The organism is Xanthomonas hortorum (genome assembly GCF_011305375.1).
Classification (GTDB): Bacteria; Pseudomonadota; Gammaproteobacteria; order Xanthomonadales; family Xanthomonadaceae; genus Xanthomonas; species Xanthomonas hortorum_E.
This window is the reverse complement of record NZ_VCME01000009.1, coordinates 56038-113708: the sequence shown is the minus strand read 5'-3', so window position 1 is coordinate 113708 and position 57671 is coordinate 56038. Positions and strand designations below refer to the sequence as shown.

At 66.6% G+C, this 57671-nt stretch carries 41 protein-coding genes and 1 pseudogene (2 of these 42 only partly in view); 28 read left to right on the top strand and 14 right to left on the bottom strand.

From position 1 onward, the window contains the following. The 19 genes from FFY45_RS10465 to FFY45_RS10375 form a co-directional block, all read left to right on the top strand. Positions 1 to 133 carry the 3' end of a DUF3088 family protein gene (locus FFY45_RS10465; RefSeq protein ID WP_176340387.1) on the top strand. Its footprint begins 245 nt before the window's first position, so 133 of the gene's 378 nt are visible here — the last part of the coding sequence; the start codon falls outside the window, past its left edge; the stop codon is at positions 131 to 133. A gap of 101 nt (positions 134 to 234) precedes the next feature. After that, positions 235 to 1293: an MsnO8 family LLM class oxidoreductase gene (locus tag FFY45_RS10460; protein ID WP_176340386.1), complete on the top strand. Its 1059-nt coding sequence runs from the start codon at positions 235 to 237 to the stop codon at positions 1291 to 1293. Between the two features lie 76 nt (positions 1294 to 1369). Continuing rightward, a complete protein-coding gene (locus tag FFY45_RS10455) occupies positions 1370 to 2713 on the top strand; it encodes an LLM class flavin-dependent oxidoreductase (protein ID WP_176340385.1) in 1344 nt (447 codons plus the stop codon). Between the two features lie 11 nt (positions 2714 to 2724). Next, the gene (locus FFY45_RS10450) at positions 2725 to 3942 is read left to right on the top strand and encodes a M20 aminoacylase family protein (RefSeq protein WP_176340384.1); all 1218 of its coding nucleotides are present in this window, start codon (positions 2725 to 2727) and stop codon (positions 3940 to 3942) included. Then, entirely contained in the window at positions 3933 to 4484 is a 552-nt protein-coding gene (locus FFY45_RS10445; RefSeq protein ID WP_176340421.1) for a GNAT family N-acetyltransferase, read from the top strand. The genes FFY45_RS10450 and FFY45_RS10445 overlap by 10 nt, the downstream gene beginning before the upstream one ends. Continuing rightward, the gene (locus FFY45_RS10440) at positions 4481 to 6238 is read left to right on the top strand and encodes an amino acid ABC transporter permease/ATP-binding protein (RefSeq protein ID WP_176340383.1); all 1758 of its coding nucleotides are present in this window, start codon (positions 4481 to 4483) and stop codon (positions 6236 to 6238) included. The genes FFY45_RS10445 and FFY45_RS10440 overlap by 4 nt, the downstream gene beginning before the upstream one ends. 130 nt (positions 6239 to 6368) lie before the next feature. Continuing rightward, positions 6369 to 7340, top strand: coding sequence for an ABC transporter substrate-binding protein (locus tag FFY45_RS10435; RefSeq protein ID WP_176340382.1), 972 nt, complete (start codon positions 6369 to 6371; stop codon positions 7338 to 7340). A gap of 367 nt (positions 7341 to 7707) precedes the next feature. Beyond that, positions 7708 to 8295 (top strand): RNA polymerase sigma factor, encoded by a 588-nt coding sequence (locus FFY45_RS10430; protein WP_176340381.1) that lies wholly within the window; start codon positions 7708 to 7710, stop codon positions 8293 to 8295. Between the two features lie 2 nt (positions 8296 to 8297). Further along, positions 8298 to 9299 carry a FecR family protein gene (locus tag FFY45_RS10425; RefSeq protein WP_176340380.1) on the top strand — a complete coding sequence of 334 codons (1002 nt, stop codon included), beginning with the start codon at positions 8298 to 8300 and terminating at the stop codon, positions 9297 to 9299. A gap of 157 nt (positions 9300 to 9456) precedes the next feature. Further along, positions 9457 to 12204: a TonB-dependent receptor gene (locus FFY45_RS10420; RefSeq protein WP_217902529.1), complete on the top strand. Its 2748-nt coding sequence runs from the start codon at positions 9457 to 9459 to the stop codon at positions 12202 to 12204. Positions 12205 to 12215: 11 nt separating this feature from the next. Next, on the top strand, positions 12216 to 14348 hold the full coding sequence (locus tag FFY45_RS10415; RefSeq protein ID WP_343204096.1) for an acylase: 2133 nt from the start codon (positions 12216 to 12218) through the stop codon (positions 14346 to 14348). A gap of 78 nt (positions 14349 to 14426) precedes the next feature. Continuing rightward, the gene (locus FFY45_RS10410; RefSeq protein WP_176340378.1) at positions 14427 to 14903 is read left to right on the top strand and encodes a hypothetical protein; all 477 of its coding nucleotides are present in this window, start codon (positions 14427 to 14429) and stop codon (positions 14901 to 14903) included. Between the two features lie 134 nt (positions 14904 to 15037). Continuing rightward, entirely contained in the window at positions 15038 to 16294 is a 1257-nt protein-coding gene (locus FFY45_RS10405) for a dipeptidase (protein WP_176340377.1), read from the top strand. A gap of 470 nt (positions 16295 to 16764) precedes the next feature. Next, complete coding sequence (locus FFY45_RS10400; protein ID WP_176340376.1) at positions 16765 to 18075, top strand: MFS transporter; 1311 nt, start codon at positions 16765 to 16767, stop codon at positions 18073 to 18075. Between the two features lie 25 nt (positions 18076 to 18100). Next, on the top strand, positions 18101 to 19270 hold the full coding sequence (locus FFY45_RS10395) for a glycerate kinase (protein WP_176340375.1): 1170 nt from the start codon (positions 18101 to 18103) through the stop codon (positions 19268 to 19270). A gap of 368 nt (positions 19271 to 19638) precedes the next feature. Continuing rightward, positions 19639 to 20829 (top strand): sugar diacid recognition domain-containing protein, encoded by a 1191-nt coding sequence (locus FFY45_RS10390; protein ID WP_176340374.1) that lies wholly within the window; start codon positions 19639 to 19641, stop codon positions 20827 to 20829. Positions 20830 to 20981: 152 nt separating this feature from the next. After that, positions 20982 to 22730, top strand: a complete 1749-nt coding sequence (locus FFY45_RS10385; RefSeq protein ID WP_176340373.1) for a sensor domain-containing diguanylate cyclase — start codon at positions 20982 to 20984, stop codon at positions 22728 to 22730. A 137-nt stretch (positions 22731 to 22867) separates the two neighbouring features. After that, a complete protein-coding gene (locus FFY45_RS10380) occupies positions 22868 to 23260 on the top strand; it encodes a DUF2628 domain-containing protein (RefSeq protein WP_074056186.1) in 393 nt (130 codons plus the stop codon). 679 nt (positions 23261 to 23939) lie between these two features. Next, positions 23940 to 26417, top strand: a complete 2478-nt coding sequence (locus FFY45_RS10375; protein WP_176340372.1) for a GH92 family glycosyl hydrolase — start codon at positions 23940 to 23942, stop codon at positions 26415 to 26417. Positions 26418 to 26574: 157 nt separating this feature from the next. Here the strand turns inward: FFY45_RS10375 and FFY45_RS10370 are convergent, their stop codons facing one another. Next, on the bottom strand, positions 26575 to 27990 hold the full coding sequence (locus FFY45_RS10370) for an amino acid permease (RefSeq protein WP_176340371.1): 1416 nt from the start codon (positions 27988 to 27990) through the stop codon (positions 26575 to 26577). Positions 27991 to 28324: 334 nt separating this feature from the next. Next, positions 28325 to 28948 (bottom strand): glutathione S-transferase family protein, encoded by a 624-nt coding sequence (locus FFY45_RS10365; protein WP_176340370.1) that lies wholly within the window; start codon positions 28946 to 28948, stop codon positions 28325 to 28327. 359 nt (positions 28949 to 29307) lie between these two features. Here FFY45_RS10365 and FFY45_RS10360 point away from each other — a divergent pair, with 359 nt between their 5' ends. The 4 genes from FFY45_RS10360 (at position 29308) to FFY45_RS10345 (ending at position 32750) form a co-directional block, all read left to right on the top strand. Beyond that, positions 29308 to 30894 (top strand): DNA recombination protein RmuC, encoded by a 1587-nt coding sequence (locus tag FFY45_RS10360; RefSeq protein WP_176340369.1) that lies wholly within the window; start codon positions 29308 to 29310, stop codon positions 30892 to 30894. A 239-nt stretch (positions 30895 to 31133) separates the two neighbouring features. Beyond that, the gene (locus tag FFY45_RS10355; protein WP_176340368.1) at positions 31134 to 31514 is read left to right on the top strand and encodes a hypothetical protein; all 381 of its coding nucleotides are present in this window, start codon (positions 31134 to 31136) and stop codon (positions 31512 to 31514) included. Positions 31515 to 31668: 154 nt separating this feature from the next. After that, positions 31669 to 32217 (top strand): glutathione peroxidase, encoded by a 549-nt coding sequence (locus FFY45_RS10350; RefSeq protein WP_176340367.1) that lies wholly within the window; start codon positions 31669 to 31671, stop codon positions 32215 to 32217. Between the two features lie 113 nt (positions 32218 to 32330). Continuing rightward, complete coding sequence (locus tag FFY45_RS10345; protein ID WP_159087149.1) at positions 32331 to 32750, top strand: lysozyme inhibitor LprI family protein; 420 nt, start codon at positions 32331 to 32333, stop codon at positions 32748 to 32750. A 186-nt stretch (positions 32751 to 32936) separates the two neighbouring features. Here FFY45_RS10345 and FFY45_RS10340 read toward each other — a convergent pair whose 3' ends face one another. The 8 genes from FFY45_RS10340 to FFY45_RS10305 form a co-directional block, all read right to left on the bottom strand. After that, complete coding sequence (locus FFY45_RS10340; RefSeq protein WP_176340366.1) at positions 32937 to 34550, bottom strand: GMC family oxidoreductase; 1614 nt, start codon at positions 34548 to 34550, stop codon at positions 32937 to 32939. Between the two features lie 254 nt (positions 34551 to 34804). Continuing rightward, on the bottom strand, positions 34805 to 35758 hold the full coding sequence (locus tag FFY45_RS10335) for an AraC family transcriptional regulator (protein ID WP_176340365.1): 954 nt from the start codon (positions 35756 to 35758) through the stop codon (positions 34805 to 34807). A 302-nt stretch (positions 35759 to 36060) separates the two neighbouring features. Then, entirely contained in the window at positions 36061 to 37122 is a 1062-nt protein-coding gene (locus FFY45_RS10330) for an MlaA family lipoprotein (RefSeq protein ID WP_176340364.1), read from the bottom strand. A gap of 10 nt (positions 37123 to 37132) precedes the next feature. Further along, the gene (locus tag FFY45_RS10325) at positions 37133 to 37426 is read right to left on the bottom strand and encodes an STAS domain-containing protein (RefSeq protein ID WP_170118607.1); all 294 of its coding nucleotides are present in this window, start codon (positions 37424 to 37426) and stop codon (positions 37133 to 37135) included. Further along, entirely contained in the window at positions 37416 to 38078 is a 663-nt protein-coding gene (locus tag FFY45_RS10320) for an MlaC/ttg2D family ABC transporter substrate-binding protein (RefSeq protein WP_006451567.1), read from the bottom strand. Before FFY45_RS10320 ends, FFY45_RS10325 begins: the two co-directional genes overlap by 11 nt. Beyond that, the gene (gene mlaD / locus FFY45_RS10315; protein ID WP_023905821.1) at positions 38075 to 38626 is read right to left on the bottom strand and encodes an outer membrane lipid asymmetry maintenance protein MlaD; all 552 of its coding nucleotides are present in this window, start codon (positions 38624 to 38626) and stop codon (positions 38075 to 38077) included. Before mlaD ends, FFY45_RS10320 begins: the two co-directional genes overlap by 4 nt. An 11-nt stretch (positions 38627 to 38637) precedes the next feature. Continuing rightward, positions 38638 to 39387: an MlaE family lipid ABC transporter permease subunit gene (locus tag FFY45_RS10310; protein WP_006451569.1), complete on the bottom strand. Its 750-nt coding sequence runs from the start codon at positions 39385 to 39387 to the stop codon at positions 38638 to 38640. After that, a complete protein-coding gene (locus FFY45_RS10305) occupies positions 39387 to 40181 on the bottom strand; it encodes an ABC transporter ATP-binding protein (RefSeq protein WP_176340363.1) in 795 nt (264 codons plus the stop codon). The genes FFY45_RS10310 and FFY45_RS10305 overlap by 1 nt, the downstream gene beginning before the upstream one ends. Positions 40182 to 40416: 235 nt before the next feature. On the opposite strand from FFY45_RS10305, the gene FFY45_RS10300 reads away from it, so the two are divergent. Next, a complete protein-coding gene (locus FFY45_RS10300) occupies positions 40417 to 40704 on the top strand; it encodes a DUF6916 family protein (protein ID WP_115041099.1) in 288 nt (95 codons plus the stop codon). Here FFY45_RS10300 and FFY45_RS10295 read toward each other — a convergent pair. The 4 genes from FFY45_RS10295 to FFY45_RS10280 form a co-directional block, all read right to left on the bottom strand. Further along, complete coding sequence (locus FFY45_RS10295) at positions 40697 to 41263, bottom strand: GNAT family N-acetyltransferase (protein WP_176340362.1); 567 nt, start codon at positions 41261 to 41263, stop codon at positions 40697 to 40699. The genes FFY45_RS10300 and FFY45_RS10295 overlap by 8 nt on opposite strands. 4 nt (positions 41264 to 41267) lie before the next feature. Continuing rightward, entirely contained in the window at positions 41268 to 41807 is a 540-nt protein-coding gene (locus FFY45_RS10290; RefSeq protein WP_176340361.1) for a phage tail protein, read from the bottom strand. A 60-nt stretch (positions 41808 to 41867) separates the two neighbouring features. Next, positions 41868 to 42395, bottom strand: coding sequence for a phage tail protein (locus tag FFY45_RS10285; RefSeq protein WP_023905816.1), 528 nt, complete (start codon positions 42393 to 42395; stop codon positions 41868 to 41870). Between the two features lie 73 nt (positions 42396 to 42468). Further along, complete coding sequence (locus FFY45_RS10280) at positions 42469 to 43014, bottom strand: phage tail protein (RefSeq protein WP_176340360.1); 546 nt, start codon at positions 43012 to 43014, stop codon at positions 42469 to 42471. A gap of 675 nt (positions 43015 to 43689) precedes the next feature. Between FFY45_RS10280 and FFY45_RS10275 the strand changes: the two are divergent. From FFY45_RS10275 to recD, 4 genes and pseudogenes are all read left to right on the top strand, one after another. Next, positions 43690 to 49158, top strand: a pseudogene (locus tag FFY45_RS10275) (putative Ig domain-containing protein); the annotation flags it as partial. A gap of 154 nt (positions 49159 to 49312) precedes the next feature. Beyond that, positions 49313 to 52717 carry an exodeoxyribonuclease V subunit gamma gene (recC, locus tag FFY45_RS10270; protein ID WP_176340358.1) on the top strand — a complete coding sequence of 1135 codons (3405 nt, stop codon included), beginning with the start codon at positions 49313 to 49315 and terminating at the stop codon, positions 52715 to 52717. Further along, positions 52714 to 56835, top strand: a complete 4122-nt coding sequence (gene recB, locus FFY45_RS10265; protein WP_176340357.1) for an exodeoxyribonuclease V subunit beta — start codon at positions 52714 to 52716, stop codon at positions 56833 to 56835. The genes recC and recB overlap by 4 nt, the downstream gene beginning before the upstream one ends. Continuing rightward, positions 56832 to 57671 carry the 5' end (the start) of an exodeoxyribonuclease V subunit alpha gene (gene recD, locus FFY45_RS10260; RefSeq protein WP_176340356.1) on the top strand. The gene runs 1374 nt beyond the window's last position, so 840 of the gene's 2214 nt are visible here — the first part of the coding sequence; the start codon lies at positions 56832 to 56834; the stop codon falls past the right edge of the window. The genes recB and recD overlap by 4 nt, the downstream gene beginning before the upstream one ends.

Sequence of the window (57671 nt, the reverse complement as noted above, 5' to 3'; positions counted from 1 at the left end):
GCTGGTGCTGCCTTCAGGTGTGCACAGCAGCCACGCAAGTGGCGAACACGCTACACGCCAATACGTCTCCGGCAGCGAACCGATCCTTGCCACCTTGGCGGAGTTGTACGCGATTCCGCAGCTGCATCCCTAAGCCCGGCGCCGGCACCTGGGCCGTCGCTCGCAACGCGCTCACCACGCAATCACCGACACGTCGCGCTGGCGGCCGTCCTCTTCTTCCAACGCGGCAGGGCCATGAGCTATCTCCTCAGCATTCTCGACAAGAGTTACATCCCCGACGGCGGCACTGCCGCGCAGGCGCTGCGCGATAGCGTGGCATTGGCGCAGCTGGCCGAAGCGCTGGGCTATCACCGTTACTGGTTTGCCGAGCATCACGCCACCACCCAACTGGCCAGCCCCGCGCCGGAAGTGCTGGCCGCCTATGTGCTGGCGCAGACCGCGCGTATCCGTGTCGGCACCGGCGGGGTGATGCTGCGCCACTACGCGCCGTACAAGGTGGCCGAGCTGTTCAACCTGCTGGCCACGCTGGCGCCGGACCGCGTTGACCTGGGCGTGGGCAAGGCACCGGGCGGCTTGCCGGCCTCCACCCGCGCGCTGGCCGATGGCCGCCTGGGCACGGCAGATTTCGCGCGGCAATTGACCGATCTGGAAGGGTTTCTGTCGAACACGCTGCCGGCCGAGCATCCGCATGCGGCTGCCATTGCAACGCCGCATCCTGTGCAGGGACCGCAGCGGTTTCTGCTCGGTGCGAGCCCGGAAAGCGCCAGCCTGGCTGCGCAATTGGGTTGGCAGTTCGTCTATGCCGGTCACTTCGATGGCGACCATGCGCATATCGAACGCGCGTTCGATGCGTATCGGCGCGGCAGCAGCTTGCAGCCGTTGCTGGCGGTGGTGGCGTTCGCCGCGCAAACGGCCGAAGCGGCAGCGCAGCATCTGGGTGCGCTGCGGCTGTATCGCGTGCAGCTCGGTGCCGGGCAGAGCGTCAATCTGCCCAATCCGGAAGCTGCTGCCGAATACGCACGCCAGGTTGGGGTGAGCGATTACCGGCTGGAAGAACTGCGCCCCAGCGTGCTGTCCGGTACTGCGGAGTACGTGCATGCGCAGTTGGAATTGTTGCATCGCCGCTTCGGCGTGGGCGAGTTCGTCATCGATGCACCGGTGGCCGATGCGCAGGCACGTCGCACCTCGCTGGAGCTGCTCGCTCGTAGCGCACCACACACGGCTGCACGTAGCGGCCGCGATGCAGCTACTCGCAGCGTGGCGCAACCCATTGCCGAACACGCGTTGTCGTGATGCCGAAGCATGCGGTCAGTGCCGCACCGCGATCGACCGCACTACCGACGCTCCTCTTTCTACAAGGATTACCGCGATGAGCACCACGCCACGTCCCATCCCGTTCGGCATCATGTTGCACGGCGCCGGTGGCCATATGAATGCCTGGAAGCATCCGTCGGTGCCGGCCGATGCCAGCGTCAATCTGGCGTATTACATCGCCACCGCACGCAAGGCCGAAGCCAGCGGCATCGCGTTCGCCTTCGTCGCCGATGGCCTGTACATCAACGAGAAATCGATCCCGCATTTTCTCAATCGTTTTGAGCCGATCACCATCCTGTCGGCGCTGGCCACCGCTACGACGACGATTGGTTTGGCCGGCACCTTGTCCACCTCCTACAGCGACCCGTTCACGGTGGCGCGGCAGTTCGCCTCGCTGGATTTGATCAGTGGCGGACGTGCCGGCTGGAACGTGGTGACCTCGCCGCTGGAAGGCTCGGCGCGCAACTACAGCCGCGCCCATCCCGAGCATGCGCTGCGCTATCAGATCGCCGACGAATACCTGGAGGTGGTGCAGGGTTTGTGGGATTCGTGGGACGACGATGCGTTCGTGCGCGACCGCGTGGGCGGTGCCTTTTTCGATGCAGACAAATTCCGTCGCCTCGACCACAAGGGGCGCTTCTTCCAGGTCGAAGGGCCGTTGAACATTCAGCGCTCGCCGCAGGGGCAGCCGGTGATCTTTCAGGCCGGCGCTTCCGATGACGGGATTGGCTTGGCCGGCAAATATGCCGATGCGGTGTTCACCCATGCGCCGTCGCTGGAAGACACGCGTGCGTTCACGCAGCGGGTCAAGAATGCGGCGATCGCGCATGGCCGTAGCGCGGCTGACGTGAAGATCTTCCCCGGCATCGGGCCCATCGTCGGCAATACGGCCGAGGAGGCCGAAGCCAAGTACCAGCAGATCGCCGCACTGGCCGATATCGACGAGGCGTTGGCGTACCTGGGGCGCTTTTTCGACCACCACGATTTCAGCCAGTACGCGCTGGATGCGCCGTTTCCGGAGCTGGGCGATATCGGTGCCAACAGCTTCCGTTCCACCACCGACAAGATCAAACACGATGCGCGCACGCACGCATTGAGCTTGCGTCAGGTGGCGCTGGAGGCGGTGAGCCCGCGTCCGCAGTTCATCGGTACCGGCGAGCAGGTGGCCGAAGAGTTGATCCGCTGGTTCGATGCCGGCGCCAGCGACGGCTTCATCCTTGGTTTCCCGGTGCAGACGCAGGGTCTGGACGATTTCGTGACGCAGGTGTTGCCGGTGCTGGAAGCGCGCGGCTATTTCCAACGCACACCGCCAGGCGTGACCCTGCGCGATCACCTCGGCCTGCCGTACAAGGCCAGCCGTTACGCGCCGGTGGCCGATACCGCGCGCAAAGCCGGTTGAGGGAGCAGACCATGTCCGTATTGTCGGCACGCACCCATCCGCATCCGTCCATTCGCATCGCTGCGTTCGCCGAAGAAGCGATCGCGCTGCGCCATGACTTCCATCGTCATCCGGAGCTGGCATTCGAAGAACACCGCACCAGTGCGCGCATCGCCGGGCTGTTGTCGGAGTGGGGCTACACCGTCACAACCGGCCTCGGTGGCACCGGCGTGGTCGGCACGCTGGTGCGTGGCAGCGGTACGCGCCGGCTCGGTCTGCGCGCCGATATCGATGCCTTGCCGATCACCGAAGACTCCGGCCTGGACTACGCCAGCGGCACGCGCGGGTTGATGCATGCCTGCGGGCATGACGGCCACACCGCGATCCTGCTGGCGGCTGCCCATTACCTGGCCAGGCACGGCCGCTTCGATGGCACCTTGCAATTGATCTTTCAGCCGGCCGAAGAAACCGGCTCGGGTGCCAAGCGGATGTTGGCCGATGGCTTGTTCGAGCGTTTTCCGGTCGATGCGATCTTCGGCTTGCACAACTGGCCTGGCGTGCCGGCCGGGCGGCTGGGCTTTGTCGATGGCCCGGCGATGGCGTCGGTGGACTGGGCCTCAATCCGCGTGATCGGCAAGGGCGGCCATGGCGCCGAGCCGCATACCGGGGTGGATTCGGTGCTGGTCGCCGCGCATTTGATCACGGCGTTGCAGAGCATCGTCTCGCGCAATGTGGACCCGCGCGAGATGGCGGTGATCACGGTCGGCTCGATCCACGGCGGCCAGGCGGCCAACGTGATCCCCGACAGCGTGGACTTGAAGCTCACCGTGCGCGCGTTCCTGCCGCAGGTACGCGAGACCTTGCGCCAACGTATTCCGGCGTTGGCCGAAGCGATCGCGGCCAGCTTCGGGGCGCAGGTGCAGATCGACTTCCCGTTGGGATTTCCCAGCGTGATCAACCACGCGGCCGAAACCGCATTCGCACGGGACACCGCCGTGGAATTGTTCGGCGCCGATGGCGTGGTGGCCGGGCTGGCGCCGCGGACCGCGAGCGAGGATTTCGCGTTCCTGCTGCAGCAGCGCCCGGGCAGTTTCTTGTTCGTGGGCAATGGCGACAGCGCCTCGCTGCACAGCCCGCGCTATGTGTTCAACGATGCGGTGATCGCACCGGCCGCCAGCTACTGGGCGCGGCTGACCGAGCGCTTTCTCAGCGCAGACGCAGATCTCGACGCAGAGCGGCTATCGGCATGAGCGAACAGTTCCTCTACACCTCCGTGCACGACCCGCGCGCGCAGCCGCTGTTCGAGGGACTGGAGCGCGAGTACAGCAGCCGCTATCACGATGTGATCCGCCGCATCGGCGGCAGTGCGCGCGATGAGTTGCTGCGTTATCCGGCCGAAGCCTTCGCCTCGCCGCACGGTGCCTTTGTGCTGTTGCTGCGCGATGGGCAGACCATCGGCGGCGGTGCCTTCATGCGCCACCACGATGCCGACACCGCCGAGTTCAAACGCATCTGGACGCGCGACGATCTGCGCCGCCAGGGCATCGCACGGCGCGTGCTGGAAGAGCTGGAGGCCCAAGCGATACGACAGGGTTACCGGCGCGTCTATCTCACCACCGGCTTTCGCCAACCCGAAGCAGTGCATCTGTATCTGACCCACGGCTATGCCGCGCTGTACGACCAGCAGGCCGATCCGGAAACCGTGTTGCACCTGCCGTTCGAAAAGCACTTGCCGGTGCCGCTGCCGGTCCGCGCGCTGCGGCCTTCTTCCCTTTCGACGCGGACGCCATGAGCAGCCAGACCCTTCCCGAACTCGAACGCCGCGCCGCCGCGTCCACGCGCGAGCAACGCAGCGCACCGCGCATCGTGCCGGCCCGGCATCCGCTGCAGACCGGCGGCACGCTGGTGGCGATCCTGCTGATCCTGGCGGTGCTGCAATCGGTGCTCGGCAACCCGCGCTGGGGCTGGGACGTGTTTGCCGAATGGTTCTTCGCCGAGCCGGTGCTGGCCGGGCTTGGCCGCACGCTGTTGCTGACTGCACTGGGCACGCTGTTCGGCTTTGCGCTGGGCACCTTGCTTGCCCTGGCGCGCGTGTCCGGGTCGCCGTTGTTGGCCGGCGTGTCGTGGGGCTATGTGTGGTTGTTCCGCTCGATCCCGCTGCTGGTGCTGTTGTTGCTGCTCAACAACCTGGGCTATCTCTACGCCACCATCAGCCTGGATGTGCCGTTCACCGGCATCACGCTGTTTTCGTATCCCACCACCGCGTTGATCAGCCAGTTCGCTGCGGCGGTGCTGGGCTTGTCGTTGAACCAGGCCGCGTTCTCGGCAGAGATCATTCGCGGCGGCATTCTGTCGGTGGATCAGGGCCAGTTCGAAGCCTCTGCCGCCTTGGGCTTGCCGCGCGTGCGGCAGATCCGCCGCATCGTGTTGCCGCAGGCGATGCGCACCATCTTGCCGGGCGCCTTCAACGATGTGATCAACCTCGCCAAGGGCACCTCGGTGGTGTACATCCTGGCGCTGCCGGAGCTGTTCTACACCATCCAGGTGATCTACCGGCGCAACCTGGATGTGGTGCCGCTGCTGATGGTGGCCACGGTCTGGTACCTGGTGATCCTGACCTTGCTGTCGTTGCTGCAGGCGCAGGTGGAACGTCGTTTTGCACGCGGTGCATTGCGCGAACTGCCAGCGCGCCGCCGCGGCTGGTGGCAGCGTTCGGCCGTTGCAGCCACCCAGCCGGTGGTAGCTGTCGATGCCGTTGCCGTTGCCGATGCGGTGGCGGTGGGCCGCGGTGCGGTGGTCAGGATCCAGGGCGTGACCAAGCACTACGGCGAGCAGCGCGTGCTCGATGCGGTGGATCTGGAGCTCCCCGCCGGCAGCGTCACCGCCATCATCGGCCCGTCCGGCGCGGGCAAGTCCACGTTGCTGCGCACCATCAATCATCTGGAACGCGTGGATGCCGGGCATGTCACCGTGGATAGCGAATTGATCGGCTATCGCCGCGTCGGCGACAGCCTGCACGAACTGCGCGAAGCGGAGATCCGCCGCCGCCGCGCCGACATCGGCATGGTGTTCCAGAACTTCAACCTGTTCCCGCATCTGACCGCGCTGGAGAACGTGATGGAAGCGCCGATCGCGGTGCGCGGCATCGCGCCAGAACAGGCACAATTGCAGGCGCAGGCATTGCTGGCCCGTGTTGGTCTGGCCGACAAGCTGGATGCGTATCCGCGTCAGCTTTCCGGTGGGCAGCAGCAACGCGTGGCGATCGCGCGTGCGTTGGCGCTACGGCCGAAGGTGCTGTTGTTCGACGAACCCACCTCCGCCCTGGATCCGGAGCTGGTCAACGAAGTGCTGGAGGTGATCGAAGAACTGGCGCGCTCGGGCACCACGCTGGTGATCGTCACCCACGAGATCGGCTTTGCGCGCCGCGTGGCCGACAGCGTGGTGTTCATGGAACACGGCCGGGTGGTCGAAGCCGCGCCGCCGGAGCGTTTGTTCCGCGCGCCGGCGCATCCGCGTACCGCCGAGTTCCTGGCCAAGGTGCTGTGAGCGCGCGCAGCGCCTTGGCGGCCGTGCCAGAACACCGCGCAGCGATAACGTGTTGTCCAGGCAACGCTATTTCAAGCACTGCTGTTTCAGGCACGAGTTTTCCAGGCACCACTTCTTCAAGGATGTCCGCATGACCCAGTCCCCCGCGTCCCGCCGCCGCCTGTTCAACATCGCCGCCATCGTGGTGGTGCTGGCGATCGGCATCGTTGCGATCCTGTTGACGCGCAAGCCGGCCAATGATGCGCAGGCCACCACGCGCAAACCCGCCGCCACCGAACTGCCGCCGCTGCAGGCACCGCCGGACCAGGCCGCGATCGCCTTGCTGCCGGCCGGCCATCGTTTCGTCAAACCCGGCGCGCTGACCGTGGCCACCGTGGCGGCAGCCTTGCCGCTGGGCGATTACGCCGCCGATGGCAAGCAGGTGATCGGCGTGGAGCCGGACATCGCGCGTCTGGTCGCGACCGCGCTGGGGCTGCAATTGAATCTGGTGCCGGTGGCGTGGGCGGACTGGCCGCTGGGGCTGGAATCGGGCAAGTACGACGCGGTGATCGCCAATGTCACCGTCACCGAATTGCGCAAGCAGAAGTTCGATTTTTCCAGCTACCGCTACGACCTGCTTGGCATCTACACGCGCAGCGATGGGCCGATCAAACAGATCACCCAACCCAGCGACGTGGCCGGTTTGAAGGTCGTAGTCGGCGCCAGCACCAACCAGGACCAGATCCTGCGCCACTGGGATGCGCGCAATGTCGCGGCGGGGCTGAAACCGGTGGAGTTTCAGTATTTCGACGATGCGGTGGTGGGGCGGCTGGCGGTGATCACTGGCCGCGCCGATGTCTCGTTCGAGCCCAATGCCACCGGCGCCTATGCCGCGCGTGACGGCAAGGTGCGCCGGGTAGGGTTGTTCCCCGGTGGGTGGCCGCAGGCGGCGGCCATTTCGGTGACCACGCGCAAGGGCAGCGGCCTGGCCGAGGCGATCACCCAGGCGATCAACGCGCAGATCGACAGCGGCCTGTATGCCAAGGCGCTGGCGCGCTGGAACCTGGCCGAGGAAGCGGTGCCGCGTTCGCAGACCAATCCGCCGGGGCTGGGCGAGTTGTAGCGCGCGCCGCATGCCTGGCGGCAGGCGCATGGTGCCTGCAAGAGGCTGCGGTTTCAGGTTCTAGGTTCGGCGTGGCTGCGCACTTCGTACGTGGCGCACGCCGGCACGCGCGCGATCGCGTGGCCGCTGCCTCGTATCGCGCTCCAACGCACGCAGCGTAGCCGGTCTGGCAGACAGCGCGTACAGCCGCACACGCCGCAATCGCGGCAGTGGGTAGCGCCACAACGCCAGCCCACCCGTCAAACGCAATGGCGGATCCGCGCTTCTGATCCATCGTTGAGATGGGAGCAGGGGATCGGCTCGACACTCGGAGAATGCAATGACGTCCTCACCCCAGCGTGCTGGCACCGCACAGGCCGCGTCCTAGATGCCGGCCATCGATTCCCAGCGCGCCGCCTGGCTGGCGACGCAGATCCTGCCGCACGAGCCGGCGCTGCGGCGTTGGCTGCGCAAGCACGCCCCCGGCACCGTCGATTGCGACGACGTGATCCAGGAGACCTACGCGATCCTGGCCGGGCTGGGCGAGGTCGGTCATATCGTTAACCCGCGCGCCTATCTGTTCACCGCCGCGCAGTCGGTGCTGCTGCAGCAGGTGCGGCGCGCCAGGATCGTGTCGATCGAGAGCGTGGCGGAAATCGAGCGCCTGGACATCACACAGGACGAGCGCTCACCCGAGCGCCACGCCATTGCCGGTCAGGAGCTGCGCCGCATCGGCGAAGCGCTGTCGGCACTGCCGGACAAATGCCGCCAGGTATTTCTGCTGCGCAAGGTCGATGGACTGTCGCAGCGCGAGATCGCCGCGCGGCTCGGAATCAGCGAGAACACCGTGGAAAAACACATCGTGAAGGGATTGCGTTTGCTGATGGCCCGCATGGGCCGCACCCGCGTCTCCGCACCGGCCGCCGTTCACGACGCGCAGGCCACACGCCTGGCCGACCCGCAGCGTGGCACCTGAGCATGCGCAGCATCGACGACATTGCCGCCGCCTGGGTGGGACGCGAGGACGGCGACCGGCTCATGCCGGCCGAGTGCGCGCAGCGCGACCGTTGGCTGGCCGCAGACGTGCGCCATCGCGGGGCGTATGCGCGTGCGCACGCGGTGCATCTGCATTTCGATCGCGCGCGTGCGTTGGGGCAGGGCTTCGCAGTACAGAGCCAGGCCAGACGCGTGCGTGCGCGCCGACGCGGTGCCTGGTTGGCCGCGCTTGCGGCCAGCGTGGTCGCCGCAGCCAGCGGCATGCTGGCGCTGCAGCAACCCATGCGCATGAATCGCACGCCCAGTGAGGCTGTGGCGGGCAGTGGCACACCCGGTAGCGGCCATCACCTCACCCGCATTGGCGAGGTGCTGCGCCTGCCACTGGCAGACGGCTCGGCAGTGACGCTCAACTCCGGCTCGGAAGTGGTGGTGGAGTACCGCGCCGACCGGCGTCAGATCCAGCTGCTGCGCGGCGAGGCCTTGTTCGATGTGGCCAAGGATCGCCATCGCCCGTTCGTGGTGATGGCGGCTGGCTCGGAAGTGCGCGCGGTCGGCACCAGCTTCAGCGTGCGCCGCCGGCAGGACGATGCAGTCAAGGTCCTCGTGCGCGAAGGCACCGTCGACGTGGATGCCGACCAGCGCGCACCGCAACGCGTGACAGCGAACATGTTGGCCATGGTCAGCCCAACGCGGGCAGTGCAGCTGCAGCCGCTGGATGCGCAACGCGTGCAGCAGTTGCTGGTCTGGCGCGACGGCATGATCGCCTTCGATGGCGACACGCTGGCGCAGGCCGCTGCCGAATTCGCCCGCTACAACGACATGCGCATCCTGATCGACGACCCCGCGGTGGCGCGACGCACCGTGGTCGGCCTGTACTCGGCCAACGATCCGGAAGGCTTCGCGCGCTCTGTCGCACTGAGCATGGGCCTGCAGATCGAACACACCCGTGGCGGCATCCATCTGCGCGGGGCATTCGCGCAGTGATGTGCATGGCCGTGCGTCACCTGATGCGATGTCCATGGCGGAAAAGCGGCGGCGACGCATCGAACACACAGGGGAGCCAGACAGCAACCGTGACAGCGATCAAACAGCGGCGCACGCGCGCCCGCGGAGAACAGTGATGCAGGCAGCAACAAGGCGTTTGAGCAAGGCCATCGGCACGGCCGTGGCGATGATGGCAGCGGGCCATGCGTTGGCCGCCTCACCGCAGGGGCGCACGTTCTCGCTGCCGGAGAGCAATGCCGTGGTGGCGTTGCCGGAGTTCGCACGGCAGGCCGGCGTGCAGATCGTGGCGCCGGGCGAGTATCTGCAGCAGGTGCGCACGCCGGCCGTGCAGGGCACGCTGGAATCGCGCGCGGCACTACGGCAATTGCTGACCGGTACCGGATTGAGCGTGGTCGAAGACGACGGCGAGCGCATCACGCTGGCCTCGGCGCAGCCGATGACCGCCGCCTTGCACGGCCATCCCGGCGTGGGCTATGCGCAAGTGGACGCACCCGCCGCCGCGCCGCCCGCAGACGCCGCAGTCGGCAATCTGGACGCGGTGGTGGTCACCGGCGCGCGCGGCGTGCAGCGCACCGTCACCGAAAGCCCCACCCCGATCGATGTAATCGGCGCGGCGGAACTGGAAAAGACCGGTCGCCCGGGCCTGCTCTCGGCGCTCAACGATCTGGTGCCCTCGTTCAATGCGCCGGCCAAATCCGGCAACGGCACCTCGTATGTGATCGCCACTGGCGGGCTGCGCGGGCTCAACCCGGATCACACCCTGGTGCTGGTCAACGGCAAGCGCCGCCATCGCACCGCCAGCATCAACATCGCCGGCAGCGTCGGGCGCGGTTCGGTGCCGGTAGACATGAGCCTGATCCCGGTCTCGGCGGTGGACCACATCGAAGTGCTGCGCGACGGCGCCGCCGCGCAATACGGCTCGGACGCGATCGCCGGCGTCATCAACATCCTTCTCAAGTCCGATGCCGACGGCGGCAAGGCCGACATCCTGTGGGGCCAGAACATCGACCGCGCCGATGGCGACAGCAGCAGCGCCAGCATCGGCAAGGGCCTGGCACTGGGCAGCGACGGCTTCGTCTATCTGGCCGCCGACGCCCGCTATCAACAGACCTCCAACCGTGCAGTGCCGGTGGCTGACAATTACCGGCTGTACTACCCGGTCAACGGCCAGCCGGACCCGCGCGAGGCCACCACCGACCGGTTGATCACGCGCAACTTCGGCCAGCCCTGGCAGAAGGGCGCCAACCTGTCCTACAACGCCGAACTCGGTCTAGGCGGCGACCTGCGCGGCTATTCCTACGCCACCTACAGCCGCCGCCTGAGCGATCTGGAATGGTCGTTCCGCAATCCCAACGCCAACAACACCCTGCAGGAAATTTACCCGGACGGGTACAGCCCGCGCCTGCGCATCGACGAGACCGATTACGAGTTCACTGCCGGCATCAAGGGCCTGTGGGGCGAGTGGGATTGGGACCTGGCCACCAGCTACGGCAGCAACGCCTCCGAACGCGACGGGCTGCACACGCTCAATGCCAGCCTGGGCCCTGCCAGCCCCACCGAGTTCTATCTCGGCCAGCTGACCTCCACCGACTGGACCACCAGCCTGGACATCACCCGCGGCCTGCAGCTGGCCGAGCGCCCGTTGCAGGTGTCGCTGGGCGTGCAGCACCGCTACGAAAAATACCAGATCCAGGCCGGCGAGCAGGCGGCGTATGCGGCTGGCAGCTACGTGTTTCCGGCTGGCCATCCGCGCGCCGGCCAAGCCCCGCCGCCGGGCGCACAGGGCGCGATCACCTTCCAGCCCGACGAAGCCGGCAGCCTGGATCGCAACAGCGGCGCGGCTTATGTCGATCTGACCTGGGACGTGGCCGACAGCGTGTCGCTGGGCCTGGCCGGCCGCTATGAGCGCTTCGACGATTCGGCCGGCGACACCGCAGTGGGCAAGTTCACCGCGCGCTGGGCCATCACGCCTACTTTCGCGCTGCGTGGCGCGGCCAGCACCGGCTTCCGCGCGCCGGCGTTGGCACAGGCCTTGTACGCGGCCACCAACAGCAGCTGGCGCACGCTGGACAACGGCGATCGCGAGTTGTTCCTGGCCAAGACGCTGCCGGTGGATTCCCCCGCCGCGCTCGCACTCGGCGCCGAACCGCTGAAGCCGGAAGAATCCACCAACGCCAGTATCGGCTTTACCTACAATCCCTCGCGTGCGCTCAGCCTCACCGTGGACGCCTACCGCATCGATCTGGACGATCGCATCGGCATGACCGGCTACATCACCGGTGCGGCCATTACCGACCTGCTCACCCGCGCCGGCGTGTCCGGGGTCGACAGCGCGCAGTACTTCACCAACGCCATCGACACCCGCACCGAAGGCGTGGACGTGGTGGCGACCTGGCGCATGGAGGCCGGCGACTGGGGTCGGGTCAACTGGAACCTGGGCTACAACTACAACAAAACCGAGATCACCCGCATCGCCGACAACCCGGCCGCACTGGACTCGCTGGGCGCCGGCTACGAACTGTTCGACCGCGCCTCGCGCGGCTATCTGTCGCGTACCCCGCGCAGCAAGCTGCTGCTGGGCGGCAATTGGGTGATCGGCGACTTCGCGCTCAACGTGCGCGTGAACCGCTTCGGCAGTTTCGACGTGCTGGAAAACAACCCGGCCAACGACGAGCACGTGCCGGCCAAATGGATCACCGATCTGGAGGCGTCCTACGCACTGTCCGATCGCATCACCTGGACGCTCGGCGCCAACAACCTGTTCAACCAATACCCGAAAAACATCGGCGCGGTCGCCAGCACCGGCAGCGGTTTCTATGTGACCAGCGTGCCGTACGGCTTCACCGGTGGGTCCTACTACACCAAGTTGACGTACACCTTTTGAGGAGTGATCCAGTGCCGCGATTTTCTTTGATACGGGCGCATGCGCGTCGCGTTTTTACTCACGCAGCGCTGCTGATCGCGCTGGCATGCGCGCCGATGGCGGTGCTCGCCAGCAGTGATAAAGACACCGGCGAGATCCTGTGGGACCGCTACGGCGTGCCGCATGTCTACGCCAAGACCGAGGCCGGCACCTTCTACGGCTTCGGTTGGGCGCAAACGCACAGCCACGGCAATTTGCTGCTGCATCTCTACGGCGAAGCGCGCGGCCGCGCCGCCGAATACTGGGGCGACACATACATCGAACAGGATCGCTGGCTGGCCACCAACGATGTCTACACGCGCGCGCAGGAGTGGTACCGGCGGCAGGATCCGGGCTTTCGCGCCGATCTGGATGCATTCGCGCAGGGCATCAACGACTACGCCGCCGCACACCCGGAGGCCTTGGACGCAGAGGTCAAAGTGGTGCTGCCGATCACCGGCGTGGACGTGGTGGCGCATGCGCACCGGCTGATGAATTACGTCTACATCGCCTCGCCTGCAAAAGTGCTGGGCGAGCCGCCCAAGGACGGCCAGGCGCGCGACGGCTCCAACGCCTGGGCGCTGATGCCCAAGAAGACCCGCGACGGCCACGCCATGCTGCTGGCCAACCCGCATCTGCCCTGGGGCAGCGGTTTTTTCACCTATTACGAGGCGCATCTCAACGGGCCGGGCGTCGATCTGTATGGCGCCACGCAGGTGGGCTTGCCGATCCTGCGTTTTGGTTTTAACAAGCAGCTGGGTTTCACCAACACGGTGAATACCTTGCTCGGCCAGACCACCTACAAACTCACGTTATCGGGCGATGGCTATCTGCTGGACGGCAAGGTGCTGCCGTTCAAGCGTGAGACCAAAACGCTGAAGATCCGCCAGGCCGATGGCGCGCTGAAGGAAGAGGCGCTGCAAATTCGCCAGAGCGTGCACGGCCCGGTGTTCGAGCGCTACGACGGAGCCACCGTGGCATTGCGTGTGGCTGGCCTGGATCGTCCCGACATGCTCAAGCAGTACTGGGACATGGGCAAGGCGCAGGATTTTGCGCAGTTCCAGCGCGCGCTGAAACAGCTGCAGGTGCCGATGTTCAATATCGTCTACGCCGACAAGGCCGGCAACGTGCTGTTTCTGGATAACGGCATCCTGCCCAAGCATGCGCAGGGCGATTTGAAGTACTGGAGCGGGCTGGTGCCGGGCGATACCGCGTCCACGCTATGGAACGAGGTGCACGGCTACGACGAGTTGCCCAAGGTGATCAATCCGGCTGGCGGTTTCGTGCAGAACACCAACGACCCGCCGTGGCTGGCGAGCTGGCCGCGCGTGCTGGAACCGAGCGCATTTCCCGCGTATTTCGCACCGCTGGGGCCGATGTCGTTGCGCGCACAGAACTCGGTGAAGATGCTGGCCGAACACGACAAGATCGACTTCGACCAGTTTGTCGCGCTCAAGCGCACTGCGCAGGCGTTGGCGGCCGATCGCACGTTGCCGCAGCTGTATGCCGCCGCCGCAGACAGTACCGACCCGGACATTGCCGCCGCGATCAACGTGCTCAAAGCCTGGGACCGCCACTTCGAAACCGATAGCCGTGGCGCGCTGTTGTTCGAGGAATGGGCGCGCTTGTTCACCGGCGATGCGCGTTACCTCTCGCAGGCCGGCTATGCCACGCCGTGGTCGTTGGCCGCGCCGCTCACCACGCCCAGCGGCTTGAAGGACCCGGCGCTGGCGCTGCGTCAGCTCAAGCAGGCCGTTGCCAGCACCAAACAAACCTATGGCACCCTCGACCGGCCCTACGGCGAGGTCTCGCGCTTCCATCTGGGCGAGGTCGATGTGCCCGGCCGCGGCGGTTTCGGCAACCTCGGCGCGTTCGATGTGATCACCTGGAACCCACCCAATGCGGATGGCCAACGCCTGCCGCAACACGGCGAAACCTGGGTGTCGCTGGTGGAGTTTTCTACCCCGCTCAAGGCCAAAGGCCTGATGAGTTACGGCAATGCCAGCCAGCCCGGCTCGGGGCACATCAGCGACCAGCTACAGCTGCTATCTAAGGGGGAGTTCCGCACCTTGTGGACCACCCGCGAACAGGTCGAACAGCACCTGGAATCGCGCACCGCATTCTGATCATCGCTCTCTGACGATCGCCCTGAAATTACTCCCCGACATCATCGCCTGACTTACTCGCATCCAAGGACACTGCCCATGCGCACCTTTCTGACCACCGCTTTGTTCGCCGTCGCGGCGCTGACCGCCACCTCCAGCGCATTCGCTGCCGACCCGCACGACGGAGCCTGGACCTTGGTGGAATCCAAATCCAACTGGAGCGACGGCAAGTTTCCCAAAGGCATGCGGCTGACCATCAACGTGCAGTTCTCCGACAACCGCATCGAATACCACTCCATCAACACCACCCGTCCGGCCACCCCGTACAAGGTCGATTACGTCACCACGCTCGATGGCAAACCCAGCCCACTCAACGAGCAGGCGCGCTTCAACCAGATCGCGGTGAGCAAGACCGGTGCCGATACCTACCAGATCCTCAAGATGAAGGACGACGACGTGATCGTCGGCGAGTTCTGGACGTTTTCTGCCGACGGCAAGACGCTGATCCGCAATGGCGTGGGCAAGTCGCCGGAAGGCAAATCCAAGGCCTATCACGAGTTCTTCGAGCGCAAGTGACGCGTTGGTGCGTGGTTGCAGGCGCTGATGTCTGCGACTGCGCATCGCGGCGGCCCGCGCCCGCGTTCTGCGCAGAGATCGGCCGATCCCTGCGCGGCTATGATCGATCCATCCCCCACCTTCTGCGAGCTACCATGACCTTGCACCGCCTGTGCACCGCCATCTTCCTGAGTCTGGCCGTGGCTGCACCCAGCCACGCGTTGGAGTTTTCCAAGGCTGAGCTGGCGCGTGCCACCGCCTTGCAACAGCGCCTGGTCACGCTGGATTCGCATCTGGATACGCCGGCCAATCTGGAGCGCCCGGACTTCGACGTGTTGCAGGCGCATGCCGGCAACCGGCTGTCGCAGGTGGACTACCCGCGCATGCTCGCAGGCGCGCTGGATGGCGGCTTCTGGGCGGTCTACACCGGGCAAGGCGATCGTAGTGCGGCGGCGCATTTGCGCGATCGCGATGCCGGCCTGCAGCGGCTGTTGAAGATCCACACGCTGCTGGCCGCGCAACCGCAGCGCTTTGCCTTCGCCACCACGCCAGCCGATGCCGCGCGCATCAAGGCCGATGGCAAGCGCGTGGTGTACATCAGCATGGAAAACGCCAGCCCGCTGGTGGCCGACCCCACGCTGCTGAGCTTCTATTACGCGCAAGGCCTGCGCCTGATGAGCACCGTGCATTTTCTCAACAACGAGTTCGCCGATTCGGCCACTGACCCCAAGGGGCCGGAGTGGAAGGGCTTGAGCCCGGCCGGCAAGCAACTGGTGCAGCAGGCGCAGGCGCTGGGCATCGTGATCGATCAATCGCACGCCTCCGATGCGGTGTTCGATCAGTTGATTGCGCTGTCGCCGGTGCCGATCGTGCTCTCGCACAGCGGTGCGCGTGCGGTCTTCAACCATCCGCGCAATATCGACGACGCGCGCTTGAAGGTGCTGGCCCAGCACGGCGGCGTGATCCAGGTGAATTCCTATGGCGGCTATCTGGTCGACAGCGGCGCCAGCCCCGAGCGCAAGGCCGCCGAAAAGGCGCTGACCGACCAGTACGGCGGTTGGGAACACGTCAAGATCGCCGACGGCACCGCCCTGAGCGCCGCACTCAAGGAGCTGGATGCGCGCTACCCGATCAAGCGGGCGACCGAAGAGGATTTCTTCGCCCATCTGGAGCATGTGCTCAAGCTGGTCGGGCCTGAGCACGTGGGCATCGGCATGGACTGGGACGGCGGCGGTGGCGTGGTCGGCCTGGAAGACGTCTCCAAGCTCCCGCGCATCACCGCCTGGCTGCTGCGCAAGGGCTACACCGAACAGCAGATCGCCGGCATCTGGGGCGGCAACCTGTTGCGGCTGATGGGCCAGGCGCAGGCGTATGCGGCGGGGAATCGGGAATCGGGAGTGGGGAATCGGTAGGGCACCTGGTGCCGGGATTCGGCAGGCGGGATTCGGGATTCGCAGAGCCAAGGCGGTCCATCGTGCGGAGGGCTGGGTGCTGCGTCGGGCCTGGCGATGGGGCGCCGGGCTGGGGTAGAGGCGCGCTGCCGCTGCGGGCTTCTTCGCCGGATTGGTTGATCGGGGCGCGCGGCGTGCGTCAGCGCTAGTTGTCGGCCAGGCGGTTACGTGGCCGGGTGGCCGCGCTGCATCGGGGCGGCCAGCCTTGCACCAGCAGCATGGTCGCCGTGGCGCTCCGAGCCCGGCACATGCCGAGATGCTTGATGCGGATTTGGGCATTTGCACAAAAATCAGCGCCCACCTGCCCATGGACAGGCAGCATCCTGACGATGCTTCCGGGAAAAAGCTCCAACTAGAATGCGCCGACCCCTGTGTGGTGCCGGTGCCAACGCACCGCGCACCGGTTGGCCCACCGACTGCTGGAGCGTGCGATGACCCAAGCCACCCGGCCCCTGCCGCCCCCCGACGGTATGGGCCCGACCTACCGCAAGATCCTGTGGCGGCTGATCCCGTTCCTGTTCGTCTGCTACCTGTTCAATTACCTGGACCGGGTCAACGTCGGCTTCGCCAAGTTGCAGATGCTCGGCGACCTAGGCATGAGCGAGACCGTGTACGGGCTGGGCGCGGGCATCTTCTTCATCGGCTACCTGGCCTGCGGGGTGCCGAGCAATCTGATCCTGCAGCGCATCGGCGCGCGCCGCTGGGTGGCGATCATGATGGTCAGCTGGGGCCTGCTCTCCACCTGCCTGATGTTCGTGCGCACCCCGGCCGGTTTTTACACGCTGCGTCTGCTCACCGGCGCGGCCGAAGCCGGTTTCTTCCCCGGCATCGTGCTGTATCTGACGCGCTGGTTTCCGCGCGCCCAGCATGGCCGGGTCATGACCGTCTTCATGTCGGCCATCCCCATCTCCGGCGTGCTGGGCGGGCCGTTGTCGGGCTGGATCCTCAGCCACTTTTCGGCCGGGCAGGGCGGTTTGGCCGGCTGGCAATGGATGTTTCTGCTGCAAGGCCTGCCCACGGTGCTGCTGGGCATCGGGGTGTGGTTCCTGCTCAGCGATGGCGTGCAGCAGGCGACCTGGCTGGATGCGCAGGAGAAACAGGCACTGACCCGCGCGCTGGCCGAGGACGAAGCAGGCAAGCCGGCCGGCGCCTCCACCTCGCTGGGGGCGGTGCTGCGCAACCCGGCGGTGTGGATGCTGGGCACGGTGTACTTCTGCATCCAGAGCGGGGTGTATGCGATCAACTTCTGGCTGCCCTCCATCATCCAGGGCAGCGGCGTCACCGACCCGACCCGGATCGGCCTGATGAGCGCCATCCCGTATCTGGCCGCAGCGGTGTTCATGGTGCTGATGGGCCGCTCGGCCGACCGCCGCGGCGAGCGTCGCTGGCATCTGGTGATCCCGCTGCTGATGGGCGCAGCCGGGCTGTGCATCGCCGCCAGCGTCACCGACAACCTGGCGCTGGCGCTGTTCGGCATGACCCTGGCCACGATGGGCGCGGTCAGCGGGCTGCCGCTGTTCTGGCCGCTGACCAATGGCTTTCTCACTGCCGCCGCCGTGGCCGGTGGGCTGGCGCTGATCAATTCCACCGGCCAGGTCGCCGGCTTCGTCAGCCCGTATCTGGTGGGCTGGATCAAGGACACCACCCACAGCACCGAGCTGGCGCTGTACGTGCTGGCCGGGGCCATGCTGCTGGGCGCCGCGCTGGTGCTGCGGGTGCCGGCGCGCGCGGTGAACCAGTGATGCGTCCATTCAAGCGAGTGTCCCCATGAAGATCGTCATCGCCCCCGATTCCTACAAGGAAAGCCTGTCTGCGCTGGAGGTTGCCACCCAGATCGAGGCCGGCTTCCGCGAGGTGTTCCCCGATTGGCATTACACCAAGGTGCCGGTCGCCGATGGCGGCGAAGGCACGGTCGACGCCCTGGTGGCCGCCACCGGTGGGCGGGTGATCGCCTGCACAGTCAGCGGCCCGCTCGGCAGCCCGGTGCCGGCGTTCTTCGGCCTGACCGGCGACGGCCGCACCGCAGTGATCGAAATGGCCGCCGCCAGCGGCCTGGCGCTGCTGCCGCCGGCCGAGCGCGCGCCGCTGCGCACCAGCACGGCCGGGGTGGGCGAGTTGATCCTGGCCGCGCTGGATGCCGGCGCGCGGCGCTTCATCATCGGCATCGGCGGCAGTGCCACCAACGACGGCGGCGCCGGCCTGGCGCAGGCCTTGGGCGTGCGGTTGCTGGATGCGCAAGGCGCGCCGATCGGCCCAGGCGGCGGCGCGCTGGCCGCGTTGGCGCGCATCGAGACCGACGGCCTGGACGTGCGCCTGCAGGACTGCCAGTTCGAAGTGGCCTGCGATGTGGACAACCCGCTGATCGGCCCGACCGGCGCTTCGGCGGTGTTCGGCCCGCAGAAGGGTGCCACGCCCAGCATGGTGCGCCAGCTCGATACCAACCTGCAGCACTACGCCAACCTCCTGCAGCGCGACCTGGGCGTGCAGCTGCACGACCTGCCCGGCGGCGGTGCGGCCGGCGGCCTGGGCGCGGCGTTGGTGGCGTATCTGGGCGCACAGTTGCGGCCCGGCGTGGAGATCGTGGCGCAGGCGCTCGGGCTGGATGCGCTGGTCGCCCAGGCCGATCTGGTCATCACCGGCGAAGGCCGCCTGGACAGCCAGAGCCTGCACGGCAAGACCCCGGTGGGGGTGGCGCGGGTGGCGCAGCGGTATGGCAAGCCGGTGATCGCCATTGCCGGCTGCCTGGGCAACGGCGCCGCGCTGCTGCATGGCCACGGCATCGATGCGATGTTCGCAGTGGTGCATCGCGCCTGCACGGTGGAACAGGCGCTGGCCGAAGCCGCCAGCAACGTGCGTATCGCCGCGCGCAATGTGGCGGCGACGCTGCAGGTGGGCAGCGTGTTGGCGCAGGTGCCTGCAGTCGAAGAAGGCCGCTGACGGCAGCGCACGGATGCCTCACGCCGGCCCTCCTCGTGCCTGCCCCACTGCAGCCCATCGGCGCGCGCGACATGCCTGGCGCCTGCAGGGTGACGGCGCGACGCGGCGCGTTACCGGCGTGACTGCCACCGCTTCCGGGACATCGGCTGCTCACTCACGACGGGTGCGCAGCGCGCCGGTAGCAGGCGTCGCAGCGCGCCGCATCTTCGCCTGACGCATCCGAGTCGAACCCCGTGCGGCAGGCTGTCAGCAACGGCGGTAGAAGCACCCGCCGCCGCCGCACCATGCACAGTCACACCCGTGTCGAACATGCACGCGCCGACCATGGCACCGTGATCTCCCTCGTTCGCGTCCACAGATCCCAGCCCATGCTCACGCTCGACCGCACCCTGGCCCAGTCCATCGTCGACCGCGCGATGACCATCATCGACGGCAACGTCAATGTGATGGACCACACCGGCGTCATCATCGCCAGCGGCGAGCCGGCGCGCATCGGCCAGTTGCACGAGGGCGCGCTGCTGGTGCTGTCCCGACAGGGCCGGGTGGAGATCGATGCGGCGCTGGCGCAGCAACTGGATGCAGTGCGGCCGGGCGTGAATCTGCCGTTGATCGTGGATGGCCGCATCGTTGGCTGCGTCGGGCTCACCGGCGACCCGCAGCGGATCGGGCAACAGGCCGAACTGGTGCGCATGGCCGCCGAAGCCATGCTGGAACAGGCCGGCCTGCTGCGCCTGTTGGCCCGCGATGCGCGCCTGCGCGAAGAAGTCACGCTTGGCCTGATCCGCGCCGACGGCCCGACCCCGGCACTGGCCGGCTGGGCCGAGCGGCTCGGCATCGCGCTCGACCTACCGCGCGTGGCCGCCGTGATCGAAGTGGAAAGCGACACCCTGGATCTGGACGCCATGCTGGTGGAGCTGCAGCGCCTGCACACGCTGCTGTCCACGCCCGAACGCGGCAACCTGATCGCGGCCACCGCGCTCAACGAACTGGTGGTGCTCAAGCCGGCGCTGGACCGGCGCGGCCACTGGGACGTGGGCGAACAACGCCGCCGCGCGCACACCTTGCTCGAGCGCATGCGCGCCAGCAGCCCGCTGCGGATCCGTCTCGCCCTGGGCCAGTATTTTCCACCGCCCAACGGGCTGGCGCTGTCGCACCAGGTCGCGCGCACCACCATGCGCATCGGCAAGGCGCGCGCGCCGCAGGCCGATGCGTTTTTCTACGACGACTATCGCCTGCCAGTGCTGGTGGACGACCTGCGTCAGGCCTGGCAGGCCGATGAACTGCGCAAGCCGCTGCAGGCCCTGCTGGCACAGGAACGTCGCAGCCAGTTATTGAAGACCCTGTCGGCCTGGTTCGGCGCCGGCATGCGCATGGCGCCCACCGCCAAGGTACTGGGTATCCATCGCAACACCCTGGATTACCGCATGCAGCGCATCCAGCAACTGTGCGCGGTGGACCTGAGCAATACCGACGATTGCATGCGCCTGTATCTGGCCTTGCAGATGCGCGACGACCGCGCCGCCACCGAGGCGAAGACGGACGCCAGCGCCATCGACTAGCGCCATCGACTGAGGTGGCGCAACGGCCGCAGCGTCGGCGTGCACGCGCATCTGTGTGCGATAGCGCACGGAACCCCGCATCGCCAGTCCCTGCCAGGTATGCCCACTCAGCTAGACTGAACGCATTGCCCGGGGCACGAGCGAGCTCTCCGTTGAATCAGTGCGACACCGCCGTGTCATCCACCGCCAGCGAGGCCGAGCGCCTTGCGCGTCTGGCGTTGTTGCAGGTGGTCGACACCGACGCCGAACCGTTCTTCGATGCGCTGGCCGCCGCCGCGCAGGCGATCGCCGGCACCCCGATCGCGCTGGTGTCGCTGGTGGACGAGCGCCGGCAATGGTGGAAGGCCAATATCGGCCTGCCCGGCGTCTCCGAAACCCCACGCGAACTGGCGTTTTGCGCCTACACCATCCAGGGCGATGCGGTGATGGAAGTGCGCGATGCGCCGGCCGACCCGCGCTTCTGCGACAACGCCCTGGTCACCGAATCGCCCGCCATCCGCTACTACGCCGGCGCGCCGATCGTGCTGCCCGACGGCTTGCGCATGGGCACCGTGTGCGTGATCGACCAGCGCCCGCGCGCGCTGGAGCCGGCGCAGCTGCAGGCCTTGCAGCAGTTGGCCAGGGTCGCCGCCGAAGGCCTGGAGCAGCGCCGCGTGATGCTGGAACGCCAGGCCGCCAACGAACAACTGCAACAGCGTGTGCGCGAGAGCGAGGCGTTTCTGGAACGCACCGGCCGCGTCGCCGGGGTGGGTGGCTGGGAAGTGGATGTGGCCAGCGGCACCCTGACCTGGTCGGATCAGACCTGCCGCCTGCACGATCTGCCTCCGGGCTACAAACCGACCTTGAACGAGGGGATCGGTTTCTACCCGCTGGAGGCACGCGCGGTGATCACCGAGGCGGTCGACGCCTGCGTGCGCGACGGCACGCCCTGGGATCTGGAGCTGCCGCTGATCAGCGCCACCGGCCGGCGCCTGTGGGTGCACAGCACCGGGTCGGTGGAGCATGTGGACGGACGCACCCGCCTGATCGGCGCAGTGCAGGACGTGACCGACCGCCATCGCGCAGTGGATGCGCTGGCCGCCAGCGAACGCAAGTTCCGCAACATGTTCCAGTACAGCCTGGGCCTGATCTGCACCCACGACATGGACGGCCGCCTGATCAGCATCAACCCGGCCGCAGCGCGCTCGCTCGGTCGCCAGGTGGAGGGCATGGAAGGCCGCGCGTTGCAGGAGTTCGTGCGCCCCGAGCGGCATGCCGCCTTGCAGGGCTATCTGTCGCGCATGGTGCTCGACGGCCAGGATGCCGGGGTGATCGAGCTGGTGGCCAGCGATGGCAGCCTGCGCCACTGGCAGTACCGCAACGTGCTGGATATCGACTCCGAGGCCACCATCGTGCTGGCGCATGCCCAGGACATCACCAACCAGTACCAGCAGGAAAAACAGCTGCTGGAATGGTCGTTCACCGACCCGCTCACCAACTGCTACAACCGCCGCTTCCTGGACGAACTGGACAAGCGCGACCCCAGCGTGCGCTGGGGCTGCATCGTGGTGGATCTGGACAAGTTCAAACTGGTCAACGACACCCACGGCCACCAGCGCGGCGACGAGGTGCTGGTGCAGATGGCGTGGTTCCTCAACCAGCCGCTGCGCACCCAGGACCGTCTGGTCCGGCTGGGCGGCGATGAATTCCTGGTGCTGCTGCACCAGCCCACCCAGCCGCAGCTGGACGCCCTGGCGCGCGACTACGTCGGGGCCAGCGCCGACGCACCGATCCAGTTCACCCTGGGCACCGCCTTGCGGCATGACGGCGAGGCGCTGGCGGCGGTGGTCGATCGCGCCGACCGCTCGCTGTACGCGTTGCGCCGGTCACGCCGTGGCAGCGGCCTGAGCGACCAGCGCTAGCATCGATCAGCGGTCGCGCTGGCCCGCGCTGCCAAGCTGACTGATCCGCCACCAGATCAAGGCCTGGAGGGCTGAAACGCGTGCCGATGAATACGCGATCGCCTATCATGTAACCGTTTTCAACTACATGGTTTGGAATGGACACCTTCGATCGCACCCAGCTCAGTCCCAAGTGGCAGTTCCGTTTCGATTTCTTCGACCGTCACGGCGGCCCCAAGGAGCCGGCCTACAAGGAGGCGCTGAAGACCCTGCCGTTTGGCGAAAAGGTCAAGGTCGGCATGAACTTCTATGCCTTCTTCTTCGGCGTCATCTATTTCTTCATCATCGGCCTGTGGCGCAAGGCGTTGAGCCTGATCGGCATCAGCCTCGTGCTGAGCATCGTGGCCTCGTTCCTGCCGGCCGCGTTTCAGAATGTGCTGTGGCTGCCGCTGTCGTTGTTGACCGGCATGATCGCCAACTACGCCTATTACCTGGACAAGGTCAAAGGCAGCACCAGCTGGAACCCGTTCGAAGGCATGCGCTGGATCTGAGCAACTGCGTCACCGGCGCGTCGGCCCCTCCCGCCGCCACGCCAGCGTCGCCCGGCCCGGTCACTGACCGGGCTTTTTTATGGGCAAGCTGGAGCGCACGCGGCTACGCCGTGCGCTCACCCAGAAACCGAGCCGTTCCCAGAGACATAGCCCTCCCAGCGACCAAGCCCCCAGGCACCAAGCCTCCTCAGGAACCGAACCCCTGCAGGAACCAAGCCCCTCTCCCCCCGGGAGAGGGGTTGGGGTGAGGGTCCGGCCCCCCGACGCGCAACACGCCCAGGGAACGCCTCAACCACACGTTCACAGCGCAGCCAAATCGACCCCCAAGCCGGGCTTACCCGTCAGCACATCTGGCACGCCTCAGAACGGCAGCCCCCGAGCGCGCGCAACAGACCGCTTCAACACGTCTAAAACACCCGCAAAACTGCAAGAGCCAGCACACTTTGCTGCGCCGCGGTGTGCGGCAGATGGTCGAGAATGCTTAATCTTTGCCGACACATATGCTGTGACCGCATCGAATTTAGATCGATCCAAGTAAGCCAGTCGGGCGCGAGATCGCGATCGCGCTGAAGGTCGTTGCTCGAACGCAGTCGTTGTGCGTCGATCGCTGGGTGATGCAGCGGTCGACATGGATCCTCCACCTGCGGCTCCGGTCGCCCTCTCCCCCGAGGTGTCTTGCATGCTCTCTGCAGTCCCGTCCAATCGTTCCGTCTCGCAGGGTGCTCCGGCGCCATTCTGGCGCCGCGCCGCCGCCGGCCTATGTCTGCTCGGCATGGTGGTGTCCACACCGCTGGCCGCGCAGGATCCGGCGCAGGTCAACACCTTCATCGGCAGCAAGGACGACGGCAACACTTTCCCGGGTGCCTCGGCCCCGTTCGGCCTGGTCCAGGTCAGCCCGATCGGCGCGCACTACGCCGGCTGGCGCTACGACGACCCCAGCATCCGCGGCTTCGGCCATTCGTTTCTGTCCGGCGCCGGTTGCTGGGAGCAGGGCGGGCAGGTCTCGGTGCTGCCGGTCACCGGCCGCATCGGCCCCGGTGGCGACTTCGATACCGGCGATGCCAAGGCCTTCGACCAGACCCGCTACGCCGCCCGCTACACGCATGATGGCGAGATCGGCCAGGCCGGCTACTACAAGGTGCGCCTGACCGACTACGGCGGCATCGACGCCGAAGCCACCGCGCTCACCCGCGCCGCCGCCGAACGCTACACCTTCGCCCCCGGCGCCGACACCGGCCATGTGCTGGTCAACCTGGGCCAGGCCAACGACCGCCATGTGGTGATCGGCAGCCAGGTGCAAGTGATCGGCGCCCGCGTGGTCGAAGGCAAACTGACCACGCAAAGCTTCTGCGGCGGCCACGAATACACCACCTGGTTCCGGCTGGAATTCGACCGCCCGTTTACCGCCCACGGGGTCTGGGGCGAAGACGGCGGCGTGCCCGATGCGCGCCACAGCATGGGCGGCGAACTCAAGCCCAACGGCGCCTGGCTCAGCTTCCCGCTGGGCAAGGGCAAGGACGCACGTGCGGTGACCGTGGTCAGCGCCATCTCGCACGTGGACGCCGAAGGTGCACGCAACAACCTGCGCGCCGACGGCAGGCAGGGCGGCAAGCTGCTGGGCCTGGAGCAGATGCGCCAACGCGCGCAACAGGCCTGGCGCAAGCAACTGGCCAGCCTGCAGCTGGACGGCGCCAGCGCCGACGACCGCACCGTGGCCTACACCGCGCTGTATCACGCCCTGCTGCAGCCGCTGACCGGCAGCGACGCCGATGGCCGTTATCGTGGTTATGACGATGCCATCCACCGCGCCGACGGCTGGACCTACTACGAATATTTCTCGCTGTGGGACACCTACCGCTCGCAGAACCAGCTGCTGGCCCTGCTGCAACCGGCGCGCGCACGCGATATCGGCCGCTCGCTGCTGGCCATCCACCAGCAAGGCGGCTGGTTACCGCGCTGGGGCTACGCCAATTACGACACCAACATCATGACCGGCGACCCGGTCACCCCGTTCCTGGTCGACCTGTGGCGCTTCGGCGCGCTGCAGGGCAACGAGGCCGAGGCCTACGCAGCGCTGCGCCAGAACGCCTTCGAACAACCGCCGACCAACTCGCGCCACTCCGGCCGCTCCGGCAATGCCAGTTACCTGGCCAACGGCTTCGTGCAGTACGACCGCGCCTTCCCATCCAAGGGCATGGACGTGGACCCGCACCACGGCGGCTCGGCCACGCTGGAATACGCACTGGCCGACTGCGCGCTGGCGCAGATGGCGCAAGCGCTCGGCCACGGCGACGACAGCGCGCAACTACGCCAACGCGGTGGCAACTGGCACCGCGTCTGGGACGCCAGCGTGCGCGATGCCGACACCGGCTTCAGCGGGTTTCCGCGCCCACGTCTGGAAGACGGCAGCTGGTACGCGCCCTCGGACGATCACTACAGCCCGCGCTCGCAGCACGGCTTCCACGAAGGCACCGCCTGGCAATACCAGTGGCTGTTGCAGCAGGACATCCCCGGCATGCTGCAGGCCATGCACGGCAGCGAACAGGCCGGCAAGCGGCTGGACGCCTTCTTCGCCTACGACGACTTGCTCAAAGACCCACTCACTGCTGCGCGCACGCACTGGGTGGTCGGCCCCTACAGCTACTACAACCAGTACCGCTACAACCCCAACAACGAACCCGACCTGCATGCCCCGTGGATGTACACGCTGATCGGCCAACCATGGAAGACCGCCACCGTGGTGCGCGCCGCGCAGCAGTTGTTCACCAACGCCCCCAACGGCGTCACCGGCAACGACGATCTGGGCACGATGTCGGCCTGGTATCTGTTCAGCGCCCTGGGCCTGTATCCGGCGGTGCCGGGCAGCGGCGAGTTCCTGCTGCACGCCCCGCGCTTCAAGCACGCGACGCTGGACCTGGGTAACGGCAAGCGCCTGCGCATCGACGCCCCCGGTGCGGATGGCCGCGCGCTGCAATATGTGGAGGGCGTGCGTTTCAACGGCACACCGCAGCGCCAGGTGTTCCTGGACTGGGCCCAACTGCAGCAGGGCGGCACGCTGTCGTTTGCGCTGATCAAGCAGGCTCCTACCCAAGGCTGGGGCACGCAAGCGGACGCATTACCAATCTCGTTCTGTGCCACTCCTGCAGCCGCGCAGTAACCGCAAGCATCAGGCCGACGGATGAAAGCCCCTTTCCCTGCGGGAGAGGGGTTGGGGTGAGGGTACGGGGCAAAGCCACTTACCAAGTTGAATGACATGAGGCTTCGCCCGGACCCTCATCCGCCCTACGGGCACCTTCTCCCGGTGGGAGAAGGGACTAACCAACCTTCCCCAAGCGACTATTCCGCCTTCCGTACGCCACATACACCACCACACCCAGTACGTTCCAGACCAGGAACCACAGCTGCGTCGTACTCGGCAGACTCCAGAACAGATACAGACAGCCCAGGATCGCCACCGGCCCCACCACCCACGCCACCGGCGTGCGGAACGCCCGCGCCCGCGTCGGCTCGCGTACGCGCAGCACCAGCAGACACGCCGCCACCGCGGTAAACGCCGCCAGCGTGCCGGCATTGGCCAGCGCGGCAATTTCATCCAACCGCGCCACACCCGCCAACGCCGCCACCAGCACCGCGGTAAACAACGTCGTCGCCACCGGCGTCCCAGTGCGCGCGCTGACCTTGGACAAGCCACGCGGCAGCAGGCCATCGCGCGACATCACAAAGAAGATGCGGCTCTGCCCGTACAGAAACGCCAGCAGCACCGTGGGCAGCGCGATGATCGCCACCGCACCGATCACCAACGCCGCCTTGCCGTGGCCAAGCTCGCGCAGGATCAACGCCAACGGCTCCGGGCTCTTGCCGAACACGGTGAAGCTCATCGCACCCACCGCCGACAACGCCACCAGCACATAGATCAGCGTGCAGCCAATCATCGAACCGACGATGCCGATCGACAGATCGCGCCCCGGATTCTTGGTCTCTTCGGCCGCCGTGGAAATCGCATCGAAGCCATAGAACGCGAAGAAGATGATCGCCGCCGCCGCCATCACCCCGCGCTCCACGCCGTCGGGGCCCATCGCCTTGGAGAAGCCGTAGGGCATGAACGGCTGCAGGTTGGCGCTATCGAACGCCGGCAGCGCGATCGCCACGAACACGCCCAGCGCGATGATCTTCAACACCACCAGCACTGCGTTGAGCGTGGCGCTCTCCTTGGTGCCGGCCATCAGCATGCCGGCCACCAGGAAGGTGATCACCACCGCCGGCAGGTTGACGATGCCGCCGGCGTGCGGCCCGGCCACCAATGCGTGCGGCAGCTCCACCCCCAACCATTGCAGGAAGCCGACAAAGTAGCCCGACCAGCCCACCGCCACCGTGCTCACCACCAGCGAATATTCCAGCACCAGACTCCAGCCCACCACCCAGGCGATGCTCTCGCCGAGCGCGGTGTAGCTGTAGGTGTAGGCACTGCCGGCGGCCGGCATCATGGTGGCCATCTCCGCATACGCCAGCGCCGCACAGGCGCACACGATGCCTGCGGCCACGAACGACAACAGCACCGCCGGGCCGGCCTTGTCCGCACCCACGCCGATCAGCGTATAGATGCCGGTGCCCACGATCGCGCCGATGCCGAGTGCGATCAGATGCGGCCAACTCAGGCTGCGGACCAGTTGCCGGCCAGCCTCGTGCACGGTGACCTGATCGATGGATTTGCGCCTGAGCCAAGACGACATGCGGACCTCGAAGGAACCAAAAGAATGCGCGAGTGTCGCCCAACGCGCCGCAGCAATGCTATCGGTGGTGATGTTGTTTGGAGTGGCGCGGAGCGGTTGCTACTTTTATGGACGGGGTTTGACGGCCTCTGAAAGGATTCCGTGAAGCCGTACCCTCACCCCAACCCCCCTCCCGATGGAAGAGGGGCTTTTGATTCCTTCTCCCATCGGGAGAAGGTGGCGCGCAGCGCCGGATGAGGGTACGGACAGGCGACGCAGCATCAGCTCGATCGCTGCCTGATCGCTGCGTATTCCCCACCCACAACATGATGCGATCCGGCCAGGTCCAGCACCCCTAAGCCACCCCATTACACCCATGCCGCTGAAACCCGGCGCGCATTCCGAGCTGCGCGTAATACGCGGCCACCGCAGGCAGCACCGGCCGCTCGATCGGGCTGGCAAACCAGCGCTGCGTCGATACCCCCAACACGATATCGGCCAGGCTGAAGTCTGCCCCGAGTACGAACGGACCGCCGCGCTGCAGCTGTGCGTCGAGGATGGCCATGTGCCGATTCCACTCGCGCACGCTGGCTGCAATCGCCTGCACATCGGTATGCGCCGCACTGCCACGCACCGTCGCCATGAACGCGTAACGCCAGGCGTTGTTGAGCTCGGTGGCCTGCCAATCCATCCATTGCTCCACCACGGCACGCGCGGCGGGCGCACTCGGCAGCAGATCGTCGCGTTGGCTGCGCGTCGCCAGATACCGGCAGATGGTGTTCGATTCCCACAGCACCAGATCGCCATCGCGCAGCACCGGCACCAGCGCGTTGGGATTGAGCGCGCGAAACGCCGGCGTGTCCACCGAGGCAAACCCGCTGCCATACGCGTGCAGCGTGTAGTCCAGCGCCAATTCCTCGCACAGCCACAGCACCTTGCGCACATTGATCGAGGTCGGCTTTCCGTAGAGTTCGAGCATGTGATCCTCAATAACCAATGGCGACATAGGGCGATGACGGCGGGCAATCCGCGCACCGTGTGAAGCAGACGCTGCGATTCTGCATCCATGTCTGCCAACGTACATGCCACCACGCCCGAGTGGTCGTCGCCCCTGCCGTAGCGTTGCCTCTACGGAGAGCTGCGTGGCGGCATGCATGCAGGTTGGAACCACGTCGGAGATGAGCGCTTCAACGCACTCTGCGCTGGCATGCCAAGCAACACCGGCAGTCAATCGAGGTGAAAACTGCGCACCACGGCGCAACCCGACACGCCCGTCATCCTGTGCACTGCGTCCACTCCCGACGCAGCCCCTGCGACGGTGCCCGTTACACTGCGCACATGTCATCCGAATCCCTGATCCTTCTCGGACTGCTCGTCGTAGTCCTCGTGTTGCAGCTGCTCGCGCTGCTGCGGCGTCCCTCCACCACAGGCCTGGAGCTGGCGCTGCGCGCCGAGCAACGCGACGGGCGCGGCGAACTGCGCGAGCAACTCGAAGGCCTGGCGCGGCAGCAGGACGGCCGCCTGGAAACCTTTGCGCGCAATCTCACCGAGCTCTCCACGCGTACCGACCAGCGCCTGGACCTGCTGCGCGACGCACTCGGCGAAGACGCACGCAAGGCGCGCGAAGAAAGCAGCCTTGCGCAGCAACGCACCGGCGAACTGCTCACCCTGCGGCTGACCGAATTGCGCACCCAGCTCGAAGGCTTCGGCCAGCAGCAGGAAACCCGCATCCAGGTGTTCGGCCAGCAACTGACCGAATTGATCGCACGCACCGACACCCACATGGCCACCTTGCGCGAGGCGCTGGCCGAAGACGCCCGCAAGGGCAGGCAAGAAGCCGGCGAGTCGCAGCAGCGCTTCACCGAGGCCTTGAGTCAGCGCTTGAACGAGCTCACCCAACGCAACGAGCTGCGCATCGGCGAGATGCGCGCCACGCTGGAACAGCAGCTGGCCAATCTGCAGAACGACAACGCCAGCAAGCTCGAACAGATGCGCGCCACCGTCGACGAAAAACTGCAGACCACGCTCAACACGCGCCTGGATGCCTCCTTCAAGATCGTCTCCGAACGGCTGGAACAAGTGCAGCGCGGCCTGGGCGAAATGCAGCAGCTGGCCACCGGCGTGGGCGATCTCAAACGCGTGCTCACCAACGTCAAGAACCGCGGCGGCTGGGGCGAAGTGCAGCTGGAGAACATCCTCGAACAGACGCTTACCGCCGAGCAGTATGCGCGCAGCGTGCGCGTGCGCCCGGACACCAGCGAAGCAGTGGATTTCGCCGTGCGCCTGCCCGGTCGTGGGCACGAAGACACCCCGGTGTGGCTGCCGATCGATTCCAAATTCCCGCGCGAAGATTACGAGCGCCTGCTCGACGCGCAGGAAGCCGGCGACATCGAGCAGATCCGCCTGCTCGGCAATCAGCTGGAACGCGCGATCCGCATCCAGGCCAAATCGATCAGCGACAAATACATCTGCCCGCCGCACACCACCGATTTCGCCGTGATGTTCCTGCCCACCGAAGGCCTGTACGCCGAAACCATCCGCCGCCCCGGCCTGGTCGATGTGTTGCAGCGCGAACACCGCGTGGTGATCGCCGGCCCCACCACGTTCACCGCGTTGCTCAACAGTCTGCAGATGGGCTTTCGCACCCTGGCCATCGAAAAGCGCTCCAGCGAAGTGTGGGGCCTGCTGGGCGCGGTCAAGAGCGAGTTCGGCAAGTTCGCCGGCATCCTGGAAAAGGCCGAACGCCAGATCAACACCGTCGGCAAGACCCTGGGCGATGCCGGCCGCAAGACCCGCACCATCGAACGGCGCCTGCGCGGCGTGGAAACGCTGTCCAACGAGCACTCGCAGGCGCTGCTGGACGATGCCGGTAGCGACGACGCCGTCAGCAGCAGCGAAGACGACGCAGGCGACGAACAGGAGTGATCCGGCCGCATGCCGCGACACGGCGCTGCCATTCCGGCAGGCCAGCGGCACCACAGGAGAGGACAACGTAGGAGCGCACCCGGGCGCGACGAGGCGTTACCGATAACGCCTCATCGCGGCCAGGGCCGCTCCTACAGCGGCAGGCGTGCAACATGGCATTCCTGCGCCCAACGCCAAGCACACCACGCAGACATCGCCACCGCGATGCTTGCACGCACCTTGTTCAAGAAGAGAGTGCCATGTCGCGTCGATGGATCTATGCAGGGGTCTGCGCCCTGCTGCTGACCGCATGCAGCAATACTCCGGCTGCCAAGCCGGGCGCTGCAGCGAGCGCCCAACAACCACCGCGCGCAGTCTCTGCTGATGCTGCCGAATGCACCGCAAAAGGTGGGCAACTACGCCCGGTCGGTCGCATGCAGACGGTGCGTTGCGTGGTGCCATACGCCGATGCCGGCAAGACCTGCACTGACAACTCCGACTGCAGTGGCGATTGCCTCGCCACCAGCATCGTGCCCGCCGGCACCGCCACCTCGGGTACCTGCCAGCGCGACAGCGACCGCTTCGGTTGCCGCCAGGAAGTGGTCGGCGGCATGGGCCAGGCCGCGTTGTGTATCGATTGATGTCATCGCATGTGATGTAAGCGGTTGCACTGGCCGATCAGCTGATCGGCCAGTGCGCGCGGCGATAGCCAACTGCAAGCAGCGTCAGACACCGGCATCGCTCGCTCCACTCCAGCGGTTTATGCTCTCGGCTCTACTTGCCCAGGACATACCGATGAGCCAGACGCTTTACGACATCCCCGTGGCCCGTATCGACGGTGAGCCCGCCACGCTGGCCGACTATCGCGGCAAGGTGCTGCTGGTGGTCAACGTCGCCTCCAAGTGCGGGCTGACCCCGCAGTACGAAGGCCTGGAAGCGCTGTATCGCGACAAGCAGGCGGCGGGTCTGGAGGTGCTGGGTTTTCCAGCCAACGACTTCAAGGGCCAGGAGCCCGGCAGCGAGGCGGAGATCGCTCAGTTCTGCCAGCTTACCTATGACGTGACCTTTCCGATGTTCTCCAAGATCGCGGTCACCGGCACCGACACCCACCCGCTGTATCAGCAGCTGACCAGCGCACGTCCACACGCCACCGGCGACGGCCCGATGCGCGAAAAACTGGCCGGCTATGGCATCGAACCCAACCCAGCACCCGGCGTGCTGTGGAACTTCGAAAAATTCCTGATCGCCCGCGATGGCCAGGTCATCGCCCGCTTCGCCCCCGATGTCCCCGCAGACGACGCACGCCTGCGGCAGGCAATCGATGCAGCATTAGCGACTGCTTGAGCCCCTCTCCCCCCCGGGAGAGGGGTTGGGGTGAGGGTAAGGCGGAGGCGGAACACAGATGCAGCAAGCAAGCCCAATCATCGCGCTAGAACAGACTCCAGTGGCCTATGTCGATGCGTTACATCCTTGTCATCCTGACGCTCCTCGGCTGCCCGGCATTGCAGGCAGCACCCCGATGCTTCAACCCAGCCACAACAGCGGAAAGCAACGCATGCTGGAATGACGAAGTCGGCCTATCGCAGGATCGTCTGACTGACTATCTGACCGCCGCACGTGAAAGGGCGATGATGGTCTTGAATGTTCCAGCCGACGCGTTCGACAACGCACAAGCGGCTTGGACGAGGTACAAAGATCTCCAATGCGGCAACGTACGCAAGCAGTGGGGCAATGCGACGGTTGGGCCGGCAAAAGCCGCAAGCTGCATCGTCGACCTCAACGATCAGCGGTCGCACGATCTATGGAAACACTATCTCACCTATGTCGACCGCACGCCGTCGATCAGGCCCGAACCTGCGTTGCGTTCTGGCAAATGACATTGCAGCTACGCGATGGCGTATCTGCCACGCTGATCGACTGGTCACGCAGCTGTACGCTCAAAAGAACGGCGACCTAATAGATCGCCGTTCTTGCTCGAGTGATCGAAGCGTTGCACACACGGCGCGATGCGTCGATCAACAGATCAACAGATCAACAGATCAACAGATCAACAGGTCAACAGGTCAACAGGTCAACAGGTTGCCCAGGCGTTCGCCGATGATCACGCACGGCGCCATGGTATTGCCGGTCGTCACTCGCGGCATGATGGAGGCATCTGCGATTCGCAACCCGTCGATGCCATAGACCCGCAGCTGCGCGTCCACCACCGACATCGCATCGCGGCCCATCTTCGCCGTGCACGACTGATGCCACACGGTGGAGGCGGTATTGCGCACGAAGTTTTCGAGCCCCTTCCCGTGCAGGGCACCCGGCATGACCTCACGCTTCACGAAGGGACGCATGGATGCGCTGTTGCCGATGTCGCGACAGATCTCCACACCGCGAACCAGCGCCTGCACGTCTTCCGGTGCCGACAATGCGCCGGTATCGATCTTCAGCGGGTCCATCGGGTCGGATCCGCTCAAGGTGATCGATCCACGGCTCTTGGGGCGCACCAGCCCCGGCAGCAATGACCATGCAGCAGCAGGCGGGTTGAACATCGCCTGCGCCTCGGCACTGGCGATCGGGATTTCCGCAAGGAATGTCTGCAGATCCGGCGTGTCCATGTCTGGATGACTCTTGCAGAAAAAGGTCGATTCGCCGGCATTGTTGCGCGGCGCATACGCTTGCTCATATTCCCAGATGCACCCCGACACCATCATGTGGTCCTGATAATTCTGGCCGACGCCGGGCAAGTCCTGCACCACCTCGATCCCGTGTTCGAGCAAATGACCGGCCTCGCCAATACCCGAATGCATCAGGATCTTTGGGGTGTGGAGCGCACCAGCCGAAAGCACGACTTCCTGCCTGGCTTTGATGCGACCAACCTTGCCTGCATGAAGCACTTCAACACCGACGGCACGCTTGCCTTCCAGCACCACACGCAAGACGTGGGCATGGGTCAGCACCGTCAAGTTCGGCTGTGCCATGAGTGGATAGACGTAGCGTCTGAAGATCGAGCGGCGGTGCCCGTTTTCGATGCAGACATTGGCGATGGCGGCACCGCTGCCGGCTTCCATCAAGGCACCGTTCTGGTCGTCGAAGGTCGGTATCCCCAAGTGCGCTGCGGCAGACAACATGGCGGGCGCCACCGGATTCGGGTCGGGCGCCGGTTGCACCAGCACCAGGCCGCCGGTACCCCGGCGCTCGGCATCCGGCTCGCCGCGCCAGTCTTCGATACGCCGGTAGGTCGCCAGCGTCGCCTCATAATTCCAGGCCGCATCACCCGACTCGCTGGCAAAGTAATCCCAATCACTGCGGTGCCCGCGTGCCCAGACCATAACGTTGATCGACGAACCGCCGCCGAGCACCTTGCCCATGGAAAGCGGGATCGCACGGTCATTCAAATGCGGATTGGGTTGCGCCTGAAATTGCCAGTCACGCTCGCTGCCCAGATTGGTAAACCAGACCGAAGCGTCGCTGACGCTGGCCACATCGTCGCTGCCGCCCGCCTCCAGCAGCAATACGGTGATGTCAGGGTTTTGCGCCAGGCGGCGTGCAACAACCGAGCCCGACGTGCCCGAGCCACAGATAATGTAATCGTACTCGGCGGCCAGATTGTTTCTTAGGTGACGTTGATTATCGTCGACCCGCCGAGCAAACTCGGCGGTATAGAGTTCAGTGCGGTGCGCTTGCATGCAGAAATCCTTGAAACGTGTGCGGGCAGCATCGCCAAGCGCCAGGCGCGACGATACGTGCCGATAAGTCGGCGATGAAAAGAGTAAGGAATGGGCGCAATCCGATTGCGCGCTCCGGGCATGAATCAGTTGTTCAACAACGGATCGATTCTATGCCGCGTACCGTCGGATTCTTTTATCTGCAAGGCGCGTGGTACATGTCCGCAAGGCGCGTTCTGAAACGAGGCGAACGCATCTGTTCAAAGCATGCCTGCTCAACGCAGGCGGGGGACCTGCACATGTGAAGGAGACATGGCATAGCAGGCCCGAAACGCACGGCTGAAATGTGCGGCAGTGGCAAACCCGCAACGCCAGGCGATTTCCTGGACGCTTGCGGCCTGCCCATTCCCCTCGCTCAACAGGCGGTGCGCGTGCTGCAGGCGCACCTGCCAGACATACCGCATCACACCGCTGTCTTCGGCCCGGAACAGGCGCTGCAAATGTTTGACCGATACGTGCGCCGCTGCGGCAACTGCGGCGCTATCGAGCTGCTGATCGCCCAGATGCTGATGAATGTAGCGCTTTGCACGAAACACCACCGCCGCGCTACTGCGCTGCTTCACCGTCTCGGTGGGGGTGGCAAGTATCGCGTCCACCAGATTGAGCAACTGCTGCTCCATCAGATACCGCATGTGCGTGCTTGGCGAAACGTGCTGCGCGGCGATGCAATGAATCAGATCACGCGTGGCACGCATGTCCGCCGACTCCATATCCGGCACCAGCAAACCGTTCAACGTGTGGCGCAGGCCACGATCGCGTAAACCCGACTTTGGAATCCGCAACACCGTCATTTGGCTGCGTAAGGCAAAGGACTCGCTGAACGCACCACTCGGATCGAGCATGAACATGCTGCCGGCCGCAAAGCGCTGCTGCACGCCGGCCATTTCAATATCGACTTCACCGCCGGTCATGAGTTTCAGATACAGCCATTCCCCCTGCCACGCGGCCTGCTTTTCGCCAGCCGGTGCCAGGGCCATGGCGCTCAGGTCTGCCAGGGTCAACACCACATTACCAAGATTCCAGTGTTGCGCCGTGGAATGTAGCGACTTCGATGCGTCGAACGCACAATACAAACCATGCCGCTCAAGCATGACCTCGGACCAGGCCGCTCGCGCATCGGCACTCGGTTCGAATCGGATGAGTTGTTGGTCCAAAGCGGTGACGGCCATGAAGACGTATCTCGGTGACGGCCTCGACATGCCGAGATACCGGAGGTGAGCCGACCAGGCGAGGCCACAAGGTTCCTGCGCTCAAGCCGCGTCACCCTACGCTGTTTCCCGATCAATTACCGACTGCGTGCTGCGGCCCTGGTAATGGCCCAGGTTGGGGTCGGTATTGAAGGCGGTAGAGGGTGCTTTTGAAATGCTCGGTAGTTTCGCCAAGGCTGTCGCACTCAGAGCCGCTCTAAAAACAAAAAGCCCGGGATCGCTCCCGGGCTTCTGCATCAACACCATACCGCCAACTCAACCGCTCAGCGAATCCATTGCGGAATCGGCATCGCATCCACCGGCACCGTGCTGTCCTTGTCGTCGCGCAGATAGTCGGGCAGCTCGGTGTTCTTTTCGCGATGGCTGCGCAGATCGCGCACGATCTGGTAATTGCGGCGTTGCATCCAGGCATCGCGGGTCAGGGCGTACTCGTCCGGTGCCTGGTCGCGCAGCGAATCCAGCGACATCAGCTGCGAACGCGTATCCACCAGCTGCAAGCCCTGCAGGGCAAAGCGCGCACCGCCATCGTCGACCTGGCGCACCCACGACAGTGGAATATCACCACCCAGGCCAACGGTGTCGCGCACGGTGCGTGGGCCAAACAGCGGCAGCTCGAAGTAACGCGAGTTACGCCAGCCCCAGGCACCCAGGGTCTGACCGAAGTCTTCGCTGCGGCGCGGAATGCCGGCTGCGGAGGCCGGGTCGAACAGACCGGCCACGCCCAACGTGGAGTTCATCACGAAGCGGCCCAGCGACTGCACCGCATACACTGGGTGGCCCTGCAGCAGCTGGTTGACCATGGTCAGCGGCGTGCCGAGGTTGTCGAAGAAGTTGGTCACGCCCAGGCGCGCCGGACTCGGCACCACCTTGGTGTAGGCGGTCGCCAGCGGACGCGCCACACCGCGGTCGACCGCCATGTTGAAGCGGTGCATGCCGCGGTTGTAGCGCTCCCACGGGTCGTAGGCCGGCGCGCCAGGCTGTGCCGGGGCACCGTTGCCGCCGGCTTGTGGCGTGGTGGGGCCATACAGCGCGGCGAAGTCGTCTTCAGCGGCGGTCGGCGCTCCTGAGCTGCTGCCGCCGGCATCGGCGCTGGCCTGGTCGCCAGGCGCAGCGGCAGTGACGGCAGTGGCCGGCAACGCGTCCGGTGCAGCGACTCCGGCAGCGGCCGGTTGCGCGGTCACTGCGGCATCGTCGCGGACCGGTGTTTCAGCGCTTGGCGCAATGCTGGTCGCAGCTGCGGGCGGGGCGGACTTCGGCGTCTGGCTGGCGCATGCACCAAGCAACAGGCAGGCGGCCAACAAAGAGAGGGGGCGTAACTGGGTCATGGGGTGGCGCTCACGCCTGAAAATCGAAAGTAGGGGACAAGCGATAAGCGGCGCGCAATTCGTCCAGACCGGACGCCTCACCCACCACCGTAACGGTACCAGTGCTGCGCACGCGTGCAGCCAGTTCGGCCAGCATCGCCACGCCGGCACTGTCCAGGCGTTGTACACCGGACAGGTCGAGCGTGCGAATGCCGTCCAGCTGCGCGATCGCCTGCGGCCAGGCCGCAGTGACCGCCGCCCGGTCGAGCACGCCGGTGAGTGCCAGCGTGTCGCCGTTGCGTTGCACGGAGCTGTTACTTGCCATTGGCCGGTGCCGCACCGACCTGCAGATTGCCGCTGCGCAACTCTGCAGCGACCTTGGCGATGCCCTTCTCGCGCAACGGGCCGTCGAACTGGGTCTTGAAGGTCTGCACGTAGGAGATGCCTTCGATCATCACGTCGAAGATTTTCCACTGGCCGCCGACGTTACGCATCATGTAATCGACCGGGGTCGGGTCGTTGCCGGCGCGCAGCAGGTCGGTGGAGACCTTGACGCCGCGGTTGCCCGGCAGTGCGCTCTCGGACTTGGCGCGGAAGGTCGGCTTGCCTTCGAAGTTCAGCAACGCGGTGCCGTAACGCTGCATCAGGTTGTCGGCCAGCGCATCGGCAAACAGCTTGACGTCCGCATCGGAGGCGCCACGGCCGTTCACGCCCAGCACCAGACGTGCCGAGTAGTCGCGGTCGAAGGCCTTGTTCAATTCGCCGTCGATGTACTGACGCAGCGCGGCCGGGTTGCCACGGAACTCGGCGCGGCGCTGGTCCAGCGTGCTCAGGATGCGCGTGCTGCTGTCGATGACGGTCTTGGTGGCCGCGCCCTGCGCGGGCGCGCTGGCGGCAGCCGGCTGTGCCAGCACGGTGGCCGGTGCGCACACCAGCAGGGTCGAGGCCAGGATGGCGGAGAGCAGGGTGGTTTTCATTGGTGGTGAGGTTCCGTAGAGGGAGAAGCGGGCGGGGCAGGCGGCGGGGCCTGGCCATCGGTGGCGGCCGGGGCATTGCTGCCACCACTACCGCCACCACTGAACATGTACTTGCCGACCAGCTGCAGCAGATCCACCGCGGGCTGGGTGAAGCCGATTTCTTCGCCCGGCTTGAGCGTTTCCGGGTCGCCGCCCGGCTGCAGCCCGATGTAGCTCTCGCCCAGCAGGCCGCTGGTGAAAATGCCGGCCGAGGTGTCGGCAGGCAGATCCTTGTATTTGTTGTCCAGCGACAAGGTCACCACCGAATCGAACTTGGTCGGATCCAGGCTGATGTCGGAGACCTTGCCGATGGTCACGCCGCCGATCTTTACCGGCGCCTGCGCACGCAGCTGGCCAATCTGGCTGAAGCGCGCGGTCAGCGTGTATTGGCTGGACCCGAAGCCCCAGCGCTGGTTGGTCGAGGCCACCGCCAGCACCAGCAGCGAGGCCAGGGTCAGCAGCAAAAAGGCGCCGACGGCGAATTCGAGTCGTGGTCCACGCATGGCCATAGTTATTCCACTCACCTAAACAACATTGCAGAAAGGACGAAGTTGAACATCAGCACCAGCAGCGACGCGTTCACCACCGCGCGGGTGGTGGCGATCGAGGTGCCTTCGATGGTCGGCTCGGCGTGGAAGCCCACGTAGGCGGCGACCAGTGCGGCGGTGCCGCCGAAGATTGCCGATTTGAGCATTGCCACGCCAAAGTCATCCCAGAAGTCCACGCTGTTGCTCAACCCCGACCAGAATGTGCCGTTGTCGATGCCCAACACGTGTACGGCCTCGAAGTAGCCGCCGGTGATCGCCAGCGAACAGAACACGCCGGTCAGCAACGGCACCGTCAGCACCGCCGCCCAGAAGCGCGGCGCCACGGCCTTGGCAATCGGGTCGATGGCCATCAGCTCCAGCGCCTTGATCTGGTCGGTAGCGCGCATCAGGCCGAGCTCGGCGGCGATCGAACTGCCGGCGCGGCCAATGAACAGCAGCGCGGTCAGCACCGGCGCCAGCTCGCGGTACAGCGACAGGCCGAGCAGGGTGGACAGCGCATCGGAGGCACCGTAGGTGGTCAGCGTGCGATAGCCCTGCAGGGTCAGCACCAGGCCGACGAAGGCACCGCCGACGGCGATGATCGGCAGCGAGCGCGCGCCGACCTTGTAGATCTCGCGCACCAGCTCGGCGATGAAGTCGCGCGTAGGTACCGAGCCGCGCAGCACGGTCAGCGAGAACAGCCCGGCGCGGCCGAAGGCACGGATCGATTCGACCATGGCCATCAGGCAGCACTCCGGTCACGCCGCGGCGCCGCATCGAAGGCGATCGGGCCGTCCGGCTGGCCATGCAGGAACTGCTGCACCAGCGGGTCGGTGCTGTCCTGCAATTGCGCGGGCGTGCCGGCGAACACGATGCCGCCATTGGCGATGACCACGGCCTGATCGCTGATCGGCAAGGTTTCGTGCACGTGGTGGCTGACGATGATGCTGGTCAGGCGCAGGCTGTCGTTGAGGCGCTGGATCAAGCTCATGATCACGCCCGAGGCGATCGGGTCCAGGCCGGTCAGCGGCTCGTCGTAGATCATCAGGGGCGGGTCCAGTGCCAGCGCACGCGCCAGCGCCACCCGCCGCGCCATGCCGCCGGACAGCTCGCGCGGCCAGGCATCGGCAGCGGCGAGCAGGCCGACCGCGTGCAGCTTCATCTGCACCAGGCGTTGCAGCACCGGTGCCGGCAGGCGGGTATGCGTACGCAGCGGCAGCGCGACGTTGTCGGCCACGCTCAGGTCGGTCAGCAAGCCATTGCCCTGCAGCAGCACGCCGACATTGCGGCGCATCTCCAGCAGCGCACGGTTGCCGCGCGGGATCTCTTCACCAAACAGGGTGACAGTGCCGGCGACCGGACGCAGCTCGCCGGTCAGCGCGGCCAACAAAGTGGACTTGCCGCTACCGGAGGGACCGAGCACGGCAGTGATGCTGCCGCGTGGCACGTCGAGCGAGACGTCGCGCAGGATCGTGCGACCGCCGCGATCGATGCGGACACCGGACAACTGCACGACAGGAGATGCGGACGCCGTCATCGAAGCCTTTAACAGAATTCCAACGCGATAGAGTAACCGTCACACGGCTGAACATAACCGAACCGGCGCGTGCAGTATTGTCGCATGACGCCTGTACCGCAGCAGACGGATTGCGGCCGATGTGAATGCAACAGGCCGTCTCATGCATGACCCAATGCAGCGTTCGAGCGCACAGTTGTTGTGGCAGGTATGCCCGATGTGGATGATCGGGTTCTCTGCCGACCATGAGCACAAAATGGACTTACTGACCCTGGAGCACTTCGCAGGCAGCGTCAACGAAACGTTCTCTGCCGCATTGAACGAAGGCGAGGTTCCATTCGTGCTGGTGGAGGCACGGCCGTTGCCCACCAAGCACGCAGTCCATCGCGCGCCATTCTCGCTGCTGTTCCGCAACAGTTCGGCATTCCTGTTTCCGCAGCAGATCTATCAGTTGCGCCACACGCGGCTGGGCGAGGTCGGGGTGTTTCTGGTGCCGGTGGCACGCGAGCGCGATGGCTTTCTGTATCAGGCCATCTTCAACTGAGCGGCGTGGCCGCCATCTCGGCGGGCTGCCAGTGCATCGCGAGGTGGGTACTGCTGGCGTCGCCCGCGAGAAAGCCCAGGCGCGCATAAAGCCGGCGCGCCGCAGGATTGGCATGCAAGACGTGCAACGCCACGCTACAGCCTGCGGCCCGTGCCAGGGTTTGCGCATGCACGATCAATGCGGTGCCCACGCCCTTGCCGCGCCAACCCCGTAACAGACTGATATCGACCAGCACGTGCTGCAGCGCTGCGCGCTGAAGATACAGCCGGCCGATGCGTTCGTCCGGCGTCTGTACGATCAGAAAGTCGGCGTCCGGATAGTGCTGCCGATAATGCGTGCGCTGCAGGGTGAACTGCTGATCCACAAACGCGCGCTTGGTCGTCTCCGGCCAGGGCACGTGCGCCAGTTCGTCGCTGCGGGTGTCGGCATAGAGATCCCGCAGCCAGGGCAGATCGTCGTCACGCTCAGGTCGCAACGAGATGCCGCGTGCGATCAGCGCACGCGGACGCACGACACCGGGCTGCTCGCTCGCCAGCGCAACGCAGGCATCGTGTTGCATGGCGTCAATCGAACTGTGGATAGGTGCCGGACAACGCAATGCAGAAATTCACCGCCAGATACGGTTGCTGGTTCTCGTGCGCCAAGCCGTTGCCGGTCGGCAGCAGCGCCGTGGGCGAGAACTGGGTGTCGGGTTGCGCCACTGTCACGAACGGTCGTGCCGTGCTGCTACCTAGCGCTGAAAGCGCTGCGCCGTTGGCGGGCGTGCCGCTTTTCTTGGTCGAATCCGGTTGCGTGAACGCGTTGATGCCGTGCTGGTGCGGCGGGATCTGCGTGGGCAACAGGCTCACTGTGGCCGAGCCGAAGCTATTGCCCAACTGCCGGCTGGTCAATCCCGGGCCCGGTCCCTGCTCGCAGCCGGCGCGTCCGCAGAAGTTCGGCAGTTGAAACGTGGTCGTGCCGTTACCGCCGTAGGCGATGCCGAGTAGCGAGTAAAGCGTGGTGTTCTGCTGCAGCGGCAGCGTGGCGCCGTTGCACAGCGCCCAGCCGACGGGATTGAAATCGAAGCCGAACAGCTGGATTTCGCCGATATAGGGTTCGGTCATGAACGCGGTCCTTCTGTAGAACGTGCAGGCACCGCACCGAGCGCGGCGCGGCGAATGGGCTCAGCTCTGCTGCGGGAAAATACCGGCAGTGGAGATGCAGTACTGCACCGTCAAGGTCGGCATGGTGTTCTCGTGCGGCTGGCCACCGCCGGTGATCGTGGTGGACTCGGTGGCCATCGGCGTCGCCGTGGCGCCGGTGGTGTCGGTCGCGTAGAACACGTCGCCGACAACCGTGCCAGGCAACAGCCCGGATGGCGCGGTGGCCGTCGCGGTCGCGGTTGTAGCGACCAGCGTGTGCGTGTGCGCCGGCAACTGCAGCCCGGTCAGGGTAACCGTCTCGGCGCCAGCCTTCTGGGCGATCACGTAGTTGCTCAGGCCCGGGCCCTGGCCCTGATGCAGCGGTACGCGCCCGCGCAGATCCGGTACCGCGAAGGTGCTCTGACCATCGCCGCCGTAGGTGGTGCCGATCAGCATGAACAGCACTTCGTATTCGGAGATCGATAACAGGCTGCCGTCGCAGGCCTGCCAGCCTTGCGGAGTACGGCCGAAGCCGAACATGCGGATCTCACCGATGAATGGAGTGGCCATGGTGTCCTTATCTGGTCGATGGGTGCGCTGCGCGCCGCCGGTGGCACGCTGCTTATGAGGTGCAGGCGCCGCCTTAGCTGCGCGAAGGAAAGATGCCGGACAGCGCGATGCAGAAATTGAGCGTGGTGTACGGCTGCAGATTCGGATGCGGCTGGCTGCCACCGGCCTGAGCCACGGTGGCCGGATTCATCGCCACCAGTGTCCCCGGCGCCGCATACAGTGCGGTGGCCGGACCGCTCGTGCTGGCATTGGTGCCGAAAGAGCGGCCGCTGGGACCCCTGTTGTTGCCGGCAGTGCTGGAACACTCCAGCAAATGATTGTGCGCCGGGAGGTTGCTGGGCAGCAGCGACACGTTTTCAGCGCCGGAGCTTTGGCCGATCGTCAGCGGTGCGGGCTGCCAGTTTGGATCGGCCGAAGGCGAAAAGCCGAGCGGTGTGCGCCCGCGCATCTCCGGCAACGCGAAAGTGGTACTGCCATTGCCGCCGAAACGCGTACCAAGCAAGCTGAAGAGTGCCTGGTTCTGATTGATCGGCAGCAGTTGGCCATTGCACTGCGCAAAATACCTGGGCGCAAACGCAAAGCCGGTCATCATGATCTGACCCAAGAAGAACTCACTCATGCGGACTTCCTTCCCGTAAGTGCAACGCCGACTGCGTGTCGGAATAATTTGCACAGATACATGTCATTTTTGAATAGAGCAAGTCTCAACTATTCATAATTGGAATGAAGTATTAAGTTTTTGTTCTTTATTCGTTAGTCAGTTCCTGTTCAAATACCCTCGCAATGTCGAAGGGAGCAATCCCACTAGGGCGACGTTGTCTTCAGGCACGAGGATCGTTGCCGGCGCCGGGGATGGCGCGCTCCAGGGGTGTGGACAGTGAATAAGCAACGTAGGTTTCTAGCGGACGCCACCGGCGGCCGCGCACGTTTGGCCGTGATGTTTGTCCTGTTCGCGATGATGCTCCTGGCGCCAGGTTGGGCGATGGCGCAAGCCTCGACCTACTGCCCGACGCTGAACGCCACCGTGGTGCAGGGCGGCTCGGTACAGATCGACGTGACGACCTGCGATGGCACGGGAGCAGACGATATCGGCGTTGGCTGGAACGGCGTGCAACCCGCGCACGGCACGATCGTGGTGCCCAATCCGAGCGGCGCGCAGGGCACGCAGATCGTCACCTACACCCACAACGGTGACGGCGCCACCAGCGACACGTTCCCCCTGGAAGATGGCCGGGGCGACACCATCACCGTCAACATCACCATCACCCCGTCGCTGTCGGCCAGCATCGCGGTGAGCCCGGCCAGCCGCAACGAAGACAGCGGCGCCGCCTTCACCTACACGGTGACGCTGAGCCAGAGCAGCAGTTCGGCGACCACGGTGAACCTCAGCCGCAGCGGCACCGCCACCAGCGGCACCGACTACACGGGTGCGCCGAACAGCGTGGTGGTGCCCGCCAACGCCACCACGACCACCTTCTCCGTCACCCCGGTCGCCGACACCACGGTGGAGGCCAACGAGACGGTGGTGATCAGCGTGGCCAGCGGCAGCGGTTATGCCATCGGCAGCCCGTCCAGCGCCACCGCCACCATCGTCAACGACGACTTTCCGACCGCATCGATCACGGTGTCTCCTTCCAGCGTGCCCGAGGACGGCGCGGCCAACCTGATCTATACCGTCACGCTCGACCAGGCCGCGCAGAGCGCGGTGTCGGTCGCCTTCAATGTCGGCGGCAGCGCGACCTCGGGCAGCGACTACGCGGCCGTGAGTTCGCCGCTGACGATCGCCGCCGGCCAGATCAGCGGCACCATCACCATCAATCCCACCGCCGATGCCACCATCGAACCGGACGAGACCGTGGTGATCAGCCTCGCTGCGGGCAGCGGCTACAGCGTGGGCTCGCCCAACAGCGCCATCGGCACCATCGCCAACGACGACCAGCCAACGCTGTCGATCAACGACGTCTCCGTGAACGAAGGCAATGCCGGTACCAGCAATGCCACCTTCACCGTCTCGCTGAGCCAGCCTGCCGGCGCCGGCGGCGTCAGCTTCGATATCGCCACCGCCGATGGCACCGCCACCGCAGGCGTGGACTACGTCGCCTCCAGCCTGACCGGGCAGACCATTTCCGCCGGCAGCAGCAGCGCCACCTTCACCGTGCTGGTCAACGGCGACACCCTCAGCGAACCCAACGAGACCTTCTTCGTCAACGTCAGCAACGTCAGCGGCGCCAGCGCCGGCGACGTTCAGGGCCAGGGCACCATCGTCAACGACGATGCGCAGCCGGCGTTGTCGATCGACGACGTCAGCGTTAACGAAGGCAACAGCGGCACCACCACGGCCACCTTCACGGTGAGCCTGAGCGCGGCCAGCGGCCAGACCGTGTCGGTCAATTACGCCACTGCCGACGGCACTGCCACCGCAGGTAGCGACTACGTCGCGCGCTCGGGCACGCTGACGTTCGCGCCGGGCACCACCGCGCAGGGCGTGGCGATCACCGTCAATGGCGACACCGCGGTCGAACCCAACGAGACCTTCAGCGTCGGCCTGTCCGGTGCCAGCAACGCCAGCATCGCGCGCGCCACCGGCGCCGGCACCATCCTCAACGAGGACGTGGTGGTGACGGTCGGGCCGGCATCGCTGCCGGCGGCGACCGCGGGCAGCGCCTACAGCCAGAACCTGAGCGCCAGCGGCGGCACCGCGCCGTACAGCTTCGCCGTCACTGCCGGTGTGTTGCCGGCCGGGCTGACCCTGAGCGCTGCCGGCGTGCTGTCCGGCACGCCCACCGCCACCGGCAGCTTCAACTTCACCGCCACCGCTACCGATAGCGGCGGCAGCCCCACCAGCGGCAACCGTGCCTACACGTTGACCGTGGCCGGCGCGACGGTGACCTTGCCGGCGACCAGCTTGCCGGCCGGCACTGCAGGCCAGGCCTATTCGAGCGCGCTCAATCCGGCGACCGGCGGCATTGCGCCGTATACCTACGCCGTCACCGCCGGTGCCTTGCCAGCGGGCATCACGCTCAATGGCAGCAGCGGCGCCTTGACCGGTACGCCCGGCAGCGTGGGCAGCTTTGCCTTCAGCGTGACCGCTACCGACAGCACCAGCGGCACGCCCTCGCAGGGCACGCGTGGCTACACCTTGACCATCGCTGCGCCGCCGATCGTGGTCGCGCCCTCCACGCTGCCGGCCGCCACGCGTGGCACTGCCTACAGCCAGACGCTGAGCGCCAGTGGCGGCACCGCGCCGTACACCTACGCGCTAGCAAGCGGCACGTTGCCGGCCGGTCTCACCCTGGCCAGCAATGGCACGCTGTCGGGTACCGCAACGGTGGAAGGCAGCTTCAACTTCACCGTGACCGCCACCGATGCGGGGAGCTTCACCGGCAATCAGGCCTACAGCCTGACCGTGGCCGGCCCGAACCTGGTGTTGCCGGCGAGCAGCTTGCCGGCAGGTACGGCCGGGCAGGCGTACTCCGCAGCGATTACGCCGGCTACCGGTGGCACTGCGCCCTACAGCTATGCAGTGAGCGCTGGCGCGTTGCCGACGGGTGTGGTCGTCGACGTGGCGACCGGTGGACTCAGCGGCACGCCGACCGTGGCGGGCACGTTCAACTTCACCCTGACAGTGTCCGACAGCACGCCCAGCCCGGCGGCGCAGGCCAGCCGCAGTTACACGCTGACCATAGCGGCACCTGTGGTCGTGATCGCGCCCACCGCGTTGCCAGCTGCGACTCGCGGCACGGCCTACAGTCAGGTGCTGACCGCCAGCGGCGGCAGCGCGCCTTACACGTATGCAATCAGCGCGGGCAACGTGCCGGCTGGCTTGACCCTGGCCAGCAACGGTACGTTGTCGGGCAACCCGACGGTGGAAGGCAGCTTTAACTTCACCGTGACGGCGACTGACGCGAACAATTTCACCGCTGCGCAGGCCTATGCGCTGACGGTGGCCGGCCCGAACCTGGCGTTGCCCGCAAGCACCTTGCCGGCAGGCACGGCCGGGCAGGCGTATGCGGCGACGATTGCTCCGGCCACCGGCGGCACCGCGCCCTACAGCTATGCACTGACCGCCGGTGCGTTGCCGACAGGTGTTGTCGTGGACGTGGCGACCGGTGCACTGAGCGGCACGCCGACCGTGGCGGGTACGTTCAACTTCACCCTGACCGTGTCCGACAGCACGCCCAGCCCGGCGGCGCAGGCCAGCCGCAGCTACACGCTGACCATCGCGGCACCTGTGGTCGTGATCGCGCCCACCGCGTTGCCGGCCGCCATGCGTGGCACGGCCTACAGCCAGGCCTTGAGCGCCAGCGGCGGCACCGCGCCATACACGTATGCAGTCAGCGCGGGCAACGTGCCGGCCGGCCTCACCCTGGCCGGCAACGGCACGCTGTCCGGTAACCCGACGGTGGAAGGCAGCTTCAACTTCACCGTGACGGCGACTGACGCGAACAATTTCACCGCTGCGCAGGCCTATGCGCTGACGGTGGCCGGCCCGAACCTGGCGTTGCCCGCAAGCACCTTGCCGGCAGGCACGGCCGGGCAGGCGTATGCGGCGACGATTGCTCCGGCCACCGGCGGCACTGCGCCCTACAGCTATGCACTGAGCGCTGGTGCATTGCCGACGGGGGTTGTCCTGGATGCGGCAACCGGCGGGCTCAGTGGCACGCCGACTTTGTCGGGCACCTTCAACTTCACCCTGACCGCCACCGACAGCACGCCCAGCCCGGCCGCCCAGGCCAGCCGCAGCTATTCGGTCACCATTGCAGCGGCGACGCTGGTGCCGGCGCAGCCCACCCTGCCACCGGCGGTGCGCGGCAGCGCGTACAACCAGGTGCTGACTGCCAGCGGTGGCGTTGCGCCGTATCGCTACAGCATCGCCAGCGGCACCTTGCCGGCTGGCCTGACGCTGGCCAGCGACGGCACGCTGTCGGGCACGCCAACCACGCAGGGCACGTCGTCCTTCACCATCGCGGTGGCCGATGCCGGCAATGCCAGCGCCACGCAGGCCTACAGCTTCACGGTGAGCGATGCGGCGCCAGTGGCCGTGGCCGATGTGGCGGCCACCATGTCCGACACCGCGGTGACGGTGGCGGTGACCGCCAACGACACCGGCAACATCGCATCGATCGCCATTGCCACTGCGCCGACCAACGGCACCGCCGTGGTCAACGGGCTGGAGCTGGTCTATACGCCGGCCGCCGGTTTCGTCGGCACCGATGTGGTGAGCTACACGGTCACCGGTAGCGGCGGCACCTCGGCCCCGGTCACGTTGACCATTACGGTCAACGCGCGGCCGGTGGCGGTGTCGGTGACTGCCGCGGCAGTGCCGGGCGAGGCGCAGCAGGTCGATCTGACCCGCAATGCCACCGGCGGGCCGTTCGTGGCTGCGGCCGTGGTCGCGGTGCTGCCGGCCTCGGCCGGTACCGCCACCATCACCCGGACTGGCGGTACCGCCACTGCGGCGGCGGCGCGTGCCTCCGGCCCATCGCCGGCGGCGGCTGCGATGGCCGAGACGCCCACGTTCATGCTGACCTTCACCCCGAACCCGGCGTTCGTCGGCCAGGCCACGGTGCAGTTCACCTTGTCCAATGCGTTCGCCACGTCGGTGCCGGCCAGCGTGGTGTTCACCATCGCGCCGCGTCGCGACCCGAGCGTGGATGCGGAAGTGCGCGGCTTGATCGATGCGCAGTCCGAGTCCACGCGGCGTTTTGCGCGGGCGCAGATCGACAACTTCCAGCGCCGTCTGGAAGCCACCCATCGCGGCGGCAGCACCTTCAGCAACGCGGTGAGCTTCCAGCCGACCTCGCATTGCCGCCAGGCCGATCGCGGCATCAGTGCGCAGCCGTGCAGCCCGGACACGCAGGAGGCCGACAACGACTTCCGCGATGCGCCGGCAGTGGCGAGCAGCGGCAACAGCACTGCGCAGGGTCAGGGCGACCTGGGTCTGTGGGTAGGCGGTGCGATCCGCTCGGGTAGCCTGGACAAGCAGTCCAACAGCACCGGGGTGGACTTCCAGACCGACGGCCTGAGCGTGGGCGCCGATTACCGGGTGGCGCAGTCGCTGGCGATCGGTGCGGGCCTGGGTTGGGGCCGCGACGACAGCGATGTGGGCAGGAACGGCAGCCACTCCAAGGCCAGCGCCTACACCATGGCGTTGTATGCCAGCTTCCACCCGGGCAAGGCGTTCTTCTTCGACACCTTGGTGGGCTACCAGCTGCTGTCCTACGACCTGCGTCGCTTCGTCACCGACGATAGCTCGATGGCCGAGGGCAACCGCGACGGCAAGCAGTGGATCGCGTCGGTGTCCACCGGTGCGGACCTGCAGCGTGGCGATCTGCAGATCACACCGTATGCGCGCGTGGATGTGGCGCGTGCCACGCTGGATGGCTATGTCGAAGACGGCGTGGCGCCGTTCGCACTGCGCTATGACGACATGGACGTGGCCACCACCACCGGCAACCTGGGCCTGCGGCTGGAATGGCGCCGCGACGTGGCCTGGGGCCGGCTGACCCCGCAGTTGCGCGTGGAATATCAGCGCGACTTCCAGGGCCGTGGCGATGCCACGCTGAGCTACGCCGATCTGAACGGCGGGCCGTTCTATCGCGCCGGTCAAAGCGCGTTCGATCGCAACCGTCTGATGGTGGGCATCGGTGCGGCGTTGTTGACCGAGCAGGGCCTGTCGACGCGGCTGGAATACCGCGGCATTACCGATGGCGACAACAACGACGATCAGACCTGGATGATCAATCTGGAAAAGAAATACTGATCGCGGGAAGCGTCATGCAATGAGGCAATGCGATGGGCCGGGCGGAAACGCTCGGCCCATCGCGTTTGTCTGCCGCGCCGATCGCCATCGTGCGGTCGCCGAGCGCATGCGCAAACAACGCAGTGCGCCTGCATCCGGCACAATGCACGTACGCATGCACGCCACTTCCGCGCCAGATTTTCGCCTCTATCCGTCAAACGCGCTGGATACGCTGGCCGCCTTGCTCGCACAGGAGCTGCGCCGGCCGGTGCCCGAACAACCGCTGCTGCAGCCGGAGGTGGTGCTGATTCCGCAGGTGGCGATGCGGCGCTGGTTGCAGTCCACGCTGGCGGCCGAGCACGGTGTTGCAGCGAATCTGGAATTCCTCACCCCCGGCGAATTCGTCGCGCGCGCGCTGGAGTGCAATCTCGGCCCGGCCGACGACGATCTGGATATGGCGACCACGCAGTGGCGGCTGTACGCCGCCTTGCAGGCCGATCTGGGCAGCGATGCGGCATTGGCGCCGTTGGCCGGCTATTTGTCCGATGGCGATGCGCTCAAGCCCTGGGCGCTGGCCGGCGAATTGGGCAACGTGTTCGAGAAGTACCAGGCCTGGCGACGCGACTGGTTGCTGCGCTGGGAAGGCGGCGCCGACCCCGACGACCCGCAGGCGCGCTTGTGGCGCAGCATCGCGTCCGGCCGGCAATACCGCGCCCGCCGCATCGGCCAGTATCTGGATCGGTTTGCGCGGGCCGATGGTCCGCTGCCGCAGGGCTTGCCGAAGCGCCTGTTTGCCTTCGCCATCCTCAACATCTCGCCCGACGTGCTGCGCGTGCTGGCCACGCAAGCGCGCGTGGGCACGCTGCATTTCTATCTACCCACGCCCACGCAAGGTTACTGGGGCGATCTGCAAACCTTGTGGCAACGCCGGCGCGAAGACGGCGCGGTGCAGCTGTTCGCCGAGCAGGTGCAGGAAAACCCGCTGCTGCAGGCCTGGGGCGCGGCCGGGCGCGATTTCATGGCGTTGGTCGGCGACTACGAGGTGGTGCATCCGCTGGCCGAGATCGCCGCCTACGCCGATCCGCTGGAGTCCGGCCGCCGCGTGCTGGCCGACGGCGGCCTGGGCGATAGTTTGCTGCGGCGTATGCAAAGCGACCTGTTCCATCGCCGCGCGCCAAGCGTGCCTGCAGCGTTGCCGGCGGTGAATCTGCACGACCCCAGCCTGCAGGTGCACGCCTGCCATACGCGGCTGCGCGAGTTGCAGGTGCTGCACGACCAACTGCGCGCCTTGCTCGACGACCCACGCTTCGACCCGCCGCTGCAGCCACGCGAGATCGCGGTGCTGTCGCCGGACATCGACCCGTACGTGCCGTATCTGGACGCGGTATTCGGCAGCCATGGCAACGACGACGCGCTGCCGTACGCGCTGGCCGATGCCAGCCCGTTGGCGAGCGAGCCGCTGGCCGAGGTGTTCCTCACCTTGCTCGGCTTGCCGATTGCACGCTTCGGCCTGCACGAGATTCTCGACCTGCTGGCCAGTGCGCCGATCGCCGAGGCCGCCGGCCTGGACGAAGCGGGACTGGAACGCCTGCGCGGTTGGCTGCATGCGGCCGGCGCGCGCTGGGGGCTGGATGCGGCGCATCGGCGTCAGCACCAGGCACCGAGCGACGACGCCTATACCTGGCGTTTCGCGCTGGACCGGCTGCTGCTCGGCCATGCCAGCGGCGCCGACGACGATATCGAGGGCGTGGCGCCATGGCCGCAGCTGGAAGGCAGCGCATTGGCCGCACTCGATATCTTGTTGAAGCTGCTGCGCGTGCTCGAACGTCACCAGTCCGTATTGGCCGAAGCGATGACGCCGGTCGAGTGGCGCGAGCGTCTGCTCGGCCTGCTGGAGGCGCTGATTCCAAAAGCACCCTCGGCACCGCGTGCGCAGCGCGCGCTGGATCGCTTGCGTACCTTGATCGACCAATTCGCCCGCGACGCAGTGCGTGCCGAGTACGCGGGTAAGGTGCCCGCCGAGGTGGTGCGTGCGCACTTCGCCGCAGTGCTGGGCGAGTCGGACACGCGCGCGCCGCTGCTCACCGGCGGCATCAGCTTTGGGCGCATGGTGCCGATGCGCCTGCTGCCGTTCCGGGCGATCTGCCTGCTTGGCATGAACGATGGCGACTTCCCGCGCCGCGACCCCGCCGCCGGCCTTAATCGCCTCACTGCAGAGTTGGGCACCGAGCGCCGCCGCCACGGCGATCGTTCAACGCGCGAGGACGACCGGTTTTTGTTTCTGCAGTTGTTTGCCTCCGCGCAAGAGGTGTTCTACCTGAGCTACCTCGGCGCCGATGCGCGCGATGGCAGCGCGCGCGAACCGTCGGTGCTGGTCAGCGAGTTGCTGGCCAGCGCTGCGCAATATCACGCCGACCCAAAGGCCATCGATACGCTGGTCGTGCATCACCCGTTGCAGCCATTCGCCGCGGCCGCCTTTGGTGCGCTGAGCGAAGACGGTGCCGACCCGCGTCGCTTCAGCTATCGCCGCCAATGGCGGCCCGCAGTGGATAGCCTGGTCGGCCAGCGGCAGCCGCTCGCGCCGTGGATGGCTGGTGTGTTGCCGGCCGATGAGATTGCGTTGCCGACCAGCGTCTCGATCGACGAGCTGCGCCGCCTGTTCGCCGACCCGGCCGGGCAGTTTCTGCGCCATCGCTTAGGGATGCGCCTGCCCGATCCGGCCGGCGAAGACAGCGACCTCGAACCGTTGCTCGCCCCCACGCGCGGGCTGGACCAATACGGCCTGCAGCAGCATGTCTTCGACGCCGCGCTGGCCGGCGACACCGACCGGCTTTACGAGCGTCTGCGTGCACGTGCGTTGCTGCCGTCCGGCCCGTTGGGGCGTCGCCAACTCGATGAGCGCGTGACGCAACTGCGCCCGTATGCCGAGGCATTCCGGCAATGGCGTGGCGTGGCGCCGGCCGAGTCGCGCCGGCTGCAGGTGCAGATCGGCGAGACCGAGTTGCACGGCCGGGTGCCGGGTTGGTATGCGAGCGGCGTGGGGCGGGTGCAGGTCGGCGCGCTCAGCGGCCGCAGCGCGATCCGCCACGGCCTGGAATGGCTGCTGCTGCGCGCCGCCGGCGAGCACGCGCCGTATGTGCGCTTCTTCGAACACGACGACGGTTTAGGCCCGCATCCCATCGACGCCGAACCGCTGTCGCCAACGCAGGCGCAAACCGCGTTGGCTGCACTGCTGCAGGTGTATCGGCAGGGCTTGCAGACGCCGCTGGCCTTCGCGCCCTACAGCAGCTGGAAGTATCACCAGGCCGCGCTTGGCGACGATCTGGACAAGGCCATCAAGGACGCCGCCGGGCAGTGGCAATCCAGCTTCGGCTGGAGCGAATCGCATAGCCCGGAGCTGCGCTTGGTCCACCGCGGCCGCGACCCGTTCGCCGATGCGCAGCGCTTTGCCGAGTTCGCCATCACCAGCCATCGCGTGTACGACTTGCTCGAGCGCGGCAACGCCGATGCCACGCTGGATCCGGAGCGTCTGATCGAGAGCTGGCGCCACTGGCACGGCGCGCAGGAAGAGGCCGAATGAGCACCAGCCCCGTCACCGACCCGTACCTGCATTTGCCGTTGCACGGCGTACGCCTGATCGAGGCCAGCGCCGGCACCGGCAAAACCTTCACCCTGGCCACGCTGTTCACCCGGCTGGTGGTCGAGCGTGGGCTGCGCATCGGCCAGATTCTCGCCGTCACCTTCACCGAAGCCGCCACCCAGGAACTGCGCCGCCGCATCCGCGAGCGATTGGTGCTTGCCGCAACGCTGGTCCCCAATGCCCCATCGCCTTTCGTAGGAGCGGCCCCGGCCGCGACCAAACCATCAGCAACGCCGGTGCCTAATGGCACACCAGCTTCTGTAGGAGCGGCCTCGGCCGCGACCGACCTCGCCAACGGCCCGTCGCGGCCAAGGCCGCTCCTACACGAAGCGCCCGACGCCCTTCTCACCACGCACCCGGCGACCAGTACCGAAACCCCCGCCGCGACCGACCTCGCCGAAGACCCGTCGCGGCCAGGTCCGCTCCTACAGGACGCGCCCGACGTCCTGCTCACCCGCACCATCCTCACCACCCACCTGGCCACCGGCACAGAAACACCTGCCGCCTTACGCCGCCGCCTGCAGCAGGCAGTCGAAGAAATCGACCTGGCCGCGGTCTTCACCATCCACGGCTTCTGCGCACGCGTACTGCGCGAACATGCGCTGGAAAGCGGCCAGGCCTTCGCCGCACCGGAACTGCTCGCCAACGACCGCGAACTGCTGGGCGAAGTCGCCGCAGATCTGTGGCGCCAGCGCGCCGCCGATGCGGCGATGGCCGAAGACCTGATCGCGCTGTGGTCGGGCGGCCCCGATGCATTGGCCAGCGATCTGCGCACGTTGGTCCGTCATCCGACGCTATTGCCGGCGGTGGCAACGACCACCGACGATGCGGCCGCGCTGCTGCAGGCCGTGCAAGACGCCAGCACCGCATTGGCCGCCGCATTCCAGGCGCACGGCACCGCGTTTTTCGAAACCATCATGTCCGCCATCGACAGCGGCATCCTGAGCAAGGTCAGCTACAAGCCCGAGTGGCTCTCATCGCTGTGGCATTGGTTCGACAGCTTCGCCGCCGCGCCATTGATGCACACCGCGCCGCACCCCAAGCTGATCAAACTCACCGCCGCGGAACTGGCGGCCGGCACCAACAAGAAGTTCGTCGAGCGCACGCCGGCCTCGCCGCTGAGCCACGAAATCGATGGCTATCTCACCGCGCTGGCCCGTGTCGAAGAATGGCGCACACGCCGCCGTATCCGTCTGCTGCACGCATTGCGCGACGACGCCATCGCACGGCTGTCATTGCTTAAGCGCCAGCGCCGCATACAGACCTATGACGACCTGGTCGATGGCGTTGCGCACGCACTGGAAGGCGCGCAGGCCGAGGCCCTGGTCACCCGGCTGCGCGCGCAATACGCCATCGCGCTGGTGGACGAATTCCAGGACACCGACGATCGCCAATGGGCGATCTTCTCCAACGTGTTCGGCGAAGGCCCGCTGGCACGTGCGGCGGGTCTGGAGCCGGCGCTGTTTCTGATCGGCGACCCCAAGCAGGCCATCTACGGCTTCCGTGGCGGCGACGTGCGCACCTATCTGGCCGCCGCAGTTACCGCCGAACTTGCCCCCCCGCTGAGCCACAACTTCCGCTCGCGCCCCGGCGTGCTGGCGGCGATCGACGCGCTGTACGCGCAGGCCGGCTACACCGAGGCCTTCCTCACCGACGGCATCGCCTTCCACCCGGTGCAGCCCGGCACCAAGCGGGTGGATGCCGACTTGCAACGTGATGGCAACGCCGCCCCGGCCCTGACCCTGTGGCGCGCGCCGGAACCGCCGCCCCCAACCAAAGGCAAGCCCAAACCCTGGAGCGCCGGCCGCGCGCGCGAGCTGGCCACCGCCGCCTGCGTCGCCGCCATCCGCAGCTGGCTGGCCGATGGCCGCGACAGCACCGCCACCATCAATGGCAGCCCGGTACAGGCCGGCGATATCGCCGTGCTGGTGCGCAGCCACGGCGAGGCCACGCGCATGCAACAGGCGCTGGGCGCGGTGGGCATCCCCGCCGTGGCGGCCGGCAAGCAAAGCCTGTTCGCCACCGACGAGGCGCTGGAGCTGCTGGCCCTGCTGCAGGCCTTGCTCGACCCGGGCGACGACAGCCGCCTGCGCGCCGCGCTGGCCACCGTGCTGATCGGCGCGGACGCCGCCGCCATCGCCGCGCTTGCACACGACGGCGAGCGTCACCGCCGCTGGCAGCAGCAGGCGCTGGACTGGCGCGAGCGCTGGCAACGCGGCGGCCCGCTCGCCCTGATCGGCGACCTGGGCGCCGCGCACGGGCAACGCCTGCTCGCCCTGGTCGATGGCGAGCGCCGCCTCACCAACTACCTGCAGCTGGCCGAACTGCTGCAGGAAGCCGACGCCCGCGCACTCGGCCCGCATGGCCTGGTCGACTGGCTGTCGCGCCGCATCGCCAATGCCGACGACAACGACGAAGCCCAGCAGCTGCGGCTGGAGTCGGACGCGCGCCGCGTGCAGATCGTCACCCTGCACAAGAGCAAGGGCCTGGAATATCCGCTGGTGTTCCTGCCGTACATCGGCATCGGCCGCAGCGACAAGGGCGCCGGCCGCCATTGCGTGGTGCACGCGCCGGACCTCGGACGCCAGCTGCATTGGAAGACTGATAAAGACGATCCAACCTGGAGCGCCGCCGAAGCCGCCTGGAAGCAGGAACAACGCGCCGAAGACGCGCGCCTGCTCTACGTCGGGCTGACCCGCGCCGAGCACGCGCTGTGGATCGCCAGCGGCCCGTTCCATCAGCACGAGCGCACCGCGCTGTCCGGCATGCTGCGCGCGTTCGACGCGCTGCAGGGCGCGGCCGGCGAGGGCGCAGTGGTGGTCGACACGTCTACGCCGCCCGCAACCCTGCCGCGCCTGCCGCCACCGATCGAAGCGCAGGTGCCGCCGGCGCGCACCCCGCAGCGGCATATCGCACCCGAGTGGTGGGTCTACAGCTTCACCCAGCTGGCCAATGCCGACGCCGGCGCCGCCACCGACCCGATGGCCAGCGCCACGGTGGTCGGCAGTGGCGGCAGCGACGAGCCGTCCGGCAGCGAGGCGATCGCGGTGGCCGCCGAGGTCGACACCTTCGACCCGCGCTTTGCCGGCAACCGCTTCGGCGTGGTGATGCACGACGTATTCGAGCGCTGCGACTTCGCCGCCTGGCAAGCCTGGCAACCCGGCCAACCCGCACCCGAGGGCCAGGCCGCCGCCATCCTCGAGGCGCTGCAGCGCGGCGGCTACACCCAGGACGAACTCGACGACGGCCTGGCCATGCTCACCGCCCTGATCGGCCACACCCTCACCGTCGCCCTGCCCGAAGGCACCACCCTGGCCGCCGTGCCCGAGCCGCAGCGCCGCAACGAAATGGAATTCCACTTCGCCATGCGGCCCACCCGCGTGGAGGCATTGCTCGCACTGCTGCATCGCTTCGGCGTGGTAAGCGACCGCCAGGCCTTCGGCGCGCGCCAGCGGCTGGAAGGCCTGATGACCGGCCTGATCGACCTCACCTACACCGTGGACGGCCGCTGGTACGTGCTCGACTACAAGTCCAACCGCCTGCCCAGCTACGACGCCGACGCCCTGTCCCGCGCCATGGCCCACAGCGAGTACGAATTACAGGCGCTGATCTACACCGTCGCGCTGCACCGCTGGCTGCGCTTCCGCCTGGGCGACGCCTACGACTACACCCGCGACTTCGGCGGCGTGCGCTACCTGTTCTGCCGCGGCCTGGATGCGGCCCGCAACGCTGCCGCTAACCCTGGCTCCGACCTTGCCCGCAACGCCGAGGCCAACCCTGGCGCTGACGCTGCCCGCAATGCCGCAATCGACCCTGGAGCCGGCCTCGCCAGCGACGCCATGTCCGAGACGCCCGCACCCGGCATCCAAGCGGCGTCCGTCTCCGATGCGCCCGGCATCCACGCGTGGCGCTTCGCCCCAGCTCTGGTCCAAGCCCTGGACGCCCTGTTCGCCGGCAACCCCACAGAGCCTATTTCCAGTGACGCCTTAAAGCCCCTCTCCCCTCGGGAGAGGGGTTGGGGTGAGGGTACGTCCACCATGGGAACGCCCACCCCATGAACCACCCAAACCTCCTAACCGCCCTCAACCAGGCCGGCGCCCTACGCACGCTGGATCTCGCCTTCGCCCAAAGCCTGCAACGCCTGGCCCCGGACACCGACCCCCAGGTGTTGGCCGGCGCCGCATTAGCCTCGCTGGCCGTCACCAGCGGCCACGCAGGGCTGGACCCCACCCGCGCCGCCATGCTGCTGGACCCACGCGACGGCCCAGCACCCACCTTCCCAGATCCCACCGACTGGCAACGCACCCTGGCCGCCTCGCGCTGGGTCAACCAACCGCATCCCGAAGACCCCGCCGCAGCCGACTGCCCGCTGGTCCTGGAACACGGCCTGCTCTACCTGCGCCGCTACCGCGAGTACGAACGCCGCCTGGCGTTAGGCCTGCAACGCATCGCCGCCCAGTCACCGCCGCCCTTCGACGCAGCCACACTAGCGCCGCTGTTCGCGCAGTTATTCCCAAACGCAGCAGCCTCATCCCCTCTCCCCCCGGGAGAGGGTGCCCGAAGGGCGGGTGAGGGTACGGGCCTGCCCGAGCCATCCGTCTACCAGGAAGGTACGGCCCCGCCCGAGCCATCCCTCTACCAAGACGGCACAAACCCACCGGCCCCATCCCACCACCAAGACCGCCAAGCCCAAGCCGCAGCCCTCGCCCTGCGCCGCACCCTGCTGCTGGTTACCGGCGGCCCCGGCACCGGCAAGACCACCACCATCGCCCGCCTGCTGCTGCTGCGCATCGCGCAAGCCCAGGCAGCCAACACCCCAGCCCCGCGCATCGCCCTGGCCGCACCCACCGGCCGCGCCGCCGAGCGCATGGCCGAGAGCCTGCGCGCCGCCGTT

Bases quoted from the DNA above. Each gene is read 5' to 3' on its own strand.
- FFY45_RS10370 (WP_176340371.1), bottom strand. From the start codon at position 27,990: ATGTCGTCTTGGCTCAGGCGCAAATCCATCGATCAGGTCACCGTGCAC.
- FFY45_RS10455 (WP_176340385.1), top strand. From the start codon at position 1,370: ATGAGCACCACGCCACGTCCCATCCCGTTCGGCATCATGTTGCACGGC.
- FFY45_RS10430 (WP_176340381.1), top strand. From the start codon at position 7,708: ATGCCGGCCATCGATTCCCAGCGCGCCGCCTGGCTGGCGACGCAGATC.
- FFY45_RS10450 (WP_176340384.1), top strand. From the start codon at position 2,725: ATGTCCGTATTGTCGGCACGCACCCATCCGCATCCGTCCATTCGCATC.
- FFY45_RS10355 (WP_176340368.1), top strand. From the start codon at position 31,134: ATGTCGCGTCGATGGATCTATGCAGGGGTCTGCGCCCTGCTGCTGACC.
- FFY45_RS10460 (WP_176340386.1), top strand. From the start codon at position 235: ATGAGCTATCTCCTCAGCATTCTCGACAAGAGTTACATCCCCGACGGC.
- FFY45_RS10435 (WP_176340382.1), top strand. From the start codon at position 6,369: ATGACCCAGTCCCCCGCGTCCCGCCGCCGCCTGTTCAACATCGCCGCC.
- FFY45_RS10360 (WP_176340369.1), top strand. From the start codon at position 29,308: ATGTCATCCGAATCCCTGATCCTTCTCGGACTGCTCGTCGTAGTCCTC.
- FFY45_RS10440 (WP_176340383.1), top strand. From the start codon at position 4,481: ATGAGCAGCCAGACCCTTCCCGAACTCGAACGCCGCGCCGCCGCGTCC.
- FFY45_RS10280 (WP_176340360.1), bottom strand. From the start codon at position 43,014: ATGAGTGAGTTCTTCTTGGGTCAGATCATGATGACCGGCTTTGCGTTT.
- FFY45_RS10405 (WP_176340377.1), top strand. From the start codon at position 15,038: ATGACCTTGCACCGCCTGTGCACCGCCATCTTCCTGAGTCTGGCCGTG.
- FFY45_RS10310 (WP_006451569.1), bottom strand. From the start codon at position 39,387: ATGGCCATGGTCGAATCGATCCGTGCCTTCGGCCGCGCCGGGCTGTTC.
- FFY45_RS10365 (WP_176340370.1), bottom strand. From the start codon at position 28,948: ATGCTCGAACTCTACGGAAAGCCGACCTCGATCAATGTGCGCAAGGTG.
- FFY45_RS10350 (WP_176340367.1), top strand. From the start codon at position 31,669: ATGAGCCAGACGCTTTACGACATCCCCGTGGCCCGTATCGACGGTGAG.
- FFY45_RS10400 (WP_176340376.1), top strand. From the start codon at position 16,765: ATGACCCAAGCCACCCGGCCCCTGCCGCCCCCCGACGGTATGGGCCCG.
- FFY45_RS10380 (WP_074056186.1), top strand. From the start codon at position 22,868: ATGGACACCTTCGATCGCACCCAGCTCAGTCCCAAGTGGCAGTTCCGT.
- FFY45_RS10300 (WP_115041099.1), top strand. From the start codon at position 40,417: ATGGACTTACTGACCCTGGAGCACTTCGCAGGCAGCGTCAACGAAACG.
- FFY45_RS10320 (WP_006451567.1), bottom strand. From the start codon at position 38,078: ATGAAAACCACCCTGCTCTCCGCCATCCTGGCCTCGACCCTGCTGGTG.
- FFY45_RS10335 (WP_176340365.1), bottom strand. From the start codon at position 35,758: ATGGCCGTCACCGCTTTGGACCAACAACTCATCCGATTCGAACCGAGT.
- FFY45_RS10345 (WP_159087149.1), top strand. From the start codon at position 32,331: ATGCGTTACATCCTTGTCATCCTGACGCTCCTCGGCTGCCCGGCATTG.
- FFY45_RS10390 (WP_176340374.1), top strand. From the start codon at position 19,639: ATGCTCACGCTCGACCGCACCCTGGCCCAGTCCATCGTCGACCGCGCG.
- FFY45_RS10285 (WP_023905816.1), bottom strand. From the start codon at position 42,395: ATGGCCACTCCATTCATCGGTGAGATCCGCATGTTCGGCTTCGGCCGT.
- FFY45_RS10325 (WP_170118607.1), bottom strand. From the start codon at position 37,426: ATGGCAAGTAACAGCTCCGTGCAACGCAACGGCGACACGCTGGCACTC.
- FFY45_RS10425 (WP_176340380.1), top strand. From the start codon at position 8,298: ATGCGCAGCATCGACGACATTGCCGCCGCCTGGGTGGGACGCGAGGAC.
- FFY45_RS10305 (WP_176340363.1), bottom strand. From the start codon at position 40,181: ATGACGGCGTCCGCATCTCCTGTCGTGCAGTTGTCCGGTGTCCGCATC.
- FFY45_RS10395 (WP_176340375.1), top strand. From the start codon at position 18,101: ATGAAGATCGTCATCGCCCCCGATTCCTACAAGGAAAGCCTGTCTGCG.
- FFY45_RS10330 (WP_176340364.1), bottom strand. From the start codon at position 37,122: ATGACCCAGTTACGCCCCCTCTCTTTGTTGGCCGCCTGCCTGTTGCTT.
- mlaD (WP_023905821.1), bottom strand. From the start codon at position 38,626: ATGGCCATGCGTGGACCACGACTCGAATTCGCCGTCGGCGCCTTTTTG.
- FFY45_RS10375 (WP_176340372.1), top strand. From the start codon at position 23,940: ATGCTCTCTGCAGTCCCGTCCAATCGTTCCGTCTCGCAGGGTGCTCCG.
- recC (WP_176340358.1), top strand. From the start codon at position 49,313: ATGCACGCCACTTCCGCGCCAGATTTTCGCCTCTATCCGTCAAACGCG.
- FFY45_RS10340 (WP_176340366.1), bottom strand. From the start codon at position 34,550: ATGCAAGCGCACCGCACTGAACTCTATACCGCCGAGTTTGCTCGGCGG.
- recB (WP_176340357.1), top strand. From the start codon at position 52,714: ATGAGCACCAGCCCCGTCACCGACCCGTACCTGCATTTGCCGTTGCAC.
- FFY45_RS10295 (WP_176340362.1), bottom strand. From the start codon at position 41,263: ATGCAACACGATGCCTGCGTTGCGCTGGCGAGCGAGCAGCCCGGTGTC.
- FFY45_RS10290 (WP_176340361.1), bottom strand. From the start codon at position 41,807: ATGACCGAACCCTATATCGGCGAAATCCAGCTGTTCGGCTTCGATTTC.
- FFY45_RS10410 (WP_176340378.1), top strand. From the start codon at position 14,427: ATGCGCACCTTTCTGACCACCGCTTTGTTCGCCGTCGCGGCGCTGACC.